This window comes from Bacillus sp. ISL-18, assembly GCF_018613415.1.
Lineage (GTDB): Bacteria > Bacillota > Bacilli > Bacillales > Cytobacillaceae > Neobacillus.
This window is the reverse complement of sequence record NZ_JAGGQG010000003.1, coordinates 173,015-230,560: the sequence shown is the minus strand read 5'-3', so window position 1 is coordinate 230,560 and position 57,546 is coordinate 173,015. Positions and strand designations below refer to the sequence as shown.

Sequence of the window (57,546 nt, the reverse complement as noted above, 5' to 3'; positions counted from 1 at the left end):
ACATTTGGGTGAATATTTAAAGGACTATACACTGAAAGAAATAATTGACCTTGTTAATCAAGAAGAATAGAAAAACAATGTCAGGTTTCTTTTTACTTGTAATGTAATAAAAAAAGTTACAGTTTAAGCATAAAAAGACAAAAATAACTAAGAAGGTGAAAAGTATGTTGTTAAAAACAGGTGATTGGGTTAAGGGAACATCACGAGCTGGGGAATTAATTATGGGTTATATTGAATCCCTTGATATTCAGGGAGTCGTTAAGGTAACTGTTGTTACAAGTGACAATAATGAGATCATTGGAAAAAAAGTTTCAATGTTAACTGAACGAGTTAAAAGATTGCCTGTTTCTAACGTGTCAAACAAGGCACAGACCCAGTTTTTAATCGATTTGGCTTTATCAACTGGGGATGAAGAGTGGTTTATTGAGCTTTCTTCCAAGTTAAACACAATGAATGAACTTGTGAATCAATAATAAACAGAGATCTTATTTTAAGTAACACAAGAAAACCTTGCCGACTAGGCAAGGTTTTTTATAGGGGGGAATTTTAAAAAAGTATCGGGCCCCGGTAACTATTTCAAACACAAAAATGTGAAATGGTTATTGACGACCCAGCTGCCTCATTTTTTAAATTTACGGTAGTTAATAAGGATCATTGACGACCCAGCTGCCTCATTTTTTAAATTTACGGTAGTTAATAAGGGTTATTGACGACCCAGCTGCCTCATTTTTTAATTTACGGTAGTTAATAAGGGTTATTGAAGACCCTGCAACCTCACTTTTTTGCTTTAGGGTTGTCAATAAGTCTGACTATTTCACCGGACGGATTCTCTTTCTTAATTTTATACATACCGATTCCGACCTGACAACATACCAAAAACCGTAAGAACGACAGAAACGATCGTTAGAGCAATAAGTGGAATGGTCCACACATGGGTCATATCAAACAAATAGCCGATAAGCAACGGGCCTACTGCGGCTAGGATATAGCCGGTTGATTGTGTCATTCCCGATAACTCTACCGCACGACTGGCGTTCCGAGAGCGAAGTCCAATATAACTTAGCGCCAATGGGAAATTCCCGCCTAGTGCAACCCCAATAAAGATAATACTAATAATTAAAATAGGATAGGATGATCCTAATAGTAACCCAGCATAACCAATAATGGACAACAATCCTAGTAGTAATGCAATCCATATCTGGGAACGGTAACGCCCTGCGATGACAGGGATAAAGAAACTAGCAGGCAGTCCTACTAGTTGGGTAATCGATAACATCCAGCCAGCTGTTCCCATACTTAGTCCATGACTTTGGAGAATTTCAGGTAACCAAGAGATCGTTACATAGAATAAAAACGATTGAAAACCCATAAAGATGGCAATTTGCCAGGCAAGAGGCGATTGCCACATTTCCTTTGAACTTGATGGAGCTTTTTTGATTTCTTTATGATTCCCTTGATTAAATCTAACCAGATAGGTCCATAACAAAATCGCTATGACCGCTGGTATTCCCCATACAATGAGTGCTCCCTGCCAGCCAAGATTCAAATCTTTTGCGAGCGGAACACTTAATCCCGATGCTAATGATGCAATCAATCCCATTGAAGTAGAATATACACTTGTCATAAGACCGAATTTCTCTGGGAACTTATCCTTTACTACGGCAGGCAAAAGGACATTTCCTACTGCGATTCCTACTCCGATAAAAAGAGTGCCTGTGAAAAGAAAAAACGTCATGGGAATGGACCGAATCACGATACCAATCACAAGGGAGATTAAGCCAAGTAATAACGTCATTTCATTAGAGAAAAGGTTAGCCAGCCTTGGGACAATGGGTGACATGGCAGCAAAAACAAGTAATGGAAAACTCATTAATAAGCCAGCACTCCAATGGGCAAGGCCAACATCCTCTTGAATCATCCCTACTAAAGGGCCTACTGAGGTAATCGCCGGGCGCAAATTAAAGGCTACTAATACAATCCCAGTAACCAATAAAAATATATATGTCGATTTCATGCGTGCAGATGATTCATGTTGTAACTCCACTTATAAAACTCCTCTCTAAAAACAAACCTAAACTAGTATATCATAATACATTTGAGATGGAGGCAGATGTTCGTTTTTAATCTGTTAAATTCTTCATAAAATCCTGATACTCCGGCCAGTTTACAATCCGAGGCATTGGTACGTGCCGGTTATAGGATTGGTCTTTTAGATAGACTTTTACCGCTTCTTCTGAAAGTGTCTGTAAGATCTCTGGCTTATCATCGAAGTAAAAATCCAAGTGTAATTGCTTAATAATATTCACTTTTTCGTGATCCTTCATTCCCCAGAAAAACCGTTCATCATGGACAGGAAAACCTTTTTCCAATAACCATTTTTTCGTGCGTTCGCCATGCTCTTGGTAACGTGCCGTAATATAATAAATTTCATGACCTTGCTTTTCAAGCTCTTGCAGCAGTTCGACCGCTCCTGGAAAAGCGGGACAATCGGTGTAGTAAATTTCCTCTACTGTATTTTTCCACATCTTTGAGCCTTCTTCGGATGTCATTCCAAATGGCTCATGAATCTGAACTTTTTTTAATGCGTTAAAAATCTCTATTCCTATTTCTTGGCCTAATTTTTTATTATAAATATGGAAGGCATGCTCTCTTAAATTAATCAGCGTATCATCAATATCAAAACCAAATCTCATGCAAATCCCTCTTTCATTTTGCTTATTTTATCTTTTAGAAAATTCCTTGTCCTATTTCCATTGTTAAAGGGTTCTTTCATTGCCCGGTGATGCGGCGATTCCTCCTCTTAGGGGAAATGAAGAAGTCTTTCATTGCCCGGTGAGGTGGTGATTAGCCCTGTTACAGTAAATGAAGGGCTCTTTCATTGCCCGGTGAGGTGGCGTTTCCTCCTGTAACGGTAAATGAAGAGTCCTTTCATTGCCCAGTGAGACGGATTTTTCCCTATTACAGTAAATGAAGAGCATCTTCATAGCCCGGTTAGCTACAACATCCCCGGTTACAGTAAATGAACTGCTCTTTCATCTAAAAAAAATGGATGGTGACCAGCACCGTCCATTTTTAATATATCGGATATCCTGTAAATTTAAAATCTCGCCCAACAGGCGTAACGGTTAAATTAGATAACTCAACAGCATTGCCCATCTCAGCAATTCCTGCTCCTTCTAAAAAGGTAGGAGCGGACTGCCCGCCTACAAGCTTTGGAGCCATGTATAGGACCACTTTATCAATTAACTGTTTTTCAAAAAGAGCCGCATTGATCGTTCCGCCTGCTTCAATTAACACGGAGGATACAAGCTTTTCCCCAAGGGTATTCATCACATCTGCCGGATCCACTTGACTTGAACCGCTTGTGACAAAAACAGAGATGCCGCGTTCCTCTAACTGTTTCCGTTTTTCCTTGTCGTAACTTTCACTAGTAAAAACCCAAGTCTCTGCCTGCTGATCAGTTACCACTTTAGCATCTAAAGGAATTCTGAGCTTTGAATCTAAAATCACCCGGATCGGGTTCCGGCCATTTGGAATTCTTGAGGTTAGTTCCGGATTGTCTTCCACTACAGTATTGACGCCGACAAGGATCGCCATATTTTCACTTCTTAACAGATGGACATCATGCCGTGCATCAGGAGCGGTAATCCATTTGCTGCTGGCCGTATGGGTAGCCGTTTTACCATCAAGAGTGGTGGCTGCTTTTAAGGTGACAAATGGTTTTTTCTCAATGATGAATTTATTAAATACTTCATTCATTTGACGGGATTCTTCCTCACAAACCCCAATCACCACTTCAATGCCGGCATCTTTAAGAATTTTTACACCGTTACCTGCGACAACAGGATTCGGATCCAACGTCGCGATGACGACCTTTTTAACTCCGGCCTCAACAAGTGCAACCGCACAAGGACCTGTCCGCCCATGATGGGAACAAGGCTCTAAGGTTACATAGATGGTCGCACCTTTCGCATGATCTCCTGCCATTCGAAGGGCATGGATTTCGGCATGCGGTTCGCCGGCTTTCATGTGAGCACCGACCCCTAGGATTCGATTGTCATTGACAATCACAGCGCCAACCAGTGGATTCGGGTCGGTCTGGCCTTTCATGGCTTGGGCATTCTGTAATGCCAATTGCATATAAAATTCATCATTCATAAAACCCATATCCTCCTGCCATATCAAGATGATACTCGTATCATCCTGTATCTCAAAGCTTATTCAAGCTACTCTAAATGTCCTGATTTATTAACTTTTGTCTTTAAGTATTTCTCATTGTACTCAGAAACATCGCCCCATAATGGCGTTCTACCGGAGAGCGGGGCACCTGCATTTTTTAAGGCTTTCAGTTTTTTCGGATTGTTTGTAATCAATGTGACTGGCTTTGAGCGCAGTGCCTTTAATACCTCAATTGCGTCATCATAGTTTCTCGTATCATCGGCAAAACCTAAACCTTCATTCGCCTCCACTGTATCATATCCATTTTCTTGAAGAATATAGGCCATCGCCTTGCTAAATAAACCAATTCCTCTGCCTTCGTGATTAGCTAGGTAAAATAACGCGCCTGCCCCATGCTCGACAATCATTTTCATGGATTGTCTTAACTGGAAGCCGCAATCACAGCGTTTGCTGCCAAAAATATCGCCAGTATGACAAATGGAATGCATCCGAATCAAGGCATCATCACCGTATTCAAAATCGCCGTAAACAAGGACACTTGATTGTTGGAATTCCGCTAGTTTAGCAGAAGATAGGTGCTGAATGACTTGTTGGAAATCTTCTGTAACATGCTCCGTCTTCAACCAGCTGTACCATTTAAACTCAATGGTTTCCCCATATAAATTAACAGGCAGCTTAATTGGGCCGACCAGATAAATGGCCTCTTCGCCTTTTTTAATTAATTTTATTTTATCTTCTAATAATGAAAGGACATCTGCCTTTAATTGAACTTGTTCCATGATCATTTCCCCAATCCCATGTTTTTATTATTTTCTAAACACCGTTTGACAGTGCAGGAGTTTTAAAATTATCTTGAAAGGTTTGTTCTTTTATCATTTGCTGACTTTGTAGTTTCTCTGAATCAGCACGCCGGGTGTCTTCTAATTTTCTTAATTGTGCTCCACTTCGATCATTTTTGTCGAGTGCTTCCTCGATGACATCTGCTAAAGCATCCGCATCTAAAAGGGCACAATTGATTCCGAACGCACCGGTGGGACTCATTGTATGAGCAGCATCCCCCATGATCACAACCCCGTCCTTCGCCCATACCGGTGAATGACTGCTTTGCACTTTTAATAAAATAAAGTCGTTCCATGACTGAATGTTCTGATGGACAGTTTCCGTTAGCTCCGGAAATGCCTCGATCACTTGCTCAATAAATGGGTCAAATGATTGCTTTTTCAGGGTTGGATAGGAATCTTCTTCAATGTTCCAGCCAATCTGAATAAATCCGCCCTGCTGGGTAAACAATGCTAGCTGTTTACCGCCGACTAGGGCATTTTTAATGGTTGGCTCCCATCCTTCAGGGCTCGGAATTTTCGCCCAAAGCAAATCATACCCATGTTTAATGGTTGAAAAAGGGATTTCTGCAAGTCTTCTTACGGTCGAGAATCGGCCATCTGCGCCAACGACAATCTTACTTTTTATTGTTACTTCTTGATCGCCTTTTGTTGCTATGAGGCCTGTAACCTCCCCATTATTATTAAAGCTTAAATCAGTCACTTTTGTCCCCATTAAAAGCTTATAATTCTGATAGGGTTCCGATTTACGAATCAATACACTTAACAGATTCTTCTGTGGGACATGGATACCGACATGCTCTTCTCCAGCTGCTGGTGTAACGGTTTTTATGACTTGACCATGCTGCCAGTATTCGATCCGTTCCATTAATAGCAGCCCAGCTTCTTGTACTTCATTATATAGATTATATTTTTTTAAAACACGTTCACCGTCTTGATTGAGATGTTCGCCCCGAAATTCTTTGTCGATCCCTGTGTGACGTTCAAGAACGATGGTTGATATCCCTTTTTTCGCGAGCAAATATCCTAGTAAGGCGCCGCCTGGACCACCACCGACAATACAAACATCTGCTTCATGATTCATGTGTAAGGACCACCTTATTTAGTCTCGTATAATTTCTATATATATTAACGTATCGGTAATGTACTAAAGCAATTGAACAAGAATGTTAATGATAATGATGTTATGTTCGTTCGACTTAATAACTTACTTACTTTATGTAACTTATTATATTTTTGAAATTAAGTTATGTCAAATAAATTCATTACCTATTGTAATTTTATTGTGATTTGTAATATGATAATGATGAATAGGAGGGGAAACCATGAATCAACCTGAAATTTGTCCTCGATTCGAAAAAGCCATGGTGATGATGAGCCAACGCTGGACAGGTCTAGTGATTTATCAGCTGCTAACAGGGTCGAAACGCTTTTGCACACTAGAATCTTCTATGGGAATTAGTGGGAGGGTTCTTTCGGAGCGTCTAAAGGATTTAGAAAATCAAGGAATCGTTAAACGCGAGGTGTTCCCTGAGACACCAGTACGTATTGAATATTCCCTAACCGATAAAGGACTAGCCTTGGAGCCCATCATTAGAGAAATTGAAAAATGGTCACAAGCCTGGCTGCCAATGGAATCGGAACAATAAAACAAAAAGTAGCTTTCGGATGGCGCAAATGCCATCCGTTTTTTTGTTTACATAGAAATCATATGCGATTAGGACAGGAACGGCAAGAGTGGGATTGGCTAGTCGGAATATGGTGCAGGATCGGACAGAAAGCCGTAGGAAGAGGGAGAGGCAAGTACGAATGCGAGAAAGATTCGGACAGGGATAGGAGCTACAGGTGGAGGTAAGTCTAGTCTGGCAGGATGGATTCCAACACTCCCGCAAGAACCCAAAAAACGATCCGAATCATCTATTTCAAAGTGTTATTAAAACCTTTCCCTGCGCATGCCCTTCATCGAAATACCTAAAGGCATCCCTTACTTCACTCAACTTATAACTTTTATCAATAACTGGCTTTACCTTGCCAGCTTCAATAAGCTCTTTCAAATAAATTAAATCCTGCTGGTTCGCCCTTTGTAAAAAGCTGCCCATTTTCTTACTCCCAGTCATAGAAACCCAAGGTCCAAGGGCAAGGGCTTGAAACATTTGAGAACCGGAACCGCCGACATGAACAAATATACCATTGGGCTTCAAAGCACGCTTATAAGCAGAAAGTGGAAGACCTCCGTTAACACCAAGAATCAGGTCATAACGATCTGTTTTTTCAGTAAAGCTCTCTTTGGTATAGTCAAGACAACGATCTGCCCCAATTGACTCCAGAATAGCTAAATTTCTCGGACTGCACACACCCGTTACCTCAGCACCAAGTGCTTTCGCAATCTGTACAGCAAACGTTCCGACACCGCCAGAGGCACCATTAATCAGTACCTTCTGACCGGACTGAAGTTTGCCTTTATTTCGCAGACTCTGCAACGCTGTAACTCCCGCCATTGGGACCGCGGCGGCCTCTTCAAAGGATAAATTACCAGGTTTTAATGCTAAGGCATTTTCAGGAACAGATACATACTCGGCAAATCCAGCCCACCCACATCCGGAAAGGTCACCAAACACCGCATCCCCCGGGTGAAATTGCTTTACCTCTTTGCCAACAGCTTCAACCCGACCCGCAATATCACCTCCAGGAATAGTGTATTTTGGTTTCAATAGACCAAAGGCAAAGCGGGCTAAGAACGGTTCACCTTTTAAAAGAACCAAGTTTCCATAGTTCAAGGATGCTGCCTTAATTTTTACTAGTACTTGATTATCCTTAGGCTCAGGTTTTTCCACTTCTTTTAATTGAAGAACATCTGGCGGACCATATCTGTCATAAACAATAGCTTTCATCGTTTCTCCCCCTAAATTCCTATGAATGTTTAACTACTCTTCAATATCTAATAATTATCGTTAAAGGAACTATAAAAGAACTACTATTAGATTTTTCCTCACTCTGAAGAAGGTTGGAGAAGGAACGCAGCGAATTAAATAAGTGACCAATATTTGAGGGGTCAAGTTATGCGGACACCAAAACATATTGTTAAAGCAGCAAAGAAAGTGCTAAGTATAAATCACTCTTAAAAGTACGAGGATATAAGGATATGAACAGAAAATGAGGGATATGAAGTGAGAAATCTTACAAAATTTACTATAAAAGCGCCAGCAAATGAAGTATTTGAAGCCTTCGTTGATCCATCCAAAATCGGTAACTTTTGGTTTTCATCGAGTTCGGAAAGGTGGGAACAAGGCAAGATCATTACTGTGAAGTATAAGGAATACAATGCCCAATTGGAAATAGCCGTGTTGGAAATTGAAACCAATAAGAAGATTGTGTTCCAGTGGGGGGCCAATGGAGAAGGGCACGTTGTCACTATTACTTTAAAAGAGGTGGAACCCTCAAATACGATCATTGAAATTGTGGAAGAGGGGTTCCATGAAAACGATGACGATTTCGTAGATCAACTATTAGATAATAAAGAAGGCTGGGTCTTTATGTTAAGCTGCTTAAAAGGGTACCTGGAATATGGGGTTACAGCATTACGAGGCGGGTTAGTGAAAGAGTAACCTAAATAAATATACGAAGAATTGGTGAACGATTACTAACTTTTAAATGGTTAAGACTAAAGCAAAAGGGTGAGCTAGGAGCAATAGCCCCCCTTTTGCTTTAGTTATTTTTTTGCGCCAGCAGTACCTCTAGTTCTTTAATAAATAAAGATCGAGAGGGGTTATTATTTACCTTCTTCCAGGAGGCCAAAATATCAACCGTATAATCTTCCCCTTCAATATTAATAAAACGCAGAGAAGGAGAGGCATATAACTGAAAATATTTCGGCAGAATGGCGATTCCGATCCCAGCATCCACCATCATTAACACAGCCTCAATATGTGAAGCCGTATTAACTAGATTTGGAGAAAAACCATGATTGGCACACGCAGCCAGCAATAAATCAAAACCAGGAGGAGATTCTTCCCTTTCGAGCATGACAAAAGATTCATTTGCCAACTCTGCAATGTTAACACTGGCTCTATTAGCAAACGGATGATCTTGATGCATGATAAGACAATGGGGCTGCGTCCATAACGTCTTGTATTCAAGCCCCCCAATACTCTGCAACCCAAGTGAAAGGGTAAAAGCGATATCTAGTTCATCGGCCTTTAATTTTTCAATAATTTTTCCAACATGATAATAGTTCAACCTAATATTTACCCTTGGATATTTTCGCCTGAATTTTCGAATTAGTCGCGGCAAAAAATCCCTCACTGGGACACTTAATAAGCCAATATTAATGGTACCAATTAATCCTTCCTCCGCTTGTTGGGCATTTATAAAAGATTCATCAAGTTTCCTTATGATTTCCCGTGCATCTTTCAAAAAAACAGAACCAGCATGAGTCAGTTGAACAGAATGTTTCGTTCGGTGGAAAAGCTTAACACCTAATTTTTTTTCTAAATAGGCAATTTGTTGACTCACAGCTGGTTGAGCTACATATAGCTGTTTCGATGCTTCCGTGAAGTTTAAATGCTCTGCAACCGAGATGAAATAACGTAATGGACGCATGTCCATTAACATCCCTCCTCATCCGTAAACTAACTAAATTATGAGTTTATTATAATAGGAATCTCTAAATGGAACAAACGTTATAAGGAAAATCTTATTACGGATATGATTTTCTGATATTTCCAAAAATAATAAAAGTTATATATCATTTTATTTAAGAAGACAACATACAAGCAGTTTACTAAAATTACCCTCTCAATGTTGGAGAGTTGGAGAAGGTATCACGTAAACATTACCTTGGATTCTTGGGATTAATAAATAATCATAAAGGAGGTCGTATTTTGAACCAGTTAACTACACAATTAACTCATCAAGAGGCAGTCGAACGTGCTAGAGAGATTGCATCTCAGCTTAGATCACGCTTTAAATTATCGGAAGAACTGTGCCGTCAGCCAGAAGAAACGATTCAGGACTTTATCGATGCTGGGCTTATCCGGGCAATGGTCCCTAAACGTTGGGGTGGCCATGAACTAGATTTTAATACTTTGTATGAAACTGGGGTGGAAATAGCAAAAGCTGATCCTTCAGCAGGATGGTGTTATACGCTCTTGGTCGTTCATTCATGGATGCTTGCCTACTTTCCAGAGGAAGCGCAGCGTGAAGTGTGGGAAAAAGACCTAGATGCAACGATTGCATCTTCATTTGCGCCATTTCCAACCAATGTAATTACGCCAGTTGATGGCGGATATCAAATCAACGGTACGTGGGGTTTTTCATCTGGAATTAATCACAGTGATTATGTCATGATCCAGGGGAATATTGGCGTAAATCCAGAAAATGGATTAGCGAACGAAATCATTTTGATGCTGGTTCCCAAAGAAGATTTTGAAGTTCAAAAAACATGGAAAACCGTTGCGCAAAGAGGAACTGGCAGCAATAATATTTTACTTAAAAATGTATACGTTCCCAAACACCGAACCACCGATATGCTTGCATGGTGTCAAAAGGGTGAGGGCCCTGGAAGAAAATTAAATACAGGTCTCCTTTATAGCCACCCTTTATATGCAGCCATGCCAGTTTGCTTATCCTCAGCGATCCTAGGCGCCAGTATTGGAGCATATGAGCTTTGGAGAGATACGATGAAAAATAAAGTCAGCACCAGAAATACAAAGGTGGCCGATTTTACTCATCAACAAATTCGGGTTGCAGAAGTCTCAGCCATACTCGCTGCTGCCGAAGCACTATTAGAGAGTACGGTTGCTAGACTTGGGACAGGGGAACCAATAGATACCCATGAAAAATTGCGTATTCGTCGAAATTACGGATATGTAGCCAAATTAAGCAACCAAGCAGTCAAAACAATTGTAGACCATAGCGGTGCAGGCATTGTCTATGAAGGTAACCCCTTAAACCGTTATTGGAGAGATGTTCAGGCATCCTCCATGCATATCACGTTTAACTTTGATTGGTTAGGCGAAATGTTTGGGAAGCTGGAGTTAGGTTTGCCACTTAGTCCTAAAGATGCAGCAATATCATAAAAAAACTTAATCTGGAGGTTTAACCATGCGTTTAGCAACAGTAAGTATTGAAGGTGAACAAAGAATTGCAGCAGTGATTAATGAGGAATATATTGATCTGAACAAGGCTTGTGAACTTTTATTGGAAAGCAAGGGGCAGGCCAGAGCAAAGCAAATCGCCGAAGCCTATATTCCACCTAATATGATTGGCTTTTTGCAAGGCGGAGAAGATAGTACGAATTTTGCAAAAGAAAGTATTGAATATGTTCAGAGTAATGATTTTTCAGAAGATATAAAAAGAAAGCTGTATTATGAAGGTAAACAAGTAAAGCTGGAATCACCGATTCAAAAGCCGGAAAAAATCATTTGCGTAGGATTAAATTATCGCGAACATATAGAGGAAATGGGAAGAGAACTTCCTACCATTCCGGTTGTGTTTGCAAAATATAATAATACAATTATTGGACCTGGCGACCCAATCCTAAAACCAAAAGTATCAGATGCTCTTGATCATGAAGCTGAACTGGTTGTTGTAATCGGAAAGAAAGGCAAATATATCTCCGAAGAAGAGGCAATGGATTATGTTGCAGGATATACCATCGGCAATGAAGCAACCATCCGTGATTTCCAGAAGCGAACGAAAGAATGGCTGCAAGGTAAAACGTTTGATACAACACTGCCTTTAGGACCTCATTTGGTAACAAAAGAAAGCCTGCCAAATCCTGATAACTGTAATCTAGTTCTAACTCTAAATGGAGAAGAACGTCAACGCTCTAATACTAAAAATCTAGTATTCACTATCCCTTATCTCGTAAATTTCTTATCCAATATTATGACGCTAGAAGTTGGCGACATTATTTGTACAGGAACACCTGGTGGAGTAGGTCAAGCCAGAAACCCACAGTCATGGATGAAGCATGGAGACATTGTACGTGTTGAAATTGAAGGTATTGGCGCTTTAGAAAATCCGATTGTGAATGAATAAATTGAAAAGGATGATGGAGAATGGCAGGTCCAGTTAAAGTTACCCCTGAAATGGAAGCGTTTCATCAACAAGTATCAAAAGATGGGTTTGAACCATTATGGATGGCAGCTCCTGAGGTGATGCACCGACAGCCAAAGTCTAAACCTATCCCTTATATATGGAAAAGAGAAGTAATTGAGCGTCATATGAAAAAAGCTGCAGAAATCATTTCTTTTGAAAACGGCGGCGACCGAAGGGTTTTGATGTTAATTAATCCAGGAATGCGTGATTTGGAGCCGTACGGTTGGGGTGCAACTACTCAAACGTTGTCGGTATGTGTCCAAATCTTGCTTCCTGGAGAAGAAGCTCCTCCCCACCGCCATACGCAGACAGCAATCCGCTATATTGTTGAAGGTGAAGGCGCTTATAGCGGAGTAGACGGGGAAAAGGTGTATATGTGTGAAGGTGATTATGTCATTACTCCAAAGGGTTTATGGCATGAGCATGAACACGAAGGGACAGAGCCAATGATGTGGATGGACTGTCTGGATACACCGCTAGTCTATTATCTACACGGAACCTTCTTTGAGGGAAGTCCAGTGAAAAAGCAGCCGATTATAAGAAAACCGAGTGTTGATAAATATCAGGGCGGTATGGTGCGGCCGCTTGGCGACCATCAGCCGAGCAAGGCTCCGCTGCCAGTGTACAGATATAATTCGACGCTTGCCGCATTGAAAGGGTTAAGTGATAACTACGAGGCGGATCCGGTTGAAGGATATGTGGTGGAGTACATTAATCCTTCTAATGGACAATCGGCCAATGAAAACATCGGAGCATGGCTGCAGAAGCTGCCTGTCGGGTTTCATGGCAAAGCCCACCGCCATGTAAACAGTGTCGTATACCATATTAAAGAAGGAAAAGGGTTTACCTTGATCGATGGCGTGCGATTTGATTGGGAAAAAGGCGATTATTTGGTCATCCCAACATGGTCTGTACATGAGCACGTAAACACGTCCGAAACAGAAGATGCTATTCTATTCTCCACCAATGATATTCCTATCTTTGTGAGGATGGAGTTACAAAGGGTTGAGGAATATACAGAAAACGGTGGATATCAGAAGGAGACTGGGCAGTATAATTCCGCCCAGGCCGTACCGTTGTTAAAGAAATGAGGGGGATGTCATGAAGCTAGGTTATAGAATATATCCTACAAAACGATATGTAAGTCAAGAAATCGTTAGGGCTTATTCGGAAATTCCGACCTCAATTATTAGTGATGGCATGGAAAAAATGTTTGCCATGGATAGCAAAATTCGCCCCTTTCATCCTAAGCCAATGGTGGCTGGACATGCGATTACGATCCATTGTCCGCCTGGCGATAATTTGGTTCTTCAAAAGGCGATTGAATTAGCAGAACCGGGGGACGTGTTAGTTTTGAATACAGGAGGGGATACATCCCAAGCACCTGTAGGTGAAATTGTGGTCAGCAATTGTATCAGGAGAGGAGCCGTCGGACTTGTCATCGATGGAGCAATCCGTGACAGTGATATTCTGCCAACTCTTACCATCCCCGTATTTGCAAAAGGTGTTACCCATCGAGGCTGCTATAAAGATGGTCCTGGAGAGCTAAACGTCCCGATTGCCTGCGGAGGCATAATTGTTAGGCCTGGAGATTTAGTTGTTGGCGATAGCGATGGGGTCGTCATTGTACCCCATGAAGAAGCCGAGGGGTTATTACCCAAGTTAATCAACATGGTAGAAAAGGAAGGGAAATTGTTGGAACAAATTCGAAATAAGACGGTTGACCGATCATGGGTGGACCAAGAACTGCTTGATAAAGGATATACGTTTTAAGATATTGAAAGAATACAAGAGCTCAGGATTCTCACCTGGGCTGCTTGTAAATTTCAGCAAGAGGGCTTTTCGCCAGTTGTGCCTTCATTAATGAAGGGATGTATTAGAGTAGGTGATGTTTGTGTTTGATTTGGCGATTTTGCTCTGGCTGTTCATCATGCTCGCAGGATTGCTCTCGGGCTTTGGGAAGACAACGGGGCTGAATGTACTCGGAATCTTTACCATGACTTTACTAAGCTTGTTTTTACCAGCTAAGGAAGCAGTGGGGATTTTACTGCCAATTCTTTTAATGGGAGATCTCATTGCAGTTACCTATTATCGGCGGACGGTAGCTTGGAGGCAACTATTCTCCTTAGTTCCTTGGATTTTGGCAGGTATCATCATTGGCTATTTTGTTTTAATGAATATCGACAATGAACAACTCAAGATTCTACTTGGGATCATGATTATAGGGCTTAATCTGTTTCAGGTCATTAGAGATTTGGCAGGTTCACGGATGGACCAGGTATTACCTAGCTCAGTCTGGTTTATTGGATTGATCGGAATTCTGGCAGGTTTTACTACTATGATTGGAAATGTTGCTGGATCAGTAATGGTCGTCTATTTATTAGCGCAGCGACTGCCAAAGAATGTATTTGTCGGAACGGGAGCATGGTTTTTCCTCTTTGTTAATGTGATTAAGTTCCCTTTTTATATTCATTTAGGTATGGTTACCTCACGTTCAATGCTAGTCGATCTCATGGTCATTCCTGCTGTTGCAATCGGAACTTTTGTCGGTATTAAAGTACTGCCCCTCATTCCACAGCAATTATTCAAATGGATTATTCTCGCGCTTGGAACTCTGGGAGCCATAAAATTAATCGTTTCAGGGACGCTCCACTTTTTCCTGTTGGCAGGTGTTGTCCTTTTAGCTGCAGGTATAATCGCGCTGATTTTAAGGAATCGAAATGCTTTTGACGTGAACGAACATCAACAAGGCACCGATATCAATAAGTAATAAATACAATAAAACTAGTAAATATTCTAACAGGAGGTAATTTTAGTATGGATGATCGTCAATTTCGCAATGCAATGGGTAAATTTGCTACAGGTGTAACAGTAATCGCAACAGAAGTGGATGGCGAAGGGGTCCATGGGATGACTGCAAATGCGTTCATGTCAGTGTCATTGGACCCGAAGCTTGTAGTGATTTCAATTGGAGAAAAAGCAAAGATTCTTCCCAAAATTAACCAAAGTAATCTTTTTACAGTGAATATTTTAGCAGCTAATCAACAGGAGCTTTCGATGATTTTTGCCGGGCAGCTAAAGGAACATAAGGAAGTTGTCTTTGACCGACTCGATGGTAAACCCGTTCTTTCAGGATCGGTTGTTCAGATTGCCTGTGAAGTTTCAACTAAGCATGTTGAAGGTGATCACACACTTTTTATTGGAAAAGTAACGGATATCAGAATTGAAGATGCAGAACCACTTGTTTTTTACAGCGGCCGCTACCGCTCTTTAAAAGAAGACACTCCGGTCACAGTGTAGGAGCTTGAAAGGAGACTGTATGAAGACGATTCATTTGAACCGAGATAACTTACGAACCTGGCAGAAGCAAGCAGAACCGAATGTGATGGCACTTGGATGTTTTGACGGTCTCCATCTTGGTCATTGTGAAGTCATTATAATAGCAAAGGAAAAAGCGAAAGAAAAAAATGTCCAGTTAGCCGTGATGAGCTTCTTCCCTCATCCTAAATCTGTCCTCACAAACGGGAAAAAGCAAATTCAGTATTTGATGCCCTTGACTGAAAAAGAGGAGAAGCTTCGAGGGTTAGGTGTTGATCTTTTTTATGTTGTTGAATTTGATAAAGAATTTTCCAGCCTTTCTCCAGACCAATTTGTTATCCAATATTTAACACAGTTCGCCGTTATTCATGCAGTCGCTGGATTTGATTTTTGTTATGGAAGCCGGGGGGCGGGAAATATGGATCGATTAAACCATGATTCAGGTGGGAAGATCGATGTAACAAAAGTGGAAAAGGTTGCGTACCGCGACGAGAAAATTAGCAGCTCCTGTATCCGTGAAAGATTGTTAACAGGCAATGTCGAGGAACTTCCACATTTCATGGGTTCTTTCTACAAAGTGAAATGTGATTGGGATGGAATAGAATTAACTCCGCAACCGTACTATACACTGCCTGCACCCGGACGTTATGCTGTTACGCTGGAAAATGAAGAAAACTCCTTGAAAACAGAAGTAATGGTACTTCAACGACATGATGGACCATTATTAAAATGTTCAATAGAGATGCCTCCCGTATGGAAAGGAATGTTATTCATTGTTTGGCAGAGTAGGGTCATGGAAGAAAATGTTCAAACTTTTGAAAAGAAAACACTGATTTCATAGTTATTAAGTAATAACTCTTCCCTAAACCAGAAGCAAAGGTTTTGACTAATTAGCAGCGAGAAAGGAGAAATCGTATGAAAATAGATGAAGGTATTGGGTTTATTGAATTACATTCGGTGGTAAACAATAGCCCAATGGTTTTTCGACCGACCATTATTTGGGATGATAAGGATGTCATTCTGATCGATACGGGATATCCTGGACAATTGGAGGCAATCTGCGATAACTTGGCGAAGATGCGGATTGGCAAACTAACCAAGATTATCATTACTCATCAAGATTATGACCATATTGGCAGCTTATACGAGGTAATTAGTGGTTTTAATCATAAAATTGAAGTGTATGCCCACGAGCTAACCAAGCCATATATACAAGGAGAAAAAAAATTAATCAAAACTGGGATAACGGTTCCAGTCATTCAGGTAGATTATACAATTGCAGATGGGCAAGAGTTACCATTTTGTGGCGGGATTTCTGTTATTTTTACACCGGGACATACTCCAGATCACATAAGCTTGTACCATTGTGCTACAAAAACCTTGATTACCGGGGATGCTCTGACAGCAGACCAAGGTCAATTACACTATCCCACTAAAAAGTTTACCCTTGATATGGAGCAAGCCCTTCAATCTATTACTAGGTTCCTTGATTATGAGATTGATAAAGTCATTTGTTTCCATGGCGGGGTTTGTAAAAATCAGGTCAAGGAACGTCTCTCAGACTTAGCAGAAAGAAAAGTGGCCTTTTAAAAAATGAATTGGGGATGATTTAACTCATCCCTTATGTCGTTTTTTTATAAATGGAGGAGTTGAAACTATGTTACTGTCTAAATCCATTGAGCTGCATGAACAGATAAAGATCTATCGTGAAAAATTAAATGCATTAGAAGAAAAGAAAGACGCGTTAAATGATTCGGAAATAATCGAAGCTAGCCAAGAATTAGATGAATTAAAGGCATCACTTCAAAAAATGATCGTTTCAATTAGGCTTACTGAATGATTACTTTAGTTTATTTCTTAGTTCTTGCATAAATTCTTTCATGATGATTGGCAGATGGCTGGTTTTCGGCAGGACACTAAGTAAGTAAGTTTTACTATAGTCTGTGTCTGTGTCAACATACGGAATCGGGACGATATCTCCGCTTAATACTAACGGGTCATTTCTGATCCAGAACTCTGAATAGATACCTGCCGCTATGTTATTGGCAATTAGATTTTTTATAACATCATGATTATTCGAATAAAAAACGACGTTTCCTTCCCCGTAATCCATAAATAATTTATTCCAAAATCTCTCCGCGAATATTTCATTTCGGACTACTAATGGTTGGCGTATTAATTCTTCAGGGCCCACTGTCTTGTTATAAGCTAGTGGTGAGTACTTGCTCACACAAACCATGACACTTGACTGCATCAATACTTCAAGGGTTATTCTGGGGTCTTCAATCTTCAACGTTTCGTCAGTACCTAATACCAATCCAATATCAAAAAGATTATTTTTTATGGCTTCAATGATATTATGAGTATCGTTTTCATTAATTTCGAGGCGCACATTAGGAAATTCCCTCCTGAAAGAATAAAGAAGTTCAGGGAGAAAAGTGGAAAAGTAAATGGTCGAGGCTGCTATTTTTAAATCCCCTTTTAGCTTTGTGGCTTCCTGTCCAATATTCTTCAATTCCTTTAGTTTATTCATAATTTCAAGCGATAATTTAATAACTGCTTTGCCTTCCGTCGTAATTTTGCTTCCTGAACGCGAGCGATTGAAAATCGTTAGCCCCAGTTCAGACTCCAAACCGGCAATGGCCTGACTAATAGCAGAATGAGAAACATGAAGTCTCTCCGCTGCCCTAGCAATCGTTCCTTGCTCAGAAACCTCAATAATATACTGAAGTTGATCAATATTCATTTTCATTCACCCACTTTTTTTGAAGGAGCATGGGGACGGTTCTCCTGCTTCCTTGGAAGCGGGAGAACCGTCCCCATGCTCCCATTCTTTTATTGTAAGTTTTAATTACGCAATTGTAAATATTGTTAACTTTATCTTTATTAAAAATTATCATACAATTTATTTAAATAGTTAAAGAAGGGAGGGGAATAGGAAACAATGATAACCAAAAAAGTCCGCATTCAATTTGTTGATACGGATGCGTCTGGGCGTATCCATTACAGTGCGATATTTCGTTATTTTGAGATCATGGATCATGACTTTTTTAGACGTATCGGCTATTCCTATAAAAAGATTTTTCAACTAGGTTTAGATATGCCGCGTGTACATGTGGAATGTAGTTATTTAGGGAATATTGAATATGATGACGAGTTAGAAGCTCAAGTTTCGATTTCAAAAATCGGCAATTCTTCTTACACCTTATCATTTGGTTTTTTTAAAGAAGATAAGCTTGTAGCAAAGGGAAGTCTTACAAATGTGTTTATCGACCGTTCTACTGGAAAACCCGTCCAGATACCGGAGTCCATCAAATCAGAATTGGTAAACCATCTTGAGCCTGTTTCAGTATAGGAACATACTAATAGTAGAGGTTGTCCATAAACGGGCAGCCTCTTTTTTTATGATTCGACCATTATTTATGTAAGTTTTTCTTAATATATATGTAAGTAATGTTAACTTTACTTATTAAAATATTAATTATAAAATTTAAATAAATCAGATAATTGAAAGCGTTAACTGCTAGATTAAATCTCAGTACAAATGGAAAAAGTTTGAGATCACGATATTCATAAATATCTAGATTGTTAGAAGTAGGAGGATGTAAATAATGAGCAAGGTATTTGACTCTCTTCATGATGCCGTTAGTGATATCCAGGACGGTTCAACGTTGGTCGTTGGTGGATTTGGTCTTTGCGGGATCCCTGAAAATTTAATTTTGGCACTTCGAAATCAAGGAAGTAAAGATTTAACGGTTGTTAGTAACAACTGTGGTGTGGATGGCTGGGGGCTGGGTCTACTGCTTGAAAACAAGCAGATTGGCAAAATGGTAGCTTCCTACGTAGGTGAAAACAAAACATTTGAAGCTCAATCTCTCAGCGGCGAAATCGAGGTAGAGCTGGTTCCTCAAGGAACGCTAGCCGAAAGAATCCGTGCTGGCGGTGCCGGTATCCCAGCCTTCTATACAGCAACAGGAGTTGGAACGCCGATTGAAGAAGGGAAAGAATTAAAAGAGTTCGATGGCCGTACATACCTTATGGAAAGAGGGATTGTTGGGGATTATGCCTTAGTAAAAGCTTGGAAAGCGGATCCGTACGGGAATCTAGTTTTCCGTAAAACCTCACGAAACTTCAATCCATTAGCAGCAACTGCCGGTAGGACAACCATTGTTGAAGTTGAAGAATTAGTCGGCATCGGTGAACTTGACCCGGATGAGATTCATACTCCTGGCATTTATGTCCAACGAATTGTGAAAGGAAATGTGTTTGAAAAGCGGATCGAGCGTCTAATGGTTCAAAGTACGTTAGGAGGAGAAGTTCAGTGAGTGACAGCCGTTTAGCTATAGTGAAAAGAGCCGTTCAGGAAATTGAAAACGGAATGAATGTAAACCTTGGCATTGGCATGCCCACGTTGATTGCGAATTACATACCAGAAGAATATAGCGTCATGCTGCAATCCGAAAATGGCCTGCTCGGAATTGGACCCTATCCATTTGCAGGAGAAGAAGATGCTGATTTAATCAACGCTGGTAAAGAAACCGTAAGCGCTGTACCAGGGGCTTCGTTTTTTGACAGTGCAGAATCCTTTTCGATGATTCGTGGGGGTCATATTGACCTAGCCATTTTAGGCGGGATGGAAGTTTCTGAAACTGGTGATCTGGCAAACTGGATGATTCCCGGAAAAATGGTAAAGGGAATGGGCGGCGCCATGGATTTGGTCTCGGGTGCAAAGCGAATTGTTGTCATTATGGAGCACGTCAATAAGCATGGTGAGTCTAAGGTGAAGCGCGCCTGTACATTACCTTTGACAGGAAGAGGAGTCGTACACCGATTGATTACGGATTTAGCAATATTCGATTTTACTTCAAAAGGCATGGAGCTGGTTGGGGTCCAGGAAGGGGTATCCCTTCAGGAAGTCTACGAGAAAACCGAGGCCCACTATATAGTTAATCCTAATGTATTTGCAGCGTTAAAGATGAAAAGTATTTAAAATGAAAAACTCATTCATACATTAACTGCCTTAGCAATTTAGGAGGTGATGGTCGGAACAGGACATAGCGTCGTTTTGGATACGGATGTATGACAATCTTAAAATAAACCATTCAAATAGGAGGCTTTTAATATGGCAAAGAGAAAAATTATTGTAACGGTAGCACCTACTAGTAACTTTCACGGGAAGGAAGCTAATTCTGCGCTTCCGGAGCAGCCAAAGGAAATTGCAGAAGAGGTTTACCGATGTTTAAATGCGGGTGCAGCGATTGCTCATATTCATGCAAGGGATCTTCACGGTGTTCCAACAAATGATGTGAATGTTTTCAAAGAAATTAAATCTGAAGTCACAGCAAAAAGTAATATTATTACACAATTTAGTACGGCTCCTGCAATGGTACCGGAAAGTCATATCGATGATGGCCTGCAGGTATTAGACGCAGAACCAGAAATGGCCTCACTTGATTGCGGATTAATGCAGGCCTATACAGGGAAATTTATAAAACCTACTTTATGGGACCGCGATTGGCTGATCAATGCTGCAAAAAAGATGAAAGAAAAAAATATTAAACCTGAATTAGAAATCTTTAATCATGCACAGCTTGAAGACGTGTTAAATATTTTTATGCCAATGGGTATCATCGATAGTCCGGCTTCGTTTAACTTTGTTTTTGGTATGCAGAAGATCAATCAGGGATCTATTCAATTTAGCATGGAAAACTTAACCCACATGGTCCGTAAATTACCTTCCAATGTATACTTTGGTGCAATGGGTATTGCCGCACAGCAGCATCAAGCAACAATCGCCTCTTTACTTCTGGGCGGGAATGTCCGTGTTGGATTTGAAGATAACATTTACTATAGAAAAGGGGAGCTTGCGACGAGCAATGCGCAGCTTGTCGAGAGAATCGTTGGCATCGCCACTGATTTAGGCTACGAAATCGCAACACCTGATGAAGCAAGAGAAATGTTAGGAATTAAGAAAATAGAAGCTACAAAAAGTATTTAAGCTGAACAATAGGCTGTGTTAAAGGTTATAGCTGATTTTTAGCAGGTTGATTGGAGCGGAAGGCGGCGAAGACTCCTGCGGGAGTACGGGGCTGGGGAGACCCCACAGGCGCTTAAGCGCCGAGGAGGCTCCCCGGCACGCCCGCGGAAAGCGAAGCCGCCTGGAGCGGATATCAACATTCAAGATTAACACAGCTAAACAATAAAGGAGTAACTATGACGAACCAATAAAGAGTTGCCAAACATCCTTGATAAGTTACTCCCGAAATTTTCTAATAAATAACATGGCCTAAGACTTGGGGGTAATCAGAATGAAATTTTACGATTTGAGCGTTTACTGGGAAAGCAACCCTTTTGCCGAACCATGGCCGCCAAAGGTTGAATTCTCAAACAGTACAGAAGAAGCGGTAAAGCTGGCAAAAAAACTGGATATAAATCCAAATGATTTTCAAGACGGTCAGGCATTAGCTGTCGAGAGTGTCAGCGCTGAAGTTTTTACCCATGTCGGCACCCACTGTGACGCGCCGATCCACTTCGGACCAACAACTGCAGGACAGCCCTCTCGTACCATCGACGAACTCCCTCTTGAGGATTTCTATGGTGACGGTGTCATTCTGGATATGCGGCATAAGGACCCAAGAAGCGGCATCACTGTGGAAGATGTACAGAATTCACTTTCCGATATGGAGTATACGATTAAGCCTAAGGACATCGTACTAATCATGACCGGCTATGATAAGCACATCTATAATGAAGCGTACCTCAGGGATCAGCCTGGAATGACTGGAGAGGCAACAGAATGGCTGATTGATCAGGGTGTTAAGCTTATGGGGATTGACGCCTATACCTTTGATCGGCCGTTTGGAGCAATGGTAGAGGACGTAAAAGCTGGAAATAAAAGTGCCTTGTTCCCTGCCCATTTTATTGGACGCAAAAAAGAGTATTACCATATTGAGAAATTAGGCAACCTCGACAAGGTACCGGTAAAACATGGCTTTAAATTTTGCGCATTTCCGATTAAAGTCAAGGGCGGTACCGCCGGTTCTGTACGTGCAGTAGCAATGATTGATTAGATGACTGTATAAAATCTATGCGAGGAGGATTTATGGAAATACGTCAATTGCGTTATTTCGTCTCCGTTGCAGAACATTTGAACTTTACTGAGGCAGCTAAGCAGCTTTTTGTTGCACAGCCGGCAGTAAGCCAGCAAATAGCTAGTTTAGAAAAAGCAATTGGTCTTAAACTCTTTCTGAGAGATAAGCATTCGGTGCAATTGACACCTGCTGGCAGAGTTTTTTTGAATGATGCGATTGAAATGTTAAATAAAGCCGATGAAGCTGTTAAAAGAGCAAGAAAAGCGGCAATGGGGGAAGTTGGACAATTAAGCATTGGTTTTTTAAACGCACCAGTTAAGAACTTCTTACCTGTCTTGGTTAAGGAATTCAGAAGAAAATACTCTCATATACAAATCGGTCTCAATCACTATCAGACTGGACAAATAGCTGAAAAATTAAGAAACGCTGAGGTTGACATTGCCTTTACCATGTCATTTAGACCCCAGGATATTGCCGAATGGCAGCATAAAACTTTGTTTTCGCAGCCTTATTGTGTATTTATCAATCAGGACCATCCGCTTGCCAGCAAAGATTATATTTCCATTTACGATCTTGTCGAGGAGCCCTTTGTAATGCTGGAAAGAAAAGAATCTCCACAAGGATACGACCATTTATTTACATTGCTAGCGAATCATGGTTTTTTACCAAATATCGCTATCCAAGCGGAGCGGATTGAAACGGTCTTAATGTTTGTTGAGGCAGGATTAGGAATTGCAGTTCTGCCGAAGCATCTGCAAGTATACGCCAATCCCACTCTTCGATATTTAGAAATCGAAGAATGGGATCACACGGTTGATATCATTGTTGCTTGGAAACAAGCAAATACAAACCCATCTATCCCTTTGTTTCTGAACGAGCTAGATTCCATCCTAATTGGTAATAAATATTGCTTATAACCGAGATAATTTTAAGATATTTCAAATTACTCTTCACACCTAGTAAGATGTAACTAGGAAAGCATAACTCTTTATGCTTAAAGAGGATTTGCATAAAAATTATCTCGATATTGTTTACAGAAAATTCTTGAAAGTGTCATTTTTGTTTGATATATTAAAACAAACCGGTCGGTTTGGAAGAGAGAGTGTATATTCGCAGCGAATTCAGAGTCGTTGATCATGACCTTTATATTGAAGATTTTAATTTAAAGATGATACTGAAAGCGTTAACAAGAAAATCCTCTTCTATTATCTAATCAGATGTGGATGCGGCAGTTTAAGCATTCAACGAAAAATGGCTTCATCTCGGGTAGAAATAAAAAAAACAGAAGGAGTTGTTTCTATTGGAAAATCAGACTCTTCAAGATGTAAAGCTTAGTGACGGAACAAAGAGATTAACAGTTTAGTTAACGCGGAAGAAGGAATTATTTCACCCAGAATATTTTCAGATGCAGAGATTCATCAGCTTGAGCTTGAAAAAATATTCGCAAAGGTATGGAATTTTGTTGCTCATGAGACTGAAATCCCGAATAAAGGCGATTTTGTCACTCGCTATATCGGTAGTGATCGTGTGATTGTCGTTCGGGAAGAAATGGATAAAATTAATGTCTTACTAAATGTCTGTATGCACAAAGGAATGCACCTTTGCCGAACAGACTCCGGCAATGGAAAGAACTTCCGGTGTATCTATCATGGCTGGACCTATAAAACGGATGGGACGGTAATGGGAGCACCGGCCGCTAAAGAAGCTTATAAAGGTGCGTTTGAAAGAAATAAATTTAAATTGGTAAATGCCCGAGTAGAAACTTACGCAGGTCTTGTTTTTGCAACATTTAACGAGGATGCCCCTTCATTAGATGAATGGCTTGGGGATGCAAAGTTTTACTTGGATTGTTATTTTGACAGAACACCGCAGGGAATGGAAGTCGTTGGACCACCGATGCGCTGGGTTATAAACGCCAACTGGAAATCTGCAGCAGACAATTTTGCATCAGATTCATACCACACTTTGATGACACATTACTCAGGAGTTGAATTAGGACAGCTGCCTCCAAATCCTATGTTTGCCAGTCATGGAGTTCAAGTAGCCTTGGAAAATGGCCATGGTATAGGAATTGTGGGAGCTCCGCCAAACATACCGCTGCCTGAGTATTTAGGTTTACCGGAAGAAGTGGTGACAGAAGTCAAAAAGAAGCTGACAGATCAACAGTTAGAAACGTTAAGAAGATCGAACTTTGTACCAGGAAATATTTTTCCAAATCTTTCAATCTTAAATGTCATGCAGCTTCCTGGATTAGAAGAAAACGAAGCACCTATTCCATTCATGACCATGCGTGTATGGATTCCAAGAGGTCCACAAGAGCTTGAACTTATCAGCTGGTTCCTTGTTGAAAAAGAAGCACCACAATGGTTTAAAGATCAAAGCAGAGATAATTATATTCGTAATTTTGGGGCTAGTGGAATGTTTGAAGCAGATGATGCTGAAATTTGGACTGGTATTGCCAGAGTCACGCAGGGAGTAACGGCCCGTCAAAAGTTAAAGCTCCAATATATTATGGGATTAGATGCAGACCATGATCCAAAAGATTGGCCTGGACCAGGGAAAATCACCCATACAACCTATACGGAAGAAAATTCCCGCAATTTCTTTGGCCAATGGGCGAAATTAATGTCAGAAAAATAACGAAATACCGAGTGATGAAATCATGGGAGGGTTCGATATGAATGGAAAAATCGATTTGAAAAGCAGACCGTTAGGGTTTACTGATCCTCTATATTTAGAAGCCTATGGTTTTTTGGTGACTGAGGCTGCTTTTTTGGATAATAATCAATTCCAAGAATGGAAGTCTATGTTGAGTGAAGATTTACTTTATACCATGCCAGTTAGAACAACTCATGAAAATGTATTCCAAACGCAGTTCTCTAAGGACATGTTTCATTTCTATGAAAACTATAGGTCTATTGGGCTAAGAATTAGACGGATGGAAACAGAATATGCTTGGGCAGAAGATCCTGCATCAAGGGCTCGCAGATTTGTGACCAATGTGCGCGTGTCGGAACTGGAAGATAACAGACTGGACGTGAAAAGTTATCAACTAGTCACACGCAGCCGGCTTGACGCTACTGACTCTCAATTGCTTTCAATGGAACGATGCGACCTATTAGAACAAACAGATAGTGGCCTGAAATTGGTGAAGCGTGAAATATATGCCGATTCAACTATTATTGGAATGAAAAATCTGCAGATTTTCCTATAATACTTACAAGTTCAAATTCTATTTTAACGGGACACTTATGTAACCGTTTTAATAAATGAGGAGTGTTAACCATGAGTCAACAGCCTTTAGTAAAAAATCCTTTATTAGGAACAAACGATATCAATCAAGTCTGTTTTGTCGTCAAAGATATTGAGAAGGCATCCGTATCTTGGGCCAAGCTGCTTGGAACGGTGGTTCCGGAACCTTTTGTCACTGCATCAGAGGAATTTTCACAGGTTAAATATTACGGAGAGCCGACGCCGGCACGAAACAAATTAGCCTTTTTTGACACACCAGGAGTTCAAATTGAATTAGTTGAACCAGATTCCGTACAAAACTTAATGCGTGAGTGCTTAGAAAAAGACGGAGAAGGTTATAACCACTTTGCAGTTGACGTAGATAATATTTCAGAAACATTAGAAACAATGCCGGAAAAATATACAGTTGCTCAAACTGGCGAGTTTTATCCTGATAAAGGCCGCTATGCGTTCCTTGCAACGCGCGAGAAGTATAAAACGTTAATTGAATTGTTAGAGCATGAAGGACAAAAGCCGGACTGCCCTTTGTCCCCGCTGACAGGTGACAGCCAATATGCGGGCAAGCCTCTGTTAGGAACAAACAAGATTGCGCAAATTGCTTTTGTTGTTCGCGATGTGAAAGAAGCTCAAAAGGCTTGGTGTAACATGCTTGGAGTGGAACCTTCGACCGTCTTCCATTCAGGTTATGAAGGTGTCAATAAGGTTTCGATGTATAATGGCCAGCCTACAACAGGAAGAAGCCACTTTACTTTTATTCAAACGCCTCGAGTCCAAGTTGAATTAGTTCAGCCCGACAGTGATTCACCTAGTACATGGTTGGAGCATTTAGAGAAAAACGGTGAAGGGCTTCATCATATTGCATTCTTTGTGGACAGTGTAGATGAGAAACGAGATTTCTTAAATAGCTTAGGTTTCCCAACTATTCAAGAAGGACTCTTCTATGATGGCTCAGGTAAATACGCTTATATGGATACAACTTCTGAATACTCTGTGATCATTGAACTTCTAGAAATGTTCAAATAAGGATGGAGGGTTATAAATGGCAATTGAAAAATTAGCGCATGCGGAGCTTAGGGTTCCCGATATTGGTCAGGCAGTTGAATATAATATCAATGTGTTTGGCCTTAGAGAGATTGATAGAATAGGTGAAACCGTATACTTGGGATGCGGCTTTGATCATAACTATGATTTAGCTTTAACACCAGGTGGAACAGGAATACCCCATTTTGCCTTTCAAGTAAACAATGAAGATGATTTAAAAATGTATAAAAAACGGGTGGAAAACTATGGATTAAAAGTGGAAGAACGCAGCGATGCTGAACCAGGTGAGAAAAAAGCAATATGTTTTGATTTGCCTGCCACAAACGTTCCAATTCGGATGGAATTGATCACCGTAGCGGACCGACCAGCCTATTTTAATCCAGCTTTTAGTCCAATCAGAACATTAATAGGAGCAGGTGCACATGATCTCGATCATCTAGGTTTAAAGGTAGCAAACTCCAATAAAGTGGCGGAGTTTTTAGAAACTGCTTTAGATTTTAAAATGTCGGATATATTCATGCCTGCACCGGGCATTTATGGTGCCGTATGGTCCCGCGTCAAGGATTACCACCATGAATTAGCCTTCATGTCTGGGGTTGGAGGTCCAACAGAATCATTAGATCATATTGCATTCTATTTTGAAAACATTGACCACATGAAAAGAGCATTGGATATGCTCGCTATGCATGATTTAAAACTCGAATTTGGTATAGGCCGGCATGCGCTCGGGGCTAATTTGTACGCTTACTTTTGGGCTTGTGGAAATCGATATGAATTGAGTGCGGAAATGCCAAGGGTAGTAGATGACCATGCAGAAACAGTATTTTGGAACGATATTACCAAATCAATGAGTTCATGGGGCGTGCAGATGCCCGCTTCATTTAAGAACGGATCTTGATTCGTTTTACTTGAGTAGAATTAATTTTTAAGTAACGATTCTAAACATGTTTGCTTAAGAACTTTTAAATTTTTAAACACCTTTGCTCCGTCAATGAAAAAAAGATTCGAAGGTTACTATAGTGGTTTGGGGGTTCTTTAAAAAATTGAGGGGACCTCCTTGAAAAAATTTTTCAATCATGTGTCAAACTTCTGGGTCCATTATTGTTTAAGGAGAAAGGGTGGAACATTTGGAAAAAAGAAGGTTTTGGAGTTATGAGAATAAATTAGTAACTATTTTTTTCTTCTCGATTGGATTTGTATTTTTTGACCGATTAGCCATTAATTATCTTGTTCCCTTTATCCAGAAGGATTTTGCTCTAACCAATACTCAAATTGGTCTAATTGGTTCCGCGTTAGCGATCACTTGGGCCATTTCTGGACCATTGGGAGGTTATTTATCCGACAGGGTTAAAAGCCCCAAAATCATCTTGGCTATATTCATCTTTGCTTTTTCTCTCGTATCGCTATTGCAAGGATTTGCTGCCTCTTTTGCAATGATCCTTATTTTACGCTTGCTTATGGGAGTTCTCGAAGGCCCGATTACACCGATTACCCAATCTATTTTGGCAATAGAATCTTCAGAGAAGCGTCGTGGCTTCAACATGGGATTCACGATGAATACTGGTAATGCTGTATTCGGAAGTTTTCTGGCGCCACTTATCATCGTGGGTCTGGCAAATGCTTTTGATTGGCGGACTGCCTTTTATTTAACGATTATTCCAGGTATCATTTTGGCTATTTTCATTATGAAGTCTGTGAAAAACCCGGATAAGGGCGTAACCCCAGTCAATTCTCCTGCTGCTTCAAGAGAAAAAGTGGGCTTTAAAGAAGTAATGAAACACCGGAACATTTGGTTATCCGTCGTTATATTCAGTTTCTTTATGATCTATGTAATGGCTTTCAACATCTTTGGTCCAACCTTTCTTGTGAATTATAAACACTTGTCTTCGGGCACCATGAGTATCATTATGGCGGCGTTTGGGGCAGGATTTGCCATCTTTGGTATTGTCGTTCCCGCCATTTCAGATCGGATCGGCCGAAAACCAACTACACTCATTTTTGGAGTTCTTTCCATATTTACTCCACTTGCTGTCGTATATTTGGATTCCGTTGGGTTAATTATTGCTTTGGTTTTTCTATTTTCCTCGGGTATGGGTGTAGGAGCATTAGTGATGTCAGTTATACCGGCTGAATCGGTCCCACTTCAATATGCTGGAGTTACAGTAGGATTAACCATTGGGATTGGGGAAATCTTTGGCGGTGTACTTAACCCTGTGTTAAGTGGTATGGCTGCCGATGCTTGGGGGCTTACTGCGCCACTTTTGATTAGCTCCTCTGCAGCGGTTCTTGCCTTTATTTTCTCACTATTTATTCAAGAAACCGCACCAGTTAGGGTTCAGATGAACAACGAAATGGAAACGACAGTAAAAGTCTAATTCTTAGTAATACTGCACAAAAAGACCCACAGCCTGTATAAGGTTGTGGGTTAGATTGGAACCTGGACAAGTTAACGGCAACGTAATGTCAAAGGCAGTTGCTTGTCTGAATGTTCCGGTATGGAAATTTTTTTTACGAATTTCTTGTAATAACGAATCCTTATAACCAACATAATTTTTCGATATTTCATATTATTATTGCAATCTATTACTATTTACCTATAAAGCGTTCCTATTATCTTTAAAGGAGAGAAAAATAAAATGTCACAGTATACAAGATTGGAAGCAAGAGAGTGGGCAAGAGAAAATTTACATGGACTTGCAAACGTTGTCATTCCATCATTTTCCCAAGATCTAACCAAGTTAAACGAAAAAGGGATCAGACATGATGTAAGAAGATGTATGGAGTTAGGATTTACTGGGACATTACTTGTAGCAGAAACCGCTACCACATTAGAAGAATATAACCAATTTACTAAATGGGCAGTGGATGAGGCAAAAGGGAAATTAACAATCATTCACCATGCAGCTTTTAATACGCTGGAAGAGAACATTCAAGCTGTTCAGGCCGCTGAAGAAGCAGGAGCTGCTTTAGTGCTCCTTTCATACCCAGCCAATTTTTATCCGAAGGACAGTCAGGAAATCTATCAATATACAAAAGCGTTTGCTGAATCTACGAATTTAGGTATTGTTCTTTTCCCTGTTCCGCTATGGGGATTTGAACGCTTGCATCCTGCGGCTATTGATCCAAAAATTATTAGACAGCTTCTGGATGATGTTCCGAATATTGTCGCAATTAAAGCAGAGGGTGGAATGCCATTAATTGCCGGTTTTACTGAATGTTATCAATTATTTAATGATGAGGTAATTGTCACTACTCCTTTAGAAAAAGATGCATTTGCATTAGGTAATCTAGTTCCAATTCAATGGATGGGTACAAGTAACTATGAAATGTACGGAGATGTATTGCCAAAACTATTTAATTTAATGAAAGAAGGAAGAGTTGAGGAAGTATATGAACAGTATTGGAAATTGCAGCCCGCTAGATCTACCATTGGCAAGTTTATGGCATCTTCAGATGGCGCAGGTCTAGTTAATCGTATGCTTTGGAAGTATGCATCTTGGCTGACTGGCTTTAATGGCGGACCATTACGCCAGCCAACGATGAAAGTTAACTCGACTCATATGACGGCTATTCGTCAAGCTCTAATTAAATCTGGTATTGAAGTATCGAACGATGATGACTGTCAATTCTTCCTTGGCCGTTATCAAGACTAATAGAAATAAAACTATGATACTGGGGTGATTATATGACGTTAATTTTAAGCTTAAAAGATGTTGAGCAGGCAATAAATATGAAAAATATGATTGAACAAATTGAGGAAGGGCTTATAGAAGAACATAACGGCAATGTGAACATGCCGCCGCGAATGAACATGTCTACGAATAACCAAGGATTTTTTCGATTGATGCCTGCAGTAATGAATGATAGCGGTTATATGGGGTTTAAAGCTTTTTTCAAAAGTGGACCAAAGGTACGATATCTGATTGGGATCATAGACCAAAACGAAAATAATTTGGAGGCTGTGATGGACTCCTCTTATTTAACGGCAGTTAGAACAGGGGCGACAACTGGGTTAGCGACTAAATATTTAGCTAGGGAGACTGCAAAAACGGTTGGGGTAATCGGCTCTGGTCTGGAGGCCCGTACGAATTTAGAGGCAGTTTGTGCGGTTAGAGATATTGAGTACGTAAAGGTGTATAGTCCGAACCCTCAGCGCAGGGAACTTTACGCTGCGGAAATGAGCAAAAAGCTTGGCATTCATGTGGAGGCGGTCGAGTCACCGGCGTTGGCAGTAGAAGCTGTGGACATTGTTAATGTATGTACCAACACATCTACGAAAGGAAATGGCGTTGCTTTTGAAGGTAAATGGATCAGAAGGGGAATGCATGTAAACTCGATTGGATCCACTATGCCAATCATGAGGGAAATTGATACAGATACATTCGAAACAGCTGACTCTATAGTGATTGATACGAAACATCTTGAAGCAGAATCTGGCGATGTTCTCGAAGCGATAAAAAGTGGACAATACGATCGTTCGAAAGTAGTTGAACTAAAAGAACTGGCAGCAGGACAAAAAGTGCGGACAGCTGACGAGCAAATTACCCTTTTCAAATCGGTTGGTACGGCAGTTCAGGATATCATGGCAGCTCGGGCTGTATATGAGGAAGCGAAGAAGCTAAATGTTGGAACCGATGTAGGTGACTTTTTAGAGGCAAAGATGTTTAATTAATATTCCCCAATTTTAAAGGAGGGTGAAACATAATGAGTGGTGTTTCGACGACTCAAAATGGTACTGGTCTTTATATAAACGGTGAATGGTTAGAGACCAATGAAAAGATGAAAGTGTACAACAAGTTTACCCAAGAGGTAATTGGTGAGGCAGCCGTTGCTGGGCAGCAGGATGTGGATGCAGCGATTAAAGCTGCAAATGAAGCAATGGCTAATCGACCAATACCAGCCCATGAAAGATTCGAAATACTGAAACGTACGGCGGAACTCATTTCGAAAAATGCAGCAGAGATCGCTCAATTAATCGCGAAAGAAGGGGGAAAGCCTTTAAAGGATGCGACTGCAGAAGTCAATCGCTCGGTACAAGTTGTAATGACTGCTGCCGAAGAGGCGAAAAGAATTCATGGTGAGACAGTATCTCTTGATGCCGTTCCAGGATCCGAAAATCGAATGGGCGTTTATATTCGCGTACCTGTAGGTGTTGTTGCGGCCATTACACCTTTTAACTTCCCGATGAATTTAGTCGTTCATAAAGTAGCACCTGCTATCGCTGCTGGTTGTGCAGTTGTTCTTAAACCTGCATCAACTACGCCGCTAAGTGCGATCTACTTATGCAATTTGTTAGAAGAAGCTGGTTTGCCGAAAGGATATATTAACTTAGTTATTGGCTCAGGCCGTACCGTAGGCGATTATTTGGTTGGACATCCTGACAAAAAGATGATTACTTTTACAGGCAGTCCTAATGTTGGTTTGCGTATTAAACAAAACAGCGGATTTAATCGGGTTACACTAGAATTAGGCAATAATTCAGGAAATATCGTCCATTCGGATGCTGACCTAGATTTGGCGGCTGAATTGTTAGCAAAAAAAGCATTTGGCTCAGCAGGACAATTTTGCGTATCGGTACAAAGAGTTTATGTCCATGAGGACGTCATCGACGCTTTTACAAAAAAAATGGTAGAAGCTACAAATAACTTAGTTGTGGGAAATCCTTTAGACCCTAATACAGATGTAGGTCCTCTGATTACTTTAGAAGAGGCGAAAAGAATAGAAGACTGGATTAAAGAGGCTGTAAGTGATGGTGCAGAAGTGCTTACAGGTGGTACTCGAGATGGAGTGGTCGTACAGCCAACACTATTAAGAAATGTAAACTCTAGCATGAAAGTGGTCTGCGAAGAGGTTTTTGGACCTGTTGCTTCTATTATTCCATACCAAACATTTGATCAGGCCATTGATCTTGTCAACGATTCAGAATATGGTCTCCAAGCAGGTGTCTTTACCAATAATGTGAACTTGGCGTGGAAGGCTGCCAAAAAGATTCAAACGGGCGGCGTGATTATTAATGATACTTCCTCTTACCGCGCAGATATTATGCCATACGGCGGAATAGACAAGAGTGGGGCTGGCAGAGAAGGTCCAAGGTTCGCAGTAGAAGAAATGACGGATATCAGAATGGTTGTTTTTAATGTCCAGGACGATAAATAGAATGTTCTAACTATAGATTAAAACTTGTTGTAAAGGGGCTATTGATATATGTGCTGGTTAGAAGGAAAGGTCGCATTAATCACCGGAGGGGGTTCCGGCATTGGCCGGGCATTGGTTGAGAGGTTTCTTGATGAAGGTGCTCGTGTTGGTGTATTAGAGCGTTCGGATCAAAAAGTAATAGATTTGCAGGAACAATTTGATGACCGTGTAGTGGTAGTTCAAGGGGATGTAACTCTGCTTGAGGATAATGAAAGAGCAGTAGCTGAAACGGTGCGAGCATTTGGTAAGATTGATACATTTATCGGCAATGCCGGTATCTTTGATTACTTTGTCACATTACCAGATTTGCCAAAGGAAAATCTTGAGAAATCGTTTGAACAGATTTTTGGTGTAAATGTGAAGGGACCTCTTTATGGTGCTAAAGCAGTTCTGCCTGAATTACTAAAGACACGAGGAAACATTGTTTTTACAGTTTCTAACGCAGGATTTTATCCTGCAGGCGGCGGCCCGCTTTACACGGCATCCAAACATGCTGTAGTGGGTTTGATCCGTGAATTAGCATATGAACTATCTCCTAAAATTCGGGTGAATGGAGTTGCACCGGGGGGTACTCTTACAGATTTAAGGGGACCAGAAGCATTAGGACAAGAAAAACAAACACAATCAAGTGTAGATAATATAGAAGAACTAATGAGTTCTATAACTCCTTTACATGTAGTACCTTCCCCTCAAGATCATACAAGTGCCTATGTCATGTTAGCTTCAAACAAGGATTCAATGGCGATTACAGGTGTTATTATTAACAGTGATGGCGGGCTTGGTGTACGAGGATTTCATTCAATTGCAGGCGGAGAGCACCTATAAATGGTTGCTGCTCCAAATCATAAAATTTATAAAAAGCCTATTTAGAATATGATATTCATATCTAAATAGGCTTTTTTCTGCTTTCTTATTTTTTTTCAATTAATTTCAAGGCTTCATTATATATTGGTATCAGGTTGGATCCTGTCTCTTGGGGAAATTAGCAGCTTTTCATTTCATTTGTTTCTAGTATGCATTTACGGAGGTAAAGACATAATTCACAACAAAAGCCTTTGAAATAGAAAGATTTTTTGATAGTGTAATAAACAGGAGTACTCCGAGGAGGTTTACAACGGAAATGGATACAAAATCGATGATCATCGACGTCTCCACAACTCTTTTTCAACAAAAAGGGTATATAGGCGTAGGTTTAAATGAAATATTAAAAACATGTAACATCTCAAAAGGCTCGCTCTATCATCATTTTCCGAACGGAAAAGAAGAATTACTTATTGCCTGCCTGCAGTCCATGAGTGAGTCGATTACGACAGACATTGAGAAGATTTTTAAACGATATCAAACTACCCAAGAAGCCACACAGGTAATGATTGAACAATTAATTGACACCTATAATCGAGAAGGTACCATTGCTGGTTATACCTTTACCAGTATTGTTAGTGAAATGGCATCATTAAGTAATCCTGTCCGAAATGCCTGTTCTTCTTTATACATAAAAATGCAAGCGATTTACTCGGAAAAGTTAGTAGCAGATGGGTTTTCAAAAGAAACAGCTGATTCTATTGCTGTTATGATGACAGCTGCTTTCGAAGGCGGAATTATGCTCTGTCTAACACAAAAATCCAGCCACCCATTAAAAGTTATGTTGCAATTATTACCTAAGCTCATGAGAATAGACTAATAATGGACGATTTATTCGTTATTTTTAATAAACCAATACATACGGGCTATTTTTACGATAACTTGTATGTATTGGTTTATTTCTGTGTCAAATACGCCCTTTGTATTGATTTCCTTATTCTTTATAGCCGACGACTCGAATCCTTTTATAATCACCAATCCAGCTGCCGTCCTTATACAGAGCCTCTTTTAAATTGGTTTCCACCTTTGCGATTAGGCCGGCTTTTCTACTTTCAGGAACACCTGCTAACATGCCGCCACAGAACATATCGATCCAGTTTTTAATGGCAGATTCCCCCTCCAATGGAGTTGGCCGGTCAAAGTGATGGGCAAATGTTACTCTGAATCCGGCTTGTTCCATTAAGGACGAGTATTCAGCAATACTTGGAAAAAACCAAGGAAAACTTTCTAGGTCTAAAGTGAAACCTTCTGCCTCTATCTGATGAATCACTTCATCTGATATAGCCTGAACGTTACCCTTGCCGCCAAATTCAGCCACAAATCTTCCGCCTTTTTTTAAGCTATTATAAATACAAGTTAGTGCTGGCTTTGGCTGTTTGATCCAATGAAGTGCAGCGTTGGAAAATACAGCATCAAATTCATGTTGAAATGCTAACTCAGTTGCATCTTGAACGAGGAACTCTATAGTTGGGTATTTACTTCTAGCTTGCTCAATCATTTTCGCGGATTTATCCACTCCGGTAATCTCTGCACCAAAACCAGCTAACTTTCTTGCTAAGTCACCTGTTCCACAGCCAAGATCAAGGATTCTCCCTTTCGCGGAGCTAATAACTCAATTAAACTTTCTCCATACATCGATACAAATGAATGTTTAGAATCGTATAAATTGGCATTCCATGAGTCCATTATTTTTCCCATCTAAATCGCTCCTTTAAAATGAACTGTATATTCCTTTGATTTGATTATAATGGAGTAGTTAAATAATGGATATTAACAAAAAATAAAGAATTTAATAACGAACCGTTATTAAATAAAGGGATCTACATGGATATAAAGTGGTTTAGAACCTTTATTATTTGTGGAAGCGTCTGAAGAGCTTTTTCTGACTCAGTTTGCAATTACTAAACAAATTTGTTTCTAAAAACACAAAGCACCGCAGAAGCGCGGTGCCATAAGTAACTATTATATTCTTAATCTTTGTCGAGATCTGCTGTTAGCGATGTGCCAGAAGGTCTCTCGCCATTCTGCAAATCAGCAATGGTCAAGCCGAAATTCATTTCTAAATGGGGGTAATCTTTAAAGCCCTTCCAGTCACCGCCCCATTCAAAACCTAAAGCCTTTGCCATTTGAACGACTTCAGCCCAGTCTGCCACTCCATTTTCATTTCGATCATATTCCCTATCCCAAATTACATCACCTGAAGGGGTCTTTAATGCAAAGTCAATCGCAAGCCCAAAGTTGTGATAGGACTCTCCTCCCTTGGCATTTGTAACAATATTCCCCCCGGCTGTACGGCCTTGTTGATAAAGTTTATCCTGATCAGCGGCACTACGAAAACCATCTGTTATCACAACTTCAATACCTTTTTTAGCGGCTTGCTGGATTAATTGATCGCTCCGTTCTTTTACAACTGGATTAAGTTCTGTAGGTAAGGGTACCGACTGATTTTTTTTCAAGTCCGTAGAGGATTTAGAATCCAAATAGAATAGGATGAAGACCAGAACTAGAGTGATAGTAAACAATACACTTCCTATCCGTTTTAGCTTCAAAATGACTAGTCCTTTCATAAAAGTTATTTCATTATAATAAGATGAGAATCATCTAAGTGTTGTTTCGTATATTTCGATTCACTTTAGGATAACGTTGATTCCTTTATTATAGCTTAAAAAATTATAGAAATAAGTAATTTATGGGGAATTATGCGGAAATGTACATAGAGTTCGCGGATAAATGTCGAAATAACGCAGTAACAATTAGAAATCCCACGAAAAAAATCAATTCTTAGTGGAATATTAGATTGATAGGCAAAATTTCTAGAAAGAAAATCGTCGTGAATAAGTTATGCCTGCTTAGGAACTTAGGATATGAAGTCTGGCATCAAAAGGAGTATAATAGAGCCTACAAAATTATCGAATATTAAGAAAAAGGGCGTGGATTTGACTTTGCTTCCATCAGGAGATTCACTTTTTAAACAGCCGAGTTTTAGGAATTATTGGGTATCAAGGATTTTAGCATCAACCTCATTCCAAATGCTGTCCGTTGCGATCGGATGGCAAATGTATGATTTGACTCATGATGCTTTTAGTTTAGGATTAGTCGGGCTTGCTCAATTCATCCCGATGGTACTACTAACATTTGTTGTTGGTCAGATTGCCGACAACTATGACCGTCGAAAAATAGTGTTTATTTGCCTAACGATTGAAGCTGTTATTGCTGGATTGCTTCTATATGGAAATATTGGCGGCTGGCTCGGGCGTGAAGCGATATTGGCGGCAGCTGCCGTTCTTGGGGCTTGTCGAGCGTTTGAAGGTCCCACCTCAGCAGCGTTATTGCCGCAATTGGTACCAAAAAAAATCCTGCAGCAAGCCATTTCATTAAGTACTACGGCTGGACAGACATCCCAAATCTTAGGTCCGATGATAGGGGGGCTGCTTTTTTCATTAGGGGCTTCCTATGTTTATAGTACGGCAACAGTTGCGTTGCTTGTTGGAGCTGTTCTTACATATATGATTCGTGCTGAACATGAATTCATCCGAAAATCTGAACCGGTGTCGTTACGGTCCATTTTCTTAGGATTAGAATTTATCTATCGTCATCCTGTTATCTTAGGGACTATCTCGCTTGACTTGTTTGCCGTCCTGCTTGGAGGAGCTACCGCGCTTTTACCAATTTATGCACAGGACATTTTGCATACAGGTCCATGGGGATTGGGATTAATGCGGACTGCTCCGGCAGTGGGTGCGTTAGTAGTGTCGCTAGTGCTTGCCTATTATCCACTTAAAAACAATATCGGTTTAATGCTGTTTGGAGCACTTGCTGTGTTTGGCTTGGCAACGATGCTTTTCGCTCTTTCAAGCAGCTTAATTGTTTCGTTGGTGGCGTTATTGCTGATTGGTGGTTCGGATGTCATCAGTGTGGTGATAAGATCCTCACTTGTCCAGCTGCAAACACCAGATGAAATGCGCGGCCGCGTGAATGCGGTAAACTCGCTATTTATTGGGACGTCTAATCAACTTGGTGAGTTTGAATCAGGAACCTTAGCGGGTCTGATTGGAACAGTACCTGCGGCTTTTATTGGTGGAGTTGGAACGATCATCGTTGCGGGATTATGGATGTATTTGTTCCCTTCGTTGAGAAAGATTCGCTCATTATCAGAGAGTTAACCCTTTAGGATAGATGTGATTTATAACGGTTTTCGTTTCATATCCACATTAGACAGGCAATAGAAAAGATTAACTAATTGCGTCGCATTTGCGGTGCTTTTTGTTTAAGTGCTAAAATGACGGGCTGTCATTTTCTGATTTTAGGAAGAGGGTCATTAAAGGGGATCTTCATTTACCGTAACAGGTCAACATTCGCCTCACCGAGCAATGAAATATTGGCACAATTTTTCTCAAAATAAAAGACCTATCATCAGTAGCTTCCATATGATAGAGTTACCTAATAATAACTAAGTTAAGGGTGATAGTATGAGTAAAGGGCTTAAAATTGAATCTCCCAAAATAGCAACAAACTTAAGTACGGCTCAATTCAATGATGTTTATAATGAAGAAGACCCGCAATTAATCAACTGCATGGTGACGGGATCTCGAGCAGATGAGGTTGAAATTAATAAACTCATCCTTTCGGGAGTTATCTTTAAAAATGTAACCTTTCTTAATGCTAAACTTAATAGGATTGATATGACAGATGTAGTCTTTGAAAACTGTGATTTGTCCAATGTTAGATTCAGTGAAGGAATCATCCACCGCGTCTCCTTTAAGGACTGTAAATTAATGGGTGTGGATTTTTCTGACGCTAATCTGGGAAATGTAACGTTTGACAATTGTTTGGCTAATTTCAGTGAGTTTGTTGAATCTAGTTTAAAACAGGTGGCCTTTCAACAAAGCTCCTTACAGAGTGCAAACTTTTATGATAGCAAACTTACTAAAGTGAAAGTGACTGAATGCGACCTTAATGATGCCCATTTTGAACAAACGTTATTAAAAGGGGTCGACATTAGTACTTGCCGATTTGAAAAATTAAATGTGTCGATTGAAAGTCTGGCTGGGTGTGAAGTCTCACCGGAGCAGGCAATCGGATTTGCTTCTTTGATGGGGTTAAAGGTGAAACAATAAGCTTTTTAGAACGATGCATCCATAATACGGAGCATCGTTTTTTTGGGCGTTTTTTTGATAGTAATAATAATTTTTTTTTCATTGAGGTTTAAAAAATACGAGTTCAGCCTTGAGATAAAATGTATATTCCTAAACCGGAATAGATGATAACCAGCAAGAAGCTAATCCAATATTTCTTAGTTTCAGATTTAATCGGGTTACGGTAGTGCATGGGGACAAAAAATTCACCGATATGATCAAACAACCTTATGTAAACCCAATAAAGTGAATAGGAGTCCCAATAATCCCAGCCATTTTTAAATCTAATAAACCCTGCAAAGTCCTTAAGAAGAACTTCAATCGAAAAAACCAAGGTAAGTGTCATAAAGAAAAATGGAAAGGTTCTCCGTTTTGGTCTAAACCTTATAATAAATAATGCCAGGAAGCTAAAGCTGATCGCGACCACGGGCAGTACGAGTGGAAGAGGGAGGACGAATCGATAAAAATCCATCTTACAAAATATAAGGCACAAACAAGATGAAATCATTAAACTAATAATCAGTACGAGTCCAAAACGAAAGATGTTTTTTCTTACAGTAAAAAAACAACCTAAACCGTTACATATAAGGGCGAGAAATAAAATTATATAGTTTAAGGTTATTTGTCTCATCTTAATAACGCCTACCTAATAGGGAATATTATATTAGTCTTGTTCATTGATCGATATTAATACATTCGGGTTAAAATAAAAATGTTTAGCTTGAGGACATATGTCCTATCCTGAACACGAAGAAATATCTTTTAATAAAGGTAAATCTAGTTTAGGGAGAGATACAAGATGAAAGGATTCCTATTTGCCGTTTTCGGGGGAGCTTTTATTACACTGCAAGGGGTAGCGAATACACGGATTAGTGAGGGTATTGGGACGTGGCAGGCAGCGACGATTACCCAGTTTACCGGTTTTATAGTGGCACTCGTGATTACTTTATTCGTCCGAGAAAATAAATGGCAGGGATTCAAGCGGGTAAATCCTTTATATTTATCTGGAGGTGCGTTTGCAGCGATTGTTATTTTTGGTAACGTCACATCGATCCAAAAAATTGGGGTGACCATGTCCATTTCGGCCCTATTGATTGCCCAGTTAACGTTAACCTTTATTATTGATAGTAATGGCTGGTTTGGGCTAGTAAAACAACGGATGAGACTGCCGCAATTTATTGGAATTGGCTTGATGATTGCCGGTGTAGTCATACTTCGTTTTTAATGGAGGTCGAAAAGTCGTGCGGGAAATCATAGATGGCGGGAAGTTGGATTCTTATATCCAGATGCATCAAATGGATAGAATATTTACGGAACAGCTCCTTCAGCATATAACTCTGTATTGCTTTGATAAAGGGGAGTTAATTTGCTCTCAAGGTGAACCAGCGCAGTATTTATATATTCTGGTTGAAGGGAAAATCAAAATCTATACTAATTCTGCTGAAGGCAAAACCCTTATCCTTTCGTTTAAAACTCCGCTTGAGGTGATTGGGGACCTGGAATACGTACAGAGTATTGATTTTATCAACACCGTTGAAGCGGTATCGCCGGTTATGATGATCGGTGTTCAGCACCGCTGGCTGAGGCAATTTGGGCATGACCATGCACCATTGCTCAATTTTTTATTAGAGATTATTACGAAAAAATTTCATCTTAAAAATAAATCAATGAGTTTTAATATTATGTACCCTGTGGAAGTCCGGCTGGCGAGTTACCTTTTATCTATTTCGTTTGAAGAATCAGAGCTGGTTACCAGCATAAAAGACGCAGCAAACTTAATTGGAACAAGTTATCGTCACTTAAATCGGGTGATTACTAAGTTTTGCAATCAAGGCCTGATTGAGCGGCATAGAGGCTTTATTCTTGTAAAGGATATAGAGGGATTAAGAAAGCTTGCTGGGGACAATATTTACGAATAAGGTTGAGGGAGTGAAACTTAATGGTAGTAGGTTTTATGTTTGCATTGATAGCGGGTTCATTAGTTAGTTTGCAAAATATATTTAACAGTAAGGTCAATGAACGCGCGGGTTCATGGGCGACAACTACGCTGGTGTTAGGACTTGGATTTTTGGCATCCCTGATAATGGGGTTGATTTTTGAAGGAGGAGAATTGTTTCATTTACATGGGATGAAGCCCTGGTACTGGGTGAGCGGAGTCATTGGGGTAGGAGTGGTTACTTGTATTGTTCAAGGAATAAAACGGCTCGGACCGACAGTTGCTATATCGATCGCCTTAATCTCACAGCTTGCGTTCGCATTATGGTGGGATTCCATGGGCTTTATGGGATTGGAAAAGGTGCCTTTTACTTTTAAGCATTTGCTTGGTGTCCTGGTGATTGTGGCGGGAATAGTCGTATTTAAGTTTGGCGGCAGGCAAGAGAGTCGTAAAGTGTCCAGGATTATTCAAAATGGGTCCGGGCATCTAAGTTAGAAACTAAAGCAACCTTTTACGGCTGCTTTGAGTCCTGTTGATCTGTTAAATTTGTTTGAAGAAGGGAACGCTCTAACGCTTCGGTTATTTTCTCTTTGGTGATTTCGATGTTTTCTTCGGTACGGGTATTCCAAATACTATACTTCATTTGGTTTCCCCCGCCATTGTTTTCGTTTTTCATCAGGAATATTTCACCTCCATACTTATCGTTTCTAGAAGGAGGTGAAAATATTTATGTAGCCTAAGGAAATCTATGTCCATTTCTCGGATAAAGGGTGTTGACTCACGGAAGAAGGGAATTTAAGCTTAGAAAAGGGGTGCTTAGTCTCGGATGAAGGAAATTTACTCCGAGCAGAGAATTTTTTTAATTTAAATAATCGGTACCTTGTTAAGATTTTCTTGATAAATCCATGCAGCCTAAAGAGAAGTTAGAAATCTATCAAGAGCGCGCCATCAAAAATAAATTGAAATCAATTGGCCAAAAAAACTACTGGGATCTTGAACTGCAGTAAGTAACTCGTCATCCCGTCCCCTCTAGTACCGGCTCCACCTACGCCAAATACCATGATAGCCACACATGCTATCCCCACTAATATAAAGTATACCCATTTATTATTAACAAACTGTGTCTTATTTGTTATAAGCATATTAATTCTCTATTAAAGTATTATTAAATCTAAAATAGTTTATCGGTTGATTTAATAAGCATTAAAATAAAAAAGACGGTTCGGAATCCTGAACCGTCTTTTCATTATGTTGTCTTTACACTGTGGCTTTAGGTTTTTCAGCACCAGTATTTTTGTTAGTCATTTTTCTAACGAACGGAACAACCCAGCGGTCTAAACCGATTCTACCAGCGTTATAGCCAGCAGTTAGGATGATGAAGCCTAAGAAAATGTCTCTAGGGTTATGAGATACTGTTCCTGCTAAGAAGAAAGAGAAGTTCATCACTAGACCAAAGAACATTGCCGTTGTTGTTAAGCAGCCTAGGATTAAGCCTAAACCGATTAATGTTTCACCCCAAGGGACGATTACATTAAAAATATCAACGTTTGGTAATGCAAAGTGTTTTAGGCAGTCTACATACCAGCCAAATACGACAGCGCCGTCTGGACCTTTTACGGGGTTGGCGATCGCTCCTTTTAAAAATCCAGAAGCATCGAATCCGCCGCTCGTTAATTTTCCAATTCCTGCGCTAATCCAAGAGTAGCCAAGATATATACGCAAAACTGTTAGAATATAAGAAGCTATTTTATTTTCTCTTAAAAATTTGTTAAACATAAATGATTCTACCCTTCAAATTTTGTTTTCTCTTTATGGTTCTACTATATTCTTTTTTCACTTAAAAAACATGGCAATAGGGATTAGTTCAAAGTTTGTTCGAAATGTTATGGCAGAAATTTGACAATTAGAAGGGCTTCATAATAGTGAGAATACAAAATCAAAACTCCCACTACGGGGTGGTAGTGGGAGTCTTGATTTTGTATTCTAGTTTTTCACTTAATAAGGTCGAGCCGAGGATAAGGATTCCGCCTATGATTTGAATGACTGTCATGCTTTCACCTATGAAAATGGCAGCGATTATAACAGCGGAAATGGGATCGATATAACTTAGAACTGCAATGGTGGAACCCTTTAGTTCTTGAATCGAGGTAAAATATAAAAAATAAGCCAATCCTGTATGGACAATACCTAGGATCAGAATAAAGATAAATGAAGCAGCGTTTAGCCCTGTAAAAGTAAGATCCCCATGCCACCATACATATGGCAATAGTACAATGGCTGCAGCCATTAATTGAACTAAAGTAATTTCAAAACCTGATAGATTTTGAATAAATTTATTCATTAAGATGACACTGGCATATAGGGCTGCTGCCAGCAGACCATATAAGATGCCAAGGGTCTGATTTTGCCCTTCTCCCCCTGGATTAACAATTAAAAACAGGCCGATCATTGCGGCGATAATGCAGCCAATCTTTACGCTGGTCAGTTTTTCCTTCAGAACCCATGGCGCCAGAATCATCACAAAGATGGGCGCAAAGTAATAGCTAATCGTAGCGTTAGAAATGGTTGTGTACCGATAAGATTCAAATAAGAAAATCCAATTCAGGCCGAGAGCTCCTCCTGATAGTAAGAGGAGGAGTGCATTTGCTTTTAATGCTTTGAATGATGGCTTATGTTTGACTAAAAAACTAGCTGCAAGCAGGAACAGGCTTCCGATTACCCCTCTTAAAAACGCGATTTCACTGGATGACATCTCAATATTTTTTACAAAGACCCCAATGCTTCCAAAGATGAGCATGGTTGTGATCAGTCTCATTTTTCCTTTCATGTATAGCCCCCCTAGTATATTAATCGAATCATAAAATAAGTGTTTTCACAACCGTTTTTTGGAGAGCTTCCTTAAAAAAACAGCAGTTCAACTTTATGTTGATAGCTGCTGTTTGTCTTGATAGAAATCTATATACAAATTTCCTTTTGTTGTAACGACTGCATAGGAGACTTTAGAAACTTCAGTATTTCTGTTTTGAAGTTCTGCTTTAAGCCATTCTTCAGTGTAGGGGGAGTTAGAGAGGTTATCCGATAATACTTTACCATCCATGATTAATTCTACTGGAATCTTGTACGGCGTCGGATTTAAATTAAGATCTTTTCGGGTGATACTTTGATATTCTGCTTTTTTCAAAACGGACAGGGAGCCATTTACCTCTAAAATGGCCCACTCGACTTCATCAATCGTAAAGATATCTTTACCTCGTAATGCTTGTTTTAGATTATCAATAGAAAACCCAACTTTTTGTAATGCTTCTTCTAGGATCTTCCCTTTATGTATGAGCGTGACAGGTCTTCCGGCAATTCGTTCTCGAAAGCGCTGGCTTTTGACAGAGAGGGTATTTAAGATGAAAATAATGGATCCCATCATGACAAACGAAAGGATAAAGTACAGAAAGCTGATTTTATAATTAAAGGTTAAATTTCCTGCTATGGTACCCATGGTAATGGTGGCAATAAACAAATGATAAGTTTTTTGAAAAATGGTCCGTTTTCCGAGAATATGTACAAAAATCCACAATATGACAAAAGCGGTAATCGTTCTCATGATAATAACTAAAAACACTGACATACGTTTCTCCCAAACGATGATTTGTTTGGGATAGTTTGTTCTTTTGAGATGAGATTTATTCTATACCCTTCTATAACTGAAAAAGAACTTTAGAAATAAACTCTGAATAATTTTCAATATGAAAATCAGCAGTGATATTGGGATGCTGAAACGCAACTGTTTTAATGTTTAATCGACGGGCTGGGATTAAATCTAAATCTCGATCACCGACAACCAAATCAATATGATTATTTTTTAAGACGTACTCATAGGAAGCCGTATGCGGCTTTCTAGTAAACCCTTGTTCTTCAACTGAGACAATCTCTTCAAAGTATTTTAATAAATTGAATTTTTTAAGCAGCATCAAGGTAGATTCCTTTTCACGATGTGTGACAATAAAATTACGATCAACTGAAGCCAAAACCTCCTCAATATGATCAAAAGGCAGGCTGTTTACAGAGTGCATATTGTATAACCGCTGATATTCACTCCTCAGGTCTTCCGAAATACCATAATGCTTAAAAGCTGTTTTTGAATCCTTTTTCAACCACCGCAATACCTCGGTTCGATCCAGATCCTGCTTGCTAAGACTGACGAATCCCTCCACTAGTGCCGGATAGGTATCAAAAAGGGTACCATCAAAATCCCAGAGTAAATTCATTTTTATCCCTCAATTCTTAAAAGTTTTCACTTTCCTTATCCTATAGAAAAATCAGACTATATTCAATTATTCCAAACCTTTCCTTACATACATAATGACCCCTAAAGTTGGAAAACTATTTAAAAATGGGGGTGGTTCATAATGAAAAAGACAATTTTGAAAATGCTTCTGAAAAAATTAAATTCTGAACCACAGTTTGACGAACAATCCAATCAAAAGGTAATGGATTTAAAAAAAAGGGATATAAGCAAGAATTATGAACATAATTTGGATACTTTTAAAACCCTCTTCAGCTATCCGAAAAATACAGATGTTAAGGTACGCGAATTAAGGGTCAGAGCCCTTGACCGTCGTGCCTTTATTATCTATATAAGTACAATGGTTGATGTCGAAAATATTCAGGAAGGCATTATCGAGAAATTACTCAAAAGCGATCAGCCTACAAGAAATCTCGAGGATATAGTCTCCTATCCTATACTAAAATCCTCGACCATCATCGGAGAAATTACAGAGTATATAACAGGCGGAATAGCTGCACTGTTTATTGATGGTGATCAGGACTGCTATTTGTTTGAAACAACCAAAACGCGCGGACGTGGAATAGAGACATCGCAAAATGAGGTTATTGTCAAAGGGGCAAAGGAAGCCTTTAATGAAAAGGTAATTGATAATATAGCGCTAATCCGAAAAAAGATTAAGAATGAGAATTTGATTATAGAGTCTCAGGTTGTATCGAAACGGTCAAGGAATGATGTCTTTCTTGTTTATCAGAAGGATTTAGTGAATGAAGATCTACTCAAGAACATAAAGGGAAAATTTGCCGCACTGGATACGGATAAAATTCTAGATTTAAGTATATTAGAACAATATCTTGAAGAGCGACCCAGATCGCTATTTCCAACGCTATTGTATACAGAACGTCCTGACCGGGCAACCGCCTTCATTGAAGAGGGGCATATTATCCTATTGATGTCGAATTCGCCCAGCTGTTTGGTGCTGCCGGCTACTTTTTGGGGAATCATCCATTCCCCGGAGGATCATTACCTAAGGACTCCTTATGGTAATTTTATTCGTATTTTGAGGTTAATGGCGATGTTTGTAGCTTTATTCGCCTCTTCCTTTTATATTGCGATTACCAATTACCATGTTGGGATGATTCCGCCAGATTTATTAATGGCGATTGCTGGGACAAGAGAACGCGTTCCCTTTCCATCAATTATCGAAATTTTGATGATGGAAATTGCCTTTGAGCTTATACGAGAGGCTGGGCTGCGTGTCCCGTCTCCAATTGGTCCTACAATAGGTATTGTTGGTGCTTTAGTTTTGGGACAAGCGGCGGTTCAGGCAAATGTGATTAGTCCGATCGTTATCATTGTCATTGCTTTGAGCGGCCTAAGTTCATTTATCATCAGTGATGTCAGTCTTAACTTTGCCATCCGAATCAGCCGCTTTTTATTTATTTTTACTGCCGGAGCATTGGGGATATACGGGGCAACATCATTATTTATTTTAGGATTGTTTTATCTAGTTTCGTTAAAATCCTTTGGTACCCCATACTTTGCACCGATGACACCACACTTCTTTTCATCTAAGGATTTAATTATCCGGCATGTTCCGTTTAAAGAAAGGCTTCGTCCTGGTTATTTAAAACCAAAGGATATGGTTAGACAAAGAAAGGGATAAACATTATGAATCAGCAGCAGATTAAACTTGGTATTCGAGATTACGTTTCTATCGCTATATTGATGGTGGGGGCGAAGGCAACCGAGGATACTCCGAGCATTCTGTACAAGATAGTCCAAAATGCTTCATGGATGATTCCCATTCTTGCGGCAGGAATTTCTATTATTCCATTACTTTTATTATTAAAAACTCTTTCATTGTACCCTGACAAAGATTTGTTTTCAGTGATTCAAAAATTATTCGGCAAGTACATTGGTTTTTTGATTTGCCTGGTTATTTTCCTTATTAGCTCATGTGGGATATCGTTCGATTCACGGTCCTATTCTAATATCATTCGGACATTTTATTACCCAACCACCCCTGTACTAGTGATTTATGCCTTGTTATTTTCAATATGTGCATATGGTGCTAAAAAAGGAATTCAACATATTGGGTCGGTAGCGTATTTAATTATTTTCTATGCGGTTATCTCTTTATATATTGCCTTTTTGTTAAGTACAAAAACCAGTACGATTCGAGCGATGTTTCCCATTTTAGGATCAGGCCCTGTAAAAATCGTTCAAGGTAGTTTTATTGGAGTATCACTGTTCACTGATTTTTTTCTATTTACGACCCTCATCCCTTTTATAAGTTCTGGAAAGGACTTCCGTAAAGGAACCTGGATTTCTTTTCTATTTATCTCATTTAGCCTAAGTGTGATGATACTGGCCTATATCTGTTTGTTTGATACTTCGTTAGGAACGATTGGCTATCCTTTTCATACACTTATCCGCTATATATCACTGGGAAGCTATCTTCCTAATGTAGAAATCATCTTTTTTGTCATTTGGTTAATGTCAGCCTTTATTCGCTTTACGGCGTTTTTGTATATTAATGGAATGATGTTCGGATTTCTTTTTAAAATCAAAGATTTCGAATACTTAATTCCATCTTTAGCCACACTTTACTTATTAATTGGAAGCTTTCCCGAATCAGCCATCACGGTCAGTCAATTTAAAATGTTTACTTCTAGTGCTGCAGGGCTTGTATTTACTTCTATGTCGGTCTTGCTTTGGTTAGCTGCAATGTTAAGAGGAGAATTTAAACATGCGAAAAACAGGAATAGTATGTAAAGGAATGATACTTCTAAGTGTGGTATACCTTTTAACGGGCTGTTGGGATCGAGAGGAAATCGAAGATCGTTCCTATGTAATTGGGTTAGGACTTGATAAATCTGAACATAAAGGGAAAATCAAAGTAACCATGCTGCTTGCAAATCCTGAAGTGGGCAGTATGCAGGGCGGCGGCGGGTCAAACGAAAAGCCGCGGGAGATTATTACCTTTGATGTGAATGATATGATTGCCGCCAAAGGGACCGCCAATTCCATCATTTCTCGAACCATTAGTTACGAATTTTTAAGAATTATTATTGTATCTGAGAAATATGCGAAGGATAAAAATTTTCCGGTGACCATTATTGATACACAAAAAGATAAAGAAATCCGAATGAATACCTATTTAGCTGTTTCTAGAGAAAATGCCAGTGACTATTTTGTGAAAAATAAGCCTATGATGGAAACAAGGCCGCATAAATATTTTCAATACATGGTCGATCACGGGATTGAAAATGGAATGATTCCAGATTCAACCCTATTCCGTTATTTTAAAACGCTAGATAGAGGAACAGACCTCTATTTGGCAATGTATACAACAGCTATCAAGTCTAAGAATACCAAGGTAAAAAGTGAAGATGAATATATTGCGGGCCAGGTAGATGCAACTGGTGAACTGGATGATACGCAATTTATTGGCTCTGCTGTTTTTAAAAATGGGATAATGACTAAAAAACTCACTGGCCAAGAAACCAGGATTGTCAATGTTCTAGATGATACAACGGACATCAAAGATATCTTGATCGATATTCCGGATCCTTTTTCTAACAAAAGGAGGCAATTTGCTGCCAGAATAATGAAAAGGGAAAATAATAAAGTGAAAATGAAAAATTTAAAAGGGACGAAGCCCCAAGTGATTATCACCATCCCTTTAAAAGTAGAAATTATGACAAATCCATCGATGGTTTCCTACACTTCTAAAAAAAATAGGCAAATCCTAAAAAAACAAGTGATTAGCTTTTTCAAAGAAATGAATGAAAGTTTATTTAAGAAATCACAAACAAAATTGAAGGGTGTACCCTATCCATTACCGCTTTATGCACGTCCCTATTTTTTAACAAATAAGGAATTTGAAAAATTTGATTGGGAGAAATCGTTTTTAAGAGCCGATATTATTGTAAAACCGGAAGTAGAGATTATTGATTATGGAAAGCAAACAAAAAAAACGGTCAAGAAGGGAGGATAGTATGAAATTAGTAACTTACATCGTATTGTTTGGCATTACAGCCTATACCTTTGGTTTTGGCGTTACCTTGTGGAAGGGAGAACAAAAGTTAAGTGCAGCTGCTGTATTTTTCCTTTGTCTTACCATAGTTGTCCTTCCGTTCTTTACGATTATTTAAAAGAGGGGAAGCTAGTTGATCACTGATACCACCCATTTAGTTCCTACCTCTATAAGTAAGGTTGAGTAACGGAGTTCACCTTTTTAAGAAAGTGAAGACTTTATCGATGCGAATGTAGATACTTTCGTTAAACTATAAAATAGGTTTATACTATGTAAGTAGATTATTTGCGAAAAAGTAGACTAGGAGAGGTGATCATCGTGCTGAAAAAATTCAATATTTTAACCAAAATTGCAGATTGCGGTGTCGTTGCAGTTGTTCGTGCGGATTCAAAGGAAGAGGCCGTAAACATTTCTGAAGCCTGTGTAAAGGGAGGTATTCAGGGGATTGAGGTGACCTTTACAGTCCAAGGTGCGGTTGAAGTGATTGAAGAATTGGCAGCGCTTTATCAAAATCACCCAGATGTGGTGATTGGCGCAGGAACTGTGCTCGATGCGGCAACAGCTAGAATAGCGATTTTAGCCGGAGCTCAGTTTGTGGTCAGCCCGGCGTTTGATGAAGCAACGGCAACACTATGTAATCTTTATCAAATTCCTTATATGCCAGGCTGTATGACGCTTACTGAGATGAAGCGGGCGTTAGAAGCAGGAGCGGATATTGTGAAATTATTCCCTGGCAGTGCCTACGGTCCAGATTTTGTTAAGGCTGTCAAAGCGCCTCTTCCACAAATTAATATTATGCCTACCGGCGGTGTTAATTTGGAGAATGTTGATAAATGGATCAAAAACGGCTGTATCGCTGTCGGTGTAGGCGGAAATTTAATCGCACCAGCCAAAACGGGGGAATATGAAAAAATCACTGAATATGCTAAGCAGTATATCGAAAAAGTTCAAGCGGCAAGAGGATAATAACCGATAGGGGGATAAGCTGATGGCAGTCAATTTAAAAGATACGACCACTTTACATAACGGTGTGAAAATGCCTTGGATGGGATTAGGCGTGTTTAAGGTAAAAGAAGGCGAAGAAGTTGTTGAGTCTGTTAAGGCCGCACTCAAAAACGGTTATATTAGTATCGACACTGCTGCAATTTATGGCAATGAAGAAGGTGTGGGTCAAGCCATTAAAGAGTCGGGCATTCCCCGGGAAGAGTTGTTTATTACGACAAAGCTTTGGAATTCTGAACAGGGATATGAATCCACGCTAAATGCTTTTGAAGCCAGTCTTAACAAGCTTGGACTCGATTATCTGGACCTTTATTTAATTCACTGGCCAGGAAAAGATAAATTTAAAGATACGTGGAGAGCATTTGAAAAGCTCTATAAAGATGGCCGTGTGCGTGCTATTGGTGTAAGTAATTTTCAAATCCACCATTTAGAAGAGTTGATTAGTTCGGCTGAAATTAAGCCAATGGTGAACCAGGTGGAGTATCATCCGCATTTAACACAGAAGGAGCTTCACGCTTTCTGTAAAAAGGAAGGTATTCAACTTGAAGCATGGTCACCTTTAAAACAAGGACAGCTGCTTAGCGAACCGGTTCTTGTCGATATTGCCCAAAAGTACAATAAATCGGTAGCTCAAGTCATCCTGCGCTGGGATTTGCAGAATGAAGTGGTGACGATTCCAAAATCTATTAAAGAGCATCGCATTATTGAGAATGCCGAGGTCTTTGATTTTGAGTTGTCCCAGGAGGATATGGATAAAATTGATGGATTAAACCAGGATAGTCGTGCAGGATCTCATCCGGATAAGATGACGGTTGGGTTTTAATAAACGGAAGCACAAGCAGATAAGCTTTATCTTGCTTGTGCTTTTTATTTTACAGAAAGTAGACTTGTATCATTTGATGATGTAACAAATATATACACATGTACAAGTCTAATTGATTTAAAGAAATTAATTGTATATTATGGAATAAGTTGGATGCGTTTTTCGCTAGACGAATAGAAATACAGAAATATGGGTGCTTAATACGAATCTAGCAAAGTAGGATACACCTTTAGAACAATTGATCAACATGTCAATCTACTTTTACCAACAAGGGAGGCTGATTAAGTGATTGGTGGAATCGTCATTACAGGCCTTATATTAATTGGGCTTACAGCAGGTGTTTCTAAAATCGTAAAGAGTAGTAAGCCAACTTTATCAAAGGAAAATATTCCGCCACGGCTAGGCATCCTGGATCATGCCCTTTTCGAACCTCTGGTTGATAAACTAAACGCCGCCCTCCCGGATGACTATATCCAACAAGTGAGGCAGCGCTTCCTTCAGGAAAATCCTAAACTATCTGAGGATGAATTTGAATGGCGGTTGTTTGAGTAAAGCGCTACTTCTTGCTATCAAATATTTTAAAGACAACTCCCATGTTCAGCCAAGAGGTTGATGAAGTCTGGCATACGATGATCCTTTTTACTCAAAAGTATCAAACCTTTTCCGATCGGTTCCTCGGACAGATGCTTCATCATACACCAAACACCAATCCCAAGCCAGCACCACACGAACGAGCATTTTATGATTGGACTTTTTCACAGTTGTTTAAAATAACCAAGTATAGCTGGAAAACATGGGGGAGTTTTTTCACTCATCCTATTGAGATTCAGCTCTTAAAAGAATTTAGAGAGAGTCCTAGCGAAACGTTAAAGGAAAAGTATTTTAGAGTGAATCAGGATAACAAGGAATTAATTGAGTACTTGATTTCACAGATGAAAAAACAATTAAGTGAAGCGGAAGCGATGTATCAGATTCATAAAAAAGGTAAGTTTACCAGACTTCAAACATATGGTGAAATGACCTCTCTGTCCCTTGTAATGATCTTTTTTTCTTTCTATTATTTTGATGAGTATTGGAACCATGTTAAGCTTTATGCTTTTGCGAACCCTGGAAACTACACAAGTGGATGTACAACCGCTGTTTTTTGCGGCACGGCCTCAACAGATCATCATCATTCAGGAGATGGAGGGCGGCCATCACTCAGGCTGCTCAGGCTCTAATTGCTCTGGTTCAAGCTGTTCGAGCTGCGGCAGCGGTTGTTCATCGTAAGGTTAACGTTTGATTTTTAGCAGAAGAAAGCGGTGCGCAGGCGGCACCGCTTTCTTCATTCCTATTATTTTAGCGGTATCCATATCTCAGAGTAATAATCTGGGCTCCAAGGGTCACCTGGAGAATAGACTTCTAACTCAGGACCCGCTGCATGCTCGAAATGACTTGATGGGAACCATTCAGAAGAGATCTGTTTCCAGGCATTCTGCATGGAATTTGGCATTGCCCCGTGTACTTCAAATACTCCCCACTTGGCTGCAGGAATATCTAGAATCTCTAGACCCTCTGGCTGAGGACCTTCATATTCAGCAGCAATCCAGTAATCCATTAATCCGGGCTGCTGGGAACGTTTGTCTACACAGACACCCACAACACCTTTGATTTCACCATTATTGAGCTCAACTAACAAATCATTTGTGCCATCGGCATGAACGTCATCCCACATTTTTGGAATTTCTCTGAAATTTTCTCCGTTCACACAGGAAAACTCTCGCTTAATTCCAACCACTTGAAAATGTTCTCGTTCAATAATTTTATAAATCATCCGTTTTGCTCCCTTTCGATTCACCAATATCAATGAAGGTGATAAAGGCATTTAATGATTTAATCTTTTTTTCCTAACCCGTGCATGATAAATTGGACCGTGCGTTCGGTTTCCAGTTCATCATCCCACGGAGCATCTGGGAACAGGATATACCGTGAAAATAAGTAACCCATAACACTAGTAATCACGAGACGAGCTACACTTACGGCAGGCATCTCAATAATTTGCCCCTTTTGCTGATAGCCTTCAATGATATTTGAAACACGGCCAAACAAATTTTTCACAATCAATTCAATAAATTGTTCTCGCAGCTCTGGGTGAAAGGGGATCTCTTGAAGCATGATTTTAACTACAGGGAGAAGTTTTTTTAAGACATCTCTGCGGTTTTCAATCGTCGCCTTGAGAAAATCCTCGACGCGGTCGTATTGCTGATTTAAGACCTTATCAAAGTCATTTACAATATAGGGGCCAACCACCTTTGCCATGATGGGAACAACGATTGCCATTAATAGGTCCTTTTTAGTTTTATAATGACGGAAAATCGTTCCTTCCGCTACCCCAGCTTTTTTAGCAATTTCACTTGTGGACGTGGAAGCATACCCTTTTTCGGAAAATGATTCAATCGCCGAAAGGAGTATTTTCCTTTGCTTTTCGGTTAATTTTTCCTCATCAAACAACTGCTGTATTAACAATTCTTCTTCTTCGAACATAGTTTACTCCTTTAAATTTTTCGATACTTTTTCAAAACTACTATATTTAGGAGGATAAAAACAAGGGCAAATCCTAATAAGACAAGTAGATCGTTAATAATATCATTAAGGCCGAGCCCTTTATACATAACAGAAACCAATGCATCTCCGCCGTAATACAGGGGCATAATTTTTGCGATCACTTGCATCCAGTCTGCCATACCTTCAAACGGAAAAATTCCCGCGAAAAAGACCTGAGGAACAATTGCGATTGGAATAAACTGCATCATTTGGAATTCGGAATTGGCAAAAGCCGATAAAAGGATCCCTAGCGACAATGCAACAAGTGCAAGGCACAGATTAATAATGACCACATTCCAAAATGAGCCCACAAGCATAATGTCTAATACTTTGACTGCATAAACGACGACAATCAGGGTTTGAATGATCGCAAATAAACCGTATCCTGACAAGTAACCAAGTACAATGTCTCTTCGTTGAATCGGTGTAGCTAATAAACGGTCCAACGTTCCAGTTGTCCGTTCCCGAAGCAAGGCGATACCTGAAATCAGAAATACAAAGAAGAAGACAAAGAAACCAACTAAGATAGGGCTTAACTGATCAAAAAAGGTTGTATCCTTATTACCGTATATATAAGTGGTTTCAATTTTTGGAGTCGCAGACTGCTCGAGTTTTAATGGCACCCCTTGCAGCTTATTCTGAATCTCTTGCATGAATTGGGTCATTTTTACAGATTGCTTTTTGGCATTTTCCGCCGCAATCGCTTGTTGAACCTTGATTAGCAGGGCCTTAGTAGCGGAAGGCTGATCATTTTGAAGTGTAAGTTTTATATCATTTTCATTGACTTGAAGAATCGCATCTAAATTATCTTGTTCCATGACTTTGTTCCAGTTAGAACGGTCGGTATATTGTTTAACAGTGATTTCTTTTCTTTTTAATTGGTTAACAAGGGAAGCATCCGCTCCGATCACACCCATTCTCGGATCAACTGTATTACCTCCCAGCAGGTAATGGAGCAGAGTAAGAATTAATAATGGAGCAACCATCATCATTGCAAGTGCACGTTTATCGCGGAGCATTTGATGGATAATTCGTTTAACTAGAGCAAGAATCCTCATTTTTTAACACCGCCAGCCTTTAAAAATACCTCTTCTAATGTCGTGATCCCGTACTGTTTCTTTAATTCTTGAGGTGAACCGCTTGTTAGGATTTCACCATCTCGAACCATGGCAAGATAATCACATTTTTCTGCTTCGTCCATTACATGGGTGGTGACTAGGATCGTTTTGCCCTCTTGCTTTAAACGGTTGATTTCAGACCAAATTGATAGGCGCAGTTCGGGATCGATTCCGACTGTTGGTTCATCTAATACAAGAACTTGCGGGTCTTGAATGAGGGCAACAGCTAATGATAACCTGCGTTTCATGCCGCCGGAGTAGTCTTGAACCTTCTTTTTTAAATGGGCTGTGAGATTGACTAAATTGGCCGCATAGGCAATGCGTTCTTTTTGTACTTCTTTTTTAAGTTTAAAAAGAGAAGCGAAGAAGGCCAAATTTTCCTCACCTGTTAAATCGGTGTAGAGCGCATCGGCTTGGGCCATATAACCAATTTTTTGCAGCAGGTGTAAGTTAGGAACCGTTGTATTTAGAACCTGTACATCACCTTTGGAGGGACGGTCCATACCGACAATTATTTTTACTAAGGTGGTTTTGCCTGAGCCAGAGGGTCCAATTAGACCGTAGATTTGTCCGGGTTCAACCGATAAGTTAACATGGTGCAAAACTTCTTTTTTTCCAAAACTTTTACTGACATCCTTCAAAAGAATCGATGCTGACATAGAGAAACCCCCTTCGGGAATAAAATGAGTGATTACTCACTTTTATTATAAAGCGGTTAAAAGTAAAAGGTCAATTGTGTTTGAAAAAAGTTCAATAATTTGATGATAGTTATGAAAAAAGCACGATCCCCCGAATGGAAATCGTGCTTTGAATAATTTATTCTGTTACAGGCTTTTTCAAAAATCCAAGAAGGACTGCGGAAACAACTGCACCAATCACAACTGATAACAAGTAAAGCAACCAGTTACCGCTAACAAGCGGCATGACGAATACTCCGCCGTGAGGGGCACGAAGGCCAATATGGAACATCATGGATAATGCACCGGCTACCGCTGAACCTGCCATAACAGAAGGAATGACACGAAGCGGATCTGCTGCGGCAAACGGAATTGCACCTTCGGTAATAAAAGATAATCCCATAATGTAGTTCACTTTACCAGCTTCACGATCCTGCTGGCTGAATTTCTTTTTAAATACAGTTGTTGCAATGGCGATACCTAGTGGAGGAACCATACCTGCCGCCATAATGGCTGCCATTGGCTCATACACACCATTAGCTAATAATCCAGTACCAAATACATATGCTGCCTTGTTGATTGGTCCGCCCATATCAAACGACATCATTGCACCAAGGATAATTCCAAGTAAAACGGCATTTCCAGTTCCAAGATTGGATAACCAATGAGAAATGGCTTGATTAAGAGCACCGACAGGCTTATTAACAACAAATAGCATAATAAATCCAGTTAAGGCAATCCCTAATAGAGGGTATAAGAGAATCGTTTTAATCCCCTCAAGTGATGCTGGCATAAAAGTTAATACTTTCTTTAAACCTACCACTAAATAACCAGCAAGGAAACCTGCGATCAGTCCGCCAAGGAAACCAGCGCCGCCGGCATTTGCCAGCATACCGCCAACCATACCTGCAGCGAATCCAGGACGGTCTGCAATACTCATCGCGATGAAACCAGCAAGAACAGGAACCATTAGAGCAAATGCATTACCGCCGCCGATTGTCATTAGGGCTTCAGCAATCGGATTATAAGTTGGATCATCCGGTTTGAATGCATTAAAGCCAAACATGAAACAGATGGCGATTAAGATACCTCCGCCGACAACGAATGGAAGCATGTTGGATACACCGTTCATTAGGTGCTTGTAAATTGTTGCTCCAACGCCTCTGCCTTGCTTTCCGCTATCATTACTAGCAGTAGAGCCATTTCCTTGGTAAATTGGGGCATCCTGCTTTAACGCACGGTCAATTAATTCCTTTGGCTTGCGAATTCCATTCGCTACCGCTGTTTCAATCACGTGCTTGCCGTTGAAGCGGGCCATTTCTACTGTTTTATCAGCCGCCACAATAACTGCCACAGCGTTTTCAATCTCTTCCGCTGTCAGCACGTTTTTCGCCCCACCAGATCCATTGGTTTCAACTTTGATGTCGACACCCATTTCCTTCGCTTTTGCCTTTAAGGAATCAGCTGCCATATACGTATGGGCAATTCCTGTTGGGCATGCGGTAACGGCAACTATAAATTGATTTTTCCCAGCCATTGACTGTGTTTCTTCTTTGTCTTCTTGATCATATTTGTTGATGATTGCTAACACTTCATCTTCGGACTTTACTTCTAACAGCTGTTGACGAGCCTCTGGGTTCATTAAGATAGTTGAAAGACGTGCAAGTGCTTCTAAGTGAGTATTGTTTGCACCTTCTGTTGCTGCGATCATAAAGAAAAGGTGGGCAGGCTGGCCATCAAGAGATTCATAGTTTACACCTTCTTTTGATCGGCCAAACGCAATTGCTGCTTGTTTAACTGCCTTTGTTTTGGCATGTGGAATGGCAATTCCATCACCGATACCGGTTGTACTTTGTGCTTCTCTTGCTAAAATAGCTTTTTTATATTCCGCCTTGTCAGTTAATTTGCCGGCACGATCTAAGACTGAAACTAACTCTTCAACTGCATCTAATTTTTGTGTGCCTTTTATGTTTAAGTTAATCGTATTTTTGGTTAAAAGCTCTGTAATTTTCATACACAGTCTCCTTTAGAATAATTTCGTTTCGAGCTTTACTTGCGGAAGTAAACTTTCAATCTT

Annotated in this window: 64 protein-coding genes (2 of these 64 only partly in view); 42 read left to right on the top strand and 22 right to left on the bottom strand. The window is 39.9% G+C overall.

Annotated elements, in window-relative coordinates; translation table 11 throughout:
• Positions 1-70, top strand: the 3' end of a protein-coding gene (locus tag J7E81_RS07030) for an RrF2 family transcriptional regulator (RefSeq protein ID WP_215041451.1). The gene continues 344 nt to the left of window position 1, outside the view; the window shows 70 of its 414 coding nt (coding positions 345-414); its start codon lies beyond the left edge, outside the window; its stop codon occupies positions 68-70.
• Between the two features lie 94 nt (positions 71-164).
• Positions 165-473 (top strand): IDEAL domain-containing protein, encoded by a 309-nt coding sequence (locus tag J7E81_RS07025; protein WP_215041450.1) that lies wholly within the window; start codon positions 165-167, stop codon positions 471-473.
• Between the two features lie 368 nt (positions 474-841).
• Here J7E81_RS07025 and J7E81_RS07020 read toward each other — a convergent pair whose 3' ends face one another.
• The 5 genes from J7E81_RS07020 to J7E81_RS07000 form a co-directional block, all read right to left on the bottom strand.
• Positions 842-2,044: a CynX/NimT family MFS transporter gene (locus J7E81_RS07020; protein WP_308162158.1), complete on the bottom strand. Its 1,203-nt coding sequence runs from the start codon at positions 2,042-2,044 to the stop codon at positions 842-844.
• Between the two features lie 76 nt (positions 2,045-2,120).
• Positions 2,121-2,693: a 5' nucleotidase, NT5C type gene (locus J7E81_RS07015; protein WP_215041449.1), complete on the bottom strand. Its 573-nt coding sequence runs from the start codon at positions 2,691-2,693 to the stop codon at positions 2,121-2,123.
• A 379-nt stretch (positions 2,694-3,072) separates the two neighbouring features.
• A complete protein-coding gene (gene ribD, locus J7E81_RS07010; protein ID WP_215041448.1) occupies positions 3,073-4,158 on the bottom strand; it encodes a bifunctional diaminohydroxyphosphoribosylaminopyrimidine deaminase/5-amino-6-(5-phosphoribosylamino)uracil reductase RibD in 1,086 nt (361 codons plus the stop codon).
• 68 nt (positions 4,159-4,226) lie between these two features.
• Complete coding sequence (locus tag J7E81_RS07005) at positions 4,227-4,958, bottom strand: GTP cyclohydrolase II (protein ID WP_215041447.1); 732 nt, start codon at positions 4,956-4,958, stop codon at positions 4,227-4,229.
• 34 nt (positions 4,959-4,992) lie between these two features.
• Complete coding sequence (locus J7E81_RS07000; RefSeq protein ID WP_215041446.1) at positions 4,993-6,102, bottom strand: FAD-dependent monooxygenase; 1,110 nt, start codon at positions 6,100-6,102, stop codon at positions 4,993-4,995.
• A gap of 241 nt (positions 6,103-6,343) precedes the next feature.
• Here J7E81_RS07000 and J7E81_RS06995 point away from each other — a divergent pair, with 241 nt between their 5' ends.
• Positions 6,344-6,667, top strand: a complete 324-nt coding sequence (locus J7E81_RS06995) for a winged helix-turn-helix transcriptional regulator (RefSeq protein WP_215041445.1) — start codon at positions 6,344-6,346, stop codon at positions 6,665-6,667.
• 273 nt (positions 6,668-6,940) lie between these two features.
• Here the strand turns inward: J7E81_RS06995 and J7E81_RS06990 are convergent, their stop codons facing one another.
• The gene (locus tag J7E81_RS06990) at positions 6,941-7,909 is read right to left on the bottom strand and encodes an NAD(P)-dependent alcohol dehydrogenase (protein ID WP_215041444.1); all 969 of its coding nucleotides are present in this window, start codon (positions 7,907-7,909) and stop codon (positions 6,941-6,943) included.
• A gap of 276 nt (positions 7,910-8,185) precedes the next feature.
• On the opposite strand from J7E81_RS06990, the gene J7E81_RS06985 reads away from it, so the two are divergent.
• Complete coding sequence (locus J7E81_RS06985; protein ID WP_215041443.1) at positions 8,186-8,623, top strand: SRPBCC family protein; 438 nt, start codon at positions 8,186-8,188, stop codon at positions 8,621-8,623.
• 100 nt (positions 8,624-8,723) lie between these two features.
• Here the strand turns inward: J7E81_RS06985 and J7E81_RS06980 are convergent, their stop codons facing one another.
• Entirely contained in the window at positions 8,724-9,623 is a 900-nt protein-coding gene (locus tag J7E81_RS06980; protein ID WP_215041442.1) for a LysR family transcriptional regulator, read from the bottom strand.
• Between the two features lie 275 nt (positions 9,624-9,898).
• On the opposite strand from J7E81_RS06980, the gene J7E81_RS06975 reads away from it, so the two are divergent.
• From J7E81_RS06975 to J7E81_RS06935, 9 genes are all read left to right on the top strand, one after another.
• Positions 9,899-11,095 (top strand): acyl-CoA dehydrogenase family protein, encoded by a 1,197-nt coding sequence (locus J7E81_RS06975; RefSeq protein ID WP_215041441.1) that lies wholly within the window; start codon positions 9,899-9,901, stop codon positions 11,093-11,095.
• 25 nt (positions 11,096-11,120) lie between these two features.
• Positions 11,121-12,059, top strand: coding sequence for a fumarylacetoacetate hydrolase family protein (locus J7E81_RS06970; protein ID WP_215041440.1), 939 nt, complete (start codon positions 11,121-11,123; stop codon positions 12,057-12,059).
• Between the two features lie 20 nt (positions 12,060-12,079).
• The gene (locus J7E81_RS06965; RefSeq protein WP_215041439.1) at positions 12,080-13,210 is read left to right on the top strand and encodes a cupin domain-containing protein; all 1,131 of its coding nucleotides are present in this window, start codon (positions 12,080-12,082) and stop codon (positions 13,208-13,210) included.
• A gap of 10 nt (positions 13,211-13,220) precedes the next feature.
• On the top strand, positions 13,221-13,892 hold the full coding sequence (locus J7E81_RS06960) for an RraA family protein (RefSeq protein ID WP_215041438.1): 672 nt from the start codon (positions 13,221-13,223) through the stop codon (positions 13,890-13,892).
• Between the two features lie 115 nt (positions 13,893-14,007).
• Positions 14,008-14,889 (top strand): sulfite exporter TauE/SafE family protein, encoded by an 882-nt coding sequence (locus J7E81_RS06955; RefSeq protein WP_251028515.1) that lies wholly within the window; start codon positions 14,008-14,010, stop codon positions 14,887-14,889.
• Between the two features lie 47 nt (positions 14,890-14,936).
• Positions 14,937-15,419, top strand: a complete 483-nt coding sequence (locus J7E81_RS06950) for a flavin reductase family protein (protein WP_215041437.1) — start codon at positions 14,937-14,939, stop codon at positions 15,417-15,419.
• A gap of 19 nt (positions 15,420-15,438) precedes the next feature.
• Positions 15,439-16,278, top strand: a complete 840-nt coding sequence (locus J7E81_RS06945) for an FAD synthetase family protein (RefSeq protein ID WP_215041436.1) — start codon at positions 15,439-15,441, stop codon at positions 16,276-16,278.
• Between the two features lie 74 nt (positions 16,279-16,352).
• Positions 16,353-17,027: an MBL fold metallo-hydrolase gene (locus J7E81_RS06940; RefSeq protein WP_215041435.1), complete on the top strand. Its 675-nt coding sequence runs from the start codon at positions 16,353-16,355 to the stop codon at positions 17,025-17,027.
• A 67-nt stretch (positions 17,028-17,094) separates the two neighbouring features.
• Positions 17,095-17,277, top strand: a complete 183-nt coding sequence (locus J7E81_RS06935) for an aspartyl-phosphate phosphatase Spo0E family protein (RefSeq protein ID WP_215041434.1) — start codon at positions 17,095-17,097, stop codon at positions 17,275-17,277.
• Here J7E81_RS06935 and J7E81_RS06930 read toward each other — a convergent pair whose 3' ends face one another.
• The gene (locus tag J7E81_RS06930; RefSeq protein WP_215041433.1) at positions 17,278-18,183 is read right to left on the bottom strand and encodes a LysR family transcriptional regulator; all 906 of its coding nucleotides are present in this window, start codon (positions 18,181-18,183) and stop codon (positions 17,278-17,280) included.
• 198 nt (positions 18,184-18,381) lie between these two features.
• On the opposite strand from J7E81_RS06930, the gene J7E81_RS06925 reads away from it, so the two are divergent.
• The 16 genes from J7E81_RS06925 to J7E81_RS06850 all read left to right on the top strand — a co-directional run bounded on the left by J7E81_RS06925 (position 18,382) and on the right by J7E81_RS06850 (position 34,697).
• Entirely contained in the window at positions 18,382-18,792 is a 411-nt protein-coding gene (locus J7E81_RS06925; RefSeq protein WP_215041432.1) for an acyl-CoA thioesterase, read from the top strand.
• 256 nt (positions 18,793-19,048) lie between these two features.
• Complete coding sequence (locus tag J7E81_RS06920; RefSeq protein WP_215041431.1) at positions 19,049-19,762, top strand: CoA transferase subunit A; 714 nt, start codon at positions 19,049-19,051, stop codon at positions 19,760-19,762.
• Positions 19,759-20,427 (top strand): 3-oxoacid CoA-transferase subunit B, encoded by a 669-nt coding sequence (locus J7E81_RS06915; protein WP_215041430.1) that lies wholly within the window; start codon positions 19,759-19,761, stop codon positions 20,425-20,427. The genes J7E81_RS06920 and J7E81_RS06915 overlap by 4 nt, the downstream gene beginning before the upstream one ends.
• 132 nt (positions 20,428-20,559) lie before the next feature.
• Positions 20,560-21,435 (top strand): beta-keto acid cleavage family enzyme, encoded by an 876-nt coding sequence (locus J7E81_RS06910; protein WP_215041429.1) that lies wholly within the window; start codon positions 20,560-20,562, stop codon positions 21,433-21,435.
• Between the two features lie 310 nt (positions 21,436-21,745).
• Positions 21,746-22,507 (top strand): cyclase family protein, encoded by a 762-nt coding sequence (locus J7E81_RS06905; protein ID WP_215041428.1) that lies wholly within the window; start codon positions 21,746-21,748, stop codon positions 22,505-22,507.
• A gap of 32 nt (positions 22,508-22,539) precedes the next feature.
• On the top strand, positions 22,540-23,445 hold the full coding sequence (locus J7E81_RS06900; RefSeq protein WP_215041427.1) for a LysR family transcriptional regulator: 906 nt from the start codon (positions 22,540-22,542) through the stop codon (positions 23,443-23,445).
• A gap of 433 nt (positions 23,446-23,878) precedes the next feature.
• On the top strand, positions 23,879-25,168 hold the full coding sequence (locus tag J7E81_RS06895; protein WP_308162164.1) for an aromatic ring-hydroxylating oxygenase subunit alpha: 1,290 nt from the start codon (positions 23,879-23,881) through the stop codon (positions 25,166-25,168).
• Positions 25,169-25,205: 37 nt separating this feature from the next.
• Complete coding sequence (locus J7E81_RS06890; RefSeq protein ID WP_215041425.1) at positions 25,206-25,742, top strand: aromatic-ring-hydroxylating dioxygenase subunit beta; 537 nt, start codon at positions 25,206-25,208, stop codon at positions 25,740-25,742.
• A gap of 71 nt (positions 25,743-25,813) precedes the next feature.
• A complete protein-coding gene (locus J7E81_RS06885) occupies positions 25,814-26,803 on the top strand; it encodes a VOC family protein (RefSeq protein WP_215041424.1) in 990 nt (329 codons plus the stop codon).
• Positions 26,804-26,819: 16 nt separating this feature from the next.
• Positions 26,820-27,719, top strand: coding sequence for a VOC family protein (locus J7E81_RS06880; protein WP_215041423.1), 900 nt, complete (start codon positions 26,820-26,822; stop codon positions 27,717-27,719).
• A 229-nt stretch (positions 27,720-27,948) separates the two neighbouring features.
• On the top strand, positions 27,949-29,196 hold the full coding sequence (locus J7E81_RS06875) for an MFS transporter (protein ID WP_215041422.1): 1,248 nt from the start codon (positions 27,949-27,951) through the stop codon (positions 29,194-29,196).
• Between the two features lie 261 nt (positions 29,197-29,457).
• The gene (locus tag J7E81_RS06870) at positions 29,458-30,474 is read left to right on the top strand and encodes a dihydrodipicolinate synthase family protein (RefSeq protein ID WP_215041421.1); all 1,017 of its coding nucleotides are present in this window, start codon (positions 29,458-29,460) and stop codon (positions 30,472-30,474) included.
• A 32-nt stretch (positions 30,475-30,506) separates the two neighbouring features.
• Positions 30,507-31,493, top strand: coding sequence for an ornithine cyclodeaminase family protein (locus tag J7E81_RS06865; protein ID WP_215041420.1), 987 nt, complete (start codon positions 30,507-30,509; stop codon positions 31,491-31,493).
• Positions 31,494-31,525: 32 nt separating this feature from the next.
• Positions 31,526-32,977 (top strand): aldehyde dehydrogenase family protein, encoded by a 1,452-nt coding sequence (locus J7E81_RS06860; RefSeq protein ID WP_215041419.1) that lies wholly within the window; start codon positions 31,526-31,528, stop codon positions 32,975-32,977.
• 48 nt (positions 32,978-33,025) lie between these two features.
• Entirely contained in the window at positions 33,026-33,841 is an 816-nt protein-coding gene (gene hcaB / locus J7E81_RS06855) for a 3-(cis-5,6-dihydroxycyclohexa-1,3-dien-1-yl)propanoate dehydrogenase (RefSeq protein WP_215041418.1), read from the top strand.
• Between the two features lie 295 nt (positions 33,842-34,136).
• Positions 34,137-34,697, top strand: a complete 561-nt coding sequence (locus J7E81_RS06850) for a TetR/AcrR family transcriptional regulator (protein ID WP_215041417.1) — start codon at positions 34,137-34,139, stop codon at positions 34,695-34,697.
• A 114-nt stretch (positions 34,698-34,811) separates the two neighbouring features.
• On the opposite strand, the gene J7E81_RS06845 is transcribed toward J7E81_RS06850, so the two are convergent.
• The 3 genes from J7E81_RS06845 to J7E81_RS06840 form a co-directional block, all read right to left on the bottom strand.
• Positions 34,812-35,465: a class I SAM-dependent methyltransferase gene (locus J7E81_RS06845; RefSeq protein ID WP_308162163.1), complete on the bottom strand. Its 654-nt coding sequence runs from the start codon at positions 35,463-35,465 to the stop codon at positions 34,812-34,814.
• A complete protein-coding gene (locus tag J7E81_RS31065) occupies positions 35,432-35,575 on the bottom strand; it encodes a hypothetical protein (protein ID WP_308162155.1) in 144 nt (47 codons plus the stop codon). The genes J7E81_RS06845 and J7E81_RS31065 overlap by 34 nt, the downstream gene beginning before the upstream one ends.
• Before the next feature lie 272 nt (positions 35,576-35,847).
• The gene (locus J7E81_RS06840; protein WP_285291996.1) at positions 35,848-36,426 is read right to left on the bottom strand and encodes a M15 family metallopeptidase; all 579 of its coding nucleotides are present in this window, start codon (positions 36,424-36,426) and stop codon (positions 35,848-35,850) included.
• A 315-nt stretch (positions 36,427-36,741) separates the two neighbouring features.
• On the opposite strand from J7E81_RS06840, the gene J7E81_RS06835 reads away from it, so the two are divergent.
• From J7E81_RS06835 to J7E81_RS06815, 5 genes are all read left to right on the top strand, one after another.
• On the top strand, positions 36,742-38,040 hold the full coding sequence (locus J7E81_RS06835) for an MFS transporter (RefSeq protein ID WP_215041415.1): 1,299 nt from the start codon (positions 36,742-36,744) through the stop codon (positions 38,038-38,040).
• Between the two features lie 306 nt (positions 38,041-38,346).
• Entirely contained in the window at positions 38,347-38,994 is a 648-nt protein-coding gene (locus tag J7E81_RS06830; RefSeq protein ID WP_215041414.1) for a pentapeptide repeat-containing protein, read from the top strand.
• A gap of 817 nt (positions 38,995-39,811) precedes the next feature.
• On the top strand, positions 39,812-40,237 hold the full coding sequence (locus tag J7E81_RS06825) for a DMT family transporter (RefSeq protein WP_215041413.1): 426 nt from the start codon (positions 39,812-39,814) through the stop codon (positions 40,235-40,237).
• A 16-nt stretch (positions 40,238-40,253) separates the two neighbouring features.
• Complete coding sequence (locus tag J7E81_RS06820) at positions 40,254-40,931, top strand: Crp/Fnr family transcriptional regulator (RefSeq protein ID WP_215041412.1); 678 nt, start codon at positions 40,254-40,256, stop codon at positions 40,929-40,931.
• A gap of 20 nt (positions 40,932-40,951) precedes the next feature.
• Positions 40,952-41,443 (top strand): DMT family transporter, encoded by a 492-nt coding sequence (locus J7E81_RS06815; RefSeq protein ID WP_215041411.1) that lies wholly within the window; start codon positions 40,952-40,954, stop codon positions 41,441-41,443.
• A gap of 16 nt (positions 41,444-41,459) precedes the next feature.
• Here J7E81_RS06815 and J7E81_RS06810 read toward each other — a convergent pair whose 3' ends face one another.
• From J7E81_RS06810 to J7E81_RS06790, 5 genes are all read right to left on the bottom strand, one after another.
• Entirely contained in the window at positions 41,460-41,624 is a 165-nt protein-coding gene (locus J7E81_RS06810) for a hypothetical protein (protein WP_215041410.1), read from the bottom strand.
• Positions 41,625-42,205: 581 nt separating this feature from the next.
• Entirely contained in the window at positions 42,206-42,724 is a 519-nt protein-coding gene (locus J7E81_RS06805) for a DoxX family protein (RefSeq protein WP_215041409.1), read from the bottom strand.
• A 172-nt stretch (positions 42,725-42,896) separates the two neighbouring features.
• Positions 42,897-43,775 (bottom strand): DMT family transporter, encoded by an 879-nt coding sequence (locus tag J7E81_RS06800; RefSeq protein WP_215041408.1) that lies wholly within the window; start codon positions 43,773-43,775, stop codon positions 42,897-42,899.
• 93 nt (positions 43,776-43,868) lie between these two features.
• Positions 43,869-44,567, bottom strand: coding sequence for a DUF421 domain-containing protein (locus J7E81_RS06795; RefSeq protein WP_215041407.1), 699 nt, complete (start codon positions 44,565-44,567; stop codon positions 43,869-43,871).
• A gap of 70 nt (positions 44,568-44,637) precedes the next feature.
• A complete protein-coding gene (locus J7E81_RS06790; RefSeq protein ID WP_215041406.1) occupies positions 44,638-45,207 on the bottom strand; it encodes an HAD hydrolase-like protein in 570 nt (189 codons plus the stop codon).
• Positions 45,208-45,348: 141 nt separating this feature from the next.
• On the opposite strand from J7E81_RS06790, the gene J7E81_RS06785 reads away from it, so the two are divergent.
• From J7E81_RS06785 to J7E81_RS06750, 8 genes are all read left to right on the top strand, one after another.
• Positions 45,349-46,890 carry a spore germination protein gene (locus J7E81_RS06785; protein ID WP_215041405.1) on the top strand — a complete coding sequence of 514 codons (1,542 nt, stop codon included), beginning with the start codon at positions 45,349-45,351 and terminating at the stop codon, positions 46,888-46,890.
• 5 nt (positions 46,891-46,895) lie between these two features.
• Complete coding sequence (locus J7E81_RS06780; protein ID WP_215041404.1) at positions 46,896-48,002, top strand: GerAB/ArcD/ProY family transporter; 1,107 nt, start codon at positions 46,896-46,898, stop codon at positions 48,000-48,002.
• A complete protein-coding gene (locus J7E81_RS06775) occupies positions 47,977-49,227 on the top strand; it encodes a Ger(x)C family spore germination protein (RefSeq protein WP_215041403.1) in 1,251 nt (416 codons plus the stop codon). Before J7E81_RS06780 ends, J7E81_RS06775 begins: the two co-directional genes overlap by 26 nt.
• A 1-nt stretch (position 49,228) precedes the next feature.
• Positions 49,229-49,384, top strand: coding sequence for a hypothetical protein (locus J7E81_RS06770; protein ID WP_215041402.1), 156 nt, complete (start codon positions 49,229-49,231; stop codon positions 49,382-49,384).
• A 203-nt stretch (positions 49,385-49,587) separates the two neighbouring features.
• On the top strand, positions 49,588-50,232 hold the full coding sequence (locus J7E81_RS06765; RefSeq protein WP_215041547.1) for a bifunctional 4-hydroxy-2-oxoglutarate aldolase/2-dehydro-3-deoxy-phosphogluconate aldolase: 645 nt from the start codon (positions 49,588-49,590) through the stop codon (positions 50,230-50,232).
• 22 nt (positions 50,233-50,254) lie between these two features.
• Positions 50,255-51,091 carry an aldo/keto reductase gene (locus J7E81_RS06760; protein WP_215041401.1) on the top strand — a complete coding sequence of 279 codons (837 nt, stop codon included), beginning with the start codon at positions 50,255-50,257 and terminating at the stop codon, positions 51,089-51,091.
• A gap of 285 nt (positions 51,092-51,376) precedes the next feature.
• Positions 51,377-51,643 carry a hypothetical protein gene (locus tag J7E81_RS06755; protein ID WP_215041400.1) on the top strand — a complete coding sequence of 89 codons (267 nt, stop codon included), beginning with the start codon at positions 51,377-51,379 and terminating at the stop codon, positions 51,641-51,643.
• 41 nt (positions 51,644-51,684) lie between these two features.
• Positions 51,685-52,311 carry a glycine-rich domain-containing protein gene (locus J7E81_RS06750; RefSeq protein WP_215041399.1) on the top strand — a complete coding sequence of 209 codons (627 nt, stop codon included), beginning with the start codon at positions 51,685-51,687 and terminating at the stop codon, positions 52,309-52,311.
• A 113-nt stretch (positions 52,312-52,424) separates the two neighbouring features.
• Here the strand turns inward: J7E81_RS06750 and J7E81_RS06745 are convergent, their stop codons facing one another.
• From J7E81_RS06745 to pfkB, 6 genes are all read right to left on the bottom strand, one after another.
• The gene (locus J7E81_RS06745) at positions 52,425-52,904 is read right to left on the bottom strand and encodes a GyrI-like domain-containing protein (RefSeq protein ID WP_215041398.1); all 480 of its coding nucleotides are present in this window, start codon (positions 52,902-52,904) and stop codon (positions 52,425-52,427) included.
• A 59-nt stretch (positions 52,905-52,963) separates the two neighbouring features.
• Positions 52,964-53,614, bottom strand: coding sequence for a TetR/AcrR family transcriptional regulator (locus J7E81_RS06740; protein WP_215041397.1), 651 nt, complete (start codon positions 53,612-53,614; stop codon positions 52,964-52,966).
• 11 nt (positions 53,615-53,625) lie between these two features.
• Positions 53,626-54,732 carry an ABC transporter permease gene (locus J7E81_RS06735; RefSeq protein WP_215041396.1) on the bottom strand — a complete coding sequence of 369 codons (1,107 nt, stop codon included), beginning with the start codon at positions 54,730-54,732 and terminating at the stop codon, positions 53,626-53,628.
• The gene (locus J7E81_RS06730; RefSeq protein WP_215041395.1) at positions 54,729-55,451 is read right to left on the bottom strand and encodes an ABC transporter ATP-binding protein; all 723 of its coding nucleotides are present in this window, start codon (positions 55,449-55,451) and stop codon (positions 54,729-54,731) included. Before J7E81_RS06730 ends, J7E81_RS06735 begins: the two co-directional genes overlap by 4 nt.
• Before the next feature lie 157 nt (positions 55,452-55,608).
• Entirely contained in the window at positions 55,609-57,483 is a 1,875-nt protein-coding gene (locus J7E81_RS06725) for a PTS fructose transporter subunit IIABC (protein ID WP_215041394.1), read from the bottom strand.
• Between the two features lie 12 nt (positions 57,484-57,495).
• Positions 57,496-57,546, bottom strand: the final stretch of a protein-coding gene (gene pfkB / locus J7E81_RS06720; protein WP_215041393.1) for a 1-phosphofructokinase. It continues 867 nt past the right edge of the window; only the last 51 of its 918 coding nucleotides appear in the window; the start codon falls outside the window, past its right edge; its stop codon occupies positions 57,496-57,498.

Excerpts from the sequence above, each read along its gene's own strand:
- J7E81_RS07025 (WP_215041450.1), top strand. The coding sequence starts at position 165 with ATGTTGTTAAAAACAGGTGATTGGGTTAAGGGAACATCACGAGCTGGG.
- J7E81_RS07015 (WP_215041449.1), bottom strand. The coding sequence starts at position 2,693 with ATGAGATTTGGTTTTGATATTGATGATACGCTGATTAATTTAAGAGAG.
- ribD (WP_215041448.1), bottom strand. The coding sequence starts at position 4,158 with ATGAATGATGAATTTTATATGCAATTGGCATTACAGAATGCCCAAGCC.
- J7E81_RS07005 (WP_215041447.1), bottom strand. The coding sequence starts at position 4,958 with ATGGAACAAGTTCAATTAAAGGCAGATGTCCTTTCATTATTAGAAGAT.
- J7E81_RS07000 (WP_215041446.1), bottom strand. The coding sequence starts at position 6,102 with ATGAATCATGAAGCAGATGTTTGTATTGTCGGTGGTGGTCCAGGCGGC.
- J7E81_RS06995 (WP_215041445.1), top strand. The coding sequence starts at position 6,344 with ATGAATCAACCTGAAATTTGTCCTCGATTCGAAAAAGCCATGGTGATG.
- J7E81_RS06990 (WP_215041444.1), bottom strand. The coding sequence starts at position 7,909 with ATGAAAGCTATTGTTTATGACAGATATGGTCCGCCAGATGTTCTTCAA.
- J7E81_RS06980 (WP_215041442.1), bottom strand. The coding sequence starts at position 9,623 with ATGGACATGCGTCCATTACGTTATTTCATCTCGGTTGCAGAGCATTTA.
- J7E81_RS06970 (WP_215041440.1), top strand. The coding sequence starts at position 11,121 with ATGCGTTTAGCAACAGTAAGTATTGAAGGTGAACAAAGAATTGCAGCA.
- J7E81_RS06965 (WP_215041439.1), top strand. The coding sequence starts at position 12,080 with ATGGCAGGTCCAGTTAAAGTTACCCCTGAAATGGAAGCGTTTCATCAA.
- J7E81_RS06960 (WP_215041438.1), top strand. The coding sequence starts at position 13,221 with ATGAAGCTAGGTTATAGAATATATCCTACAAAACGATATGTAAGTCAA.
- J7E81_RS06955 (WP_251028515.1), top strand. The coding sequence starts at position 14,008 with ATGTTTGTGTTTGATTTGGCGATTTTGCTCTGGCTGTTCATCATGCTC.
- J7E81_RS06950 (WP_215041437.1), top strand. The coding sequence starts at position 14,937 with ATGGATGATCGTCAATTTCGCAATGCAATGGGTAAATTTGCTACAGGT.
- J7E81_RS06945 (WP_215041436.1), top strand. The coding sequence starts at position 15,439 with ATGAAGACGATTCATTTGAACCGAGATAACTTACGAACCTGGCAGAAG.
- J7E81_RS06940 (WP_215041435.1), top strand. The coding sequence starts at position 16,353 with ATGAAAATAGATGAAGGTATTGGGTTTATTGAATTACATTCGGTGGTA.
- J7E81_RS06935 (WP_215041434.1), top strand. The coding sequence starts at position 17,095 with ATGTTACTGTCTAAATCCATTGAGCTGCATGAACAGATAAAGATCTAT.
- J7E81_RS06930 (WP_215041433.1), bottom strand. The coding sequence starts at position 18,183 with ATGAATATTGATCAACTTCAGTATATTATTGAGGTTTCTGAGCAAGGA.
- J7E81_RS06925 (WP_215041432.1), top strand. The coding sequence starts at position 18,382 with ATGATAACCAAAAAAGTCCGCATTCAATTTGTTGATACGGATGCGTCT.
- J7E81_RS06920 (WP_215041431.1), top strand. The coding sequence starts at position 19,049 with ATGAGCAAGGTATTTGACTCTCTTCATGATGCCGTTAGTGATATCCAG.
- J7E81_RS06910 (WP_215041429.1), top strand. The coding sequence starts at position 20,560 with ATGGCAAAGAGAAAAATTATTGTAACGGTAGCACCTACTAGTAACTTT.
- J7E81_RS06905 (WP_215041428.1), top strand. The coding sequence starts at position 21,746 with ATGAAATTTTACGATTTGAGCGTTTACTGGGAAAGCAACCCTTTTGCC.
- J7E81_RS06900 (WP_215041427.1), top strand. The coding sequence starts at position 22,540 with ATGGAAATACGTCAATTGCGTTATTTCGTCTCCGTTGCAGAACATTTG.
- J7E81_RS06890 (WP_215041425.1), top strand. The coding sequence starts at position 25,206 with ATGAATGGAAAAATCGATTTGAAAAGCAGACCGTTAGGGTTTACTGAT.
- J7E81_RS06885 (WP_215041424.1), top strand. The coding sequence starts at position 25,814 with ATGAGTCAACAGCCTTTAGTAAAAAATCCTTTATTAGGAACAAACGAT.
- J7E81_RS06880 (WP_215041423.1), top strand. The coding sequence starts at position 26,820 with ATGGCAATTGAAAAATTAGCGCATGCGGAGCTTAGGGTTCCCGATATT.
- J7E81_RS06870 (WP_215041421.1), top strand. The coding sequence starts at position 29,458 with ATGTCACAGTATACAAGATTGGAAGCAAGAGAGTGGGCAAGAGAAAAT.
- J7E81_RS06865 (WP_215041420.1), top strand. The coding sequence starts at position 30,507 with ATGACGTTAATTTTAAGCTTAAAAGATGTTGAGCAGGCAATAAATATG.
- J7E81_RS06860 (WP_215041419.1), top strand. The coding sequence starts at position 31,526 with ATGAGTGGTGTTTCGACGACTCAAAATGGTACTGGTCTTTATATAAAC.
- hcaB (WP_215041418.1), top strand. The coding sequence starts at position 33,026 with ATGTGCTGGTTAGAAGGAAAGGTCGCATTAATCACCGGAGGGGGTTCC.
- J7E81_RS06850 (WP_215041417.1), top strand. The coding sequence starts at position 34,137 with ATGGATACAAAATCGATGATCATCGACGTCTCCACAACTCTTTTTCAA.
- J7E81_RS31065 (WP_308162155.1), bottom strand. The coding sequence starts at position 35,575 with ATGGGAAAAATAATGGACTCATGGAATGCCAATTTATACGATTCTAAA.
- J7E81_RS06835 (WP_215041415.1), top strand. The coding sequence starts at position 36,742 with ATGAAGTCTGGCATCAAAAGGAGTATAATAGAGCCTACAAAATTATCG.
- J7E81_RS06830 (WP_215041414.1), top strand. The coding sequence starts at position 38,347 with ATGAGTAAAGGGCTTAAAATTGAATCTCCCAAAATAGCAACAAACTTA.
- J7E81_RS06825 (WP_215041413.1), top strand. The coding sequence starts at position 39,812 with ATGAAAGGATTCCTATTTGCCGTTTTCGGGGGAGCTTTTATTACACTG.
- J7E81_RS06815 (WP_215041411.1), top strand. The coding sequence starts at position 40,952 with ATGGTAGTAGGTTTTATGTTTGCATTGATAGCGGGTTCATTAGTTAGT.
- J7E81_RS06810 (WP_215041410.1), bottom strand. The coding sequence starts at position 41,624 with ATGAAAAACGAAAACAATGGCGGGGGAAACCAAATGAAGTATAGTATT.
- J7E81_RS06805 (WP_215041409.1), bottom strand. The coding sequence starts at position 42,724 with ATGTTTAACAAATTTTTAAGAGAAAATAAAATAGCTTCTTATATTCTA.
- J7E81_RS06800 (WP_215041408.1), bottom strand. The coding sequence starts at position 43,775 with ATGAAAGGAAAAATGAGACTGATCACAACCATGCTCATCTTTGGAAGC.
- J7E81_RS06795 (WP_215041407.1), bottom strand. The coding sequence starts at position 44,567 with ATGTCAGTGTTTTTAGTTATTATCATGAGAACGATTACCGCTTTTGTC.
- J7E81_RS06790 (WP_215041406.1), bottom strand. The coding sequence starts at position 45,207 with ATGAATTTACTCTGGGATTTTGATGGTACCCTTTTTGATACCTATCCG.
- J7E81_RS06785 (WP_215041405.1), top strand. The coding sequence starts at position 45,349 with ATGAAAAAGACAATTTTGAAAATGCTTCTGAAAAAATTAAATTCTGAA.
- J7E81_RS06780 (WP_215041404.1), top strand. The coding sequence starts at position 46,896 with ATGAATCAGCAGCAGATTAAACTTGGTATTCGAGATTACGTTTCTATC.
- J7E81_RS06775 (WP_215041403.1), top strand. The coding sequence starts at position 47,977 with ATGCGAAAAACAGGAATAGTATGTAAAGGAATGATACTTCTAAGTGTG.
- J7E81_RS06770 (WP_215041402.1), top strand. The coding sequence starts at position 49,229 with ATGAAATTAGTAACTTACATCGTATTGTTTGGCATTACAGCCTATACC.
- J7E81_RS06760 (WP_215041401.1), top strand. The coding sequence starts at position 50,255 with ATGGCAGTCAATTTAAAAGATACGACCACTTTACATAACGGTGTGAAA.
- J7E81_RS06750 (WP_215041399.1), top strand. The coding sequence starts at position 51,685 with ATGTTCAGCCAAGAGGTTGATGAAGTCTGGCATACGATGATCCTTTTT.
- J7E81_RS06745 (WP_215041398.1), bottom strand. The coding sequence starts at position 52,904 with ATGATTTATAAAATTATTGAACGAGAACATTTTCAAGTGGTTGGAATT.
- J7E81_RS06740 (WP_215041397.1), bottom strand. The coding sequence starts at position 53,614 with ATGTTCGAAGAAGAAGAATTGTTAATACAGCAGTTGTTTGATGAGGAA.
- J7E81_RS06735 (WP_215041396.1), bottom strand. The coding sequence starts at position 54,732 with ATGAGGATTCTTGCTCTAGTTAAACGAATTATCCATCAAATGCTCCGC.
- J7E81_RS06730 (WP_215041395.1), bottom strand. The coding sequence starts at position 55,451 with ATGTCAGCATCGATTCTTTTGAAGGATGTCAGTAAAAGTTTTGGAAAA.
- J7E81_RS06725 (WP_215041394.1), bottom strand. The coding sequence starts at position 57,483 with ATGAAAATTACAGAGCTTTTAACCAAAAATACGATTAACTTAAACATA.